Annotated in this window: 39 protein-coding genes (1 of these 39 running past the window's edge); 21 read left to right on the top strand and 18 right to left on the bottom strand. The window is 71.2% G+C overall.

Annotated elements, in window-relative coordinates; all coding sequences use genetic code 11:
* From ACFVW6_RS24240 to ACFVW6_RS24205, 8 genes are all read left to right on the top strand, one after another.
* A protein-coding gene (locus tag ACFVW6_RS24240) for a FecCD family ABC transporter permease (protein ID WP_378830026.1) crosses the window boundary here: on the top strand, positions 1-901 show its 3' portion. Its footprint begins 155 nt before the window's first position; only the last 901 of its 1,056 coding nucleotides appear in the window; its start codon lies off the left edge, out of view; its stop codon occupies positions 899-901.
* 10 nt (positions 902-911) lie between these two features.
* Entirely contained in the window at positions 912-1,724 is an 813-nt protein-coding gene (locus ACFVW6_RS24235) for an ABC transporter ATP-binding protein (RefSeq protein ID WP_378830025.1), read from the top strand.
* Between the two features lie 166 nt (positions 1,725-1,890).
* The gene (locus ACFVW6_RS24230) at positions 1,891-9,795 is read left to right on the top strand and encodes an amino acid adenylation domain-containing protein (protein ID WP_378830024.1); all 7,905 of its coding nucleotides are present in this window, start codon (positions 1,891-1,893) and stop codon (positions 9,793-9,795) included.
* Between the two features lie 53 nt (positions 9,796-9,848).
* A complete protein-coding gene (locus ACFVW6_RS24225; protein ID WP_378830023.1) occupies positions 9,849-10,844 on the top strand; it encodes an ABC transporter substrate-binding protein in 996 nt (331 codons plus the stop codon).
* A gap of 8 nt (positions 10,845-10,852) precedes the next feature.
* Positions 10,853-11,851 (top strand): ABC transporter substrate-binding protein, encoded by a 999-nt coding sequence (locus tag ACFVW6_RS24220; RefSeq protein WP_378830020.1) that lies wholly within the window; start codon positions 10,853-10,855, stop codon positions 11,849-11,851.
* Entirely contained in the window at positions 11,848-13,074 is a 1,227-nt protein-coding gene (gene entS / locus ACFVW6_RS24215) for an enterobactin transporter EntS (protein ID WP_378830018.1), read from the top strand. The genes ACFVW6_RS24220 and entS overlap by 4 nt, the downstream gene beginning before the upstream one ends.
* Positions 13,071-13,910, top strand: coding sequence for a siderophore-interacting protein (locus ACFVW6_RS24210; RefSeq protein WP_378830015.1), 840 nt, complete (start codon positions 13,071-13,073; stop codon positions 13,908-13,910). Before entS ends, ACFVW6_RS24210 begins: the two co-directional genes overlap by 4 nt.
* A gap of 2 nt (positions 13,911-13,912) precedes the next feature.
* The gene (locus ACFVW6_RS24205) at positions 13,913-14,128 is read left to right on the top strand and encodes a phosphopantetheine-binding protein (protein ID WP_355283398.1); all 216 of its coding nucleotides are present in this window, start codon (positions 13,913-13,915) and stop codon (positions 14,126-14,128) included.
* Positions 14,129-14,171: 43 nt separating this feature from the next.
* On the opposite strand, the gene ACFVW6_RS24200 is transcribed toward ACFVW6_RS24205, so the two are convergent.
* On the bottom strand, positions 14,172-15,830 hold the full coding sequence (locus ACFVW6_RS24200) for a (2,3-dihydroxybenzoyl)adenylate synthase (protein WP_378830012.1): 1,659 nt from the start codon (positions 15,828-15,830) through the stop codon (positions 14,172-14,174).
* An 87-nt stretch (positions 15,831-15,917) separates the two neighbouring features.
* On the opposite strand from ACFVW6_RS24200, the gene ACFVW6_RS24195 reads away from it, so the two are divergent.
* The 4 genes from ACFVW6_RS24195 to ACFVW6_RS24180 all read left to right on the top strand — a co-directional run bounded on the left by ACFVW6_RS24195 (position 15,918) and on the right by ACFVW6_RS24180 (position 19,408).
* Positions 15,918-16,751 carry an SDR family oxidoreductase gene (locus ACFVW6_RS24195; protein ID WP_378830010.1) on the top strand — a complete coding sequence of 278 codons (834 nt, stop codon included), beginning with the start codon at positions 15,918-15,920 and terminating at the stop codon, positions 16,749-16,751.
* A 10-nt stretch (positions 16,752-16,761) separates the two neighbouring features.
* A complete protein-coding gene (locus ACFVW6_RS24190) occupies positions 16,762-17,898 on the top strand; it encodes an isochorismate synthase MenF (protein WP_378830007.1) in 1,137 nt (378 codons plus the stop codon).
* A 24-nt stretch (positions 17,899-17,922) separates the two neighbouring features.
* On the top strand, positions 17,923-18,594 hold the full coding sequence (locus ACFVW6_RS24185) for an isochorismatase family protein (protein WP_378830005.1): 672 nt from the start codon (positions 17,923-17,925) through the stop codon (positions 18,592-18,594).
* 70 nt (positions 18,595-18,664) lie between these two features.
* Positions 18,665-19,408 (top strand): hypothetical protein, encoded by a 744-nt coding sequence (locus tag ACFVW6_RS24180; protein ID WP_378830002.1) that lies wholly within the window; start codon positions 18,665-18,667, stop codon positions 19,406-19,408.
* Between the two features lie 9 nt (positions 19,409-19,417).
* On the opposite strand, the gene ACFVW6_RS24175 is transcribed toward ACFVW6_RS24180, so the two are convergent.
* The 5 genes from ACFVW6_RS24175 to ACFVW6_RS24155 all read right to left on the bottom strand — a co-directional run bounded on the left by ACFVW6_RS24175 (position 19,418) and on the right by ACFVW6_RS24155 (position 24,893).
* Entirely contained in the window at positions 19,418-20,812 is a 1,395-nt protein-coding gene (locus ACFVW6_RS24175) for a serine hydrolase domain-containing protein (RefSeq protein WP_378830000.1), read from the bottom strand.
* Between the two features lie 35 nt (positions 20,813-20,847).
* Positions 20,848-21,861, bottom strand: a complete 1,014-nt coding sequence (locus tag ACFVW6_RS24170; protein ID WP_378829998.1) for an alpha/beta hydrolase — start codon at positions 21,859-21,861, stop codon at positions 20,848-20,850.
* Positions 21,862-22,036: 175 nt separating this feature from the next.
* Positions 22,037-23,455: an NAD(P)(+) transhydrogenase (Re/Si-specific) subunit beta gene (locus tag ACFVW6_RS24165; RefSeq protein WP_378830083.1), complete on the bottom strand. Its 1,419-nt coding sequence runs from the start codon at positions 23,453-23,455 to the stop codon at positions 22,037-22,039.
* 17 nt (positions 23,456-23,472) lie between these two features.
* Positions 23,473-23,775: an NAD(P) transhydrogenase subunit alpha gene (locus ACFVW6_RS24160; protein WP_019045334.1), complete on the bottom strand. Its 303-nt coding sequence runs from the start codon at positions 23,773-23,775 to the stop codon at positions 23,473-23,475.
* Positions 23,775-24,893: a Re/Si-specific NAD(P)(+) transhydrogenase subunit alpha gene (locus ACFVW6_RS24155; protein ID WP_378829996.1), complete on the bottom strand. Its 1,119-nt coding sequence runs from the start codon at positions 24,891-24,893 to the stop codon at positions 23,775-23,777. Before ACFVW6_RS24155 ends, ACFVW6_RS24160 begins: the two co-directional genes overlap by 1 nt.
* Positions 24,894-25,301: 408 nt before the next feature.
* Here ACFVW6_RS24155 and ACFVW6_RS24150 point away from each other — a divergent pair, with 408 nt between their 5' ends.
* From ACFVW6_RS24150 to ACFVW6_RS24140, 3 genes are read left to right on the top strand one after another with little or no spacing between them, the layout of a single operon-like run.
* Entirely contained in the window at positions 25,302-25,745 is a 444-nt protein-coding gene (locus ACFVW6_RS24150) for an HIT family protein (protein ID WP_355283371.1), read from the top strand.
* Complete coding sequence (locus ACFVW6_RS24145) at positions 25,742-26,584, top strand: maleylpyruvate isomerase family mycothiol-dependent enzyme (protein WP_378829992.1); 843 nt, start codon at positions 25,742-25,744, stop codon at positions 26,582-26,584. The genes ACFVW6_RS24150 and ACFVW6_RS24145 overlap by 4 nt, the downstream gene beginning before the upstream one ends.
* On the top strand, positions 26,584-27,258 hold the full coding sequence (locus ACFVW6_RS24140; protein WP_378829990.1) for a Type 1 glutamine amidotransferase-like domain-containing protein: 675 nt from the start codon (positions 26,584-26,586) through the stop codon (positions 27,256-27,258). Before ACFVW6_RS24145 ends, ACFVW6_RS24140 begins: the two co-directional genes overlap by 1 nt.
* Here ACFVW6_RS24140 and ACFVW6_RS24135 read toward each other — a convergent pair.
* Positions 27,229-27,732: a GtrA family protein gene (locus ACFVW6_RS24135; protein WP_378829987.1), complete on the bottom strand. Its 504-nt coding sequence runs from the start codon at positions 27,730-27,732 to the stop codon at positions 27,229-27,231. The two genes, ACFVW6_RS24140 and ACFVW6_RS24135, sit on opposite strands and share 30 nt — an antisense overlap.
* 55 nt (positions 27,733-27,787) lie before the next feature.
* The gene (locus ACFVW6_RS24130; protein ID WP_357349591.1) at positions 27,788-28,120 is read right to left on the bottom strand and encodes a hypothetical protein; all 333 of its coding nucleotides are present in this window, start codon (positions 28,118-28,120) and stop codon (positions 27,788-27,790) included.
* Between the two features lie 368 nt (positions 28,121-28,488).
* Between ACFVW6_RS24130 and ACFVW6_RS24125 the strand changes: the two genes are divergently transcribed.
* Together ACFVW6_RS24125 and ACFVW6_RS24120 are read left to right on the top strand one after the other, a co-directional pair.
* Positions 28,489-29,820, top strand: coding sequence for an FAD-binding oxidoreductase (locus ACFVW6_RS24125; protein ID WP_378829985.1), 1,332 nt, complete (start codon positions 28,489-28,491; stop codon positions 29,818-29,820).
* A 37-nt stretch (positions 29,821-29,857) separates the two neighbouring features.
* Positions 29,858-30,142: a GNAT family N-acetyltransferase gene (locus ACFVW6_RS24120; RefSeq protein WP_355283356.1), complete on the top strand. Its 285-nt coding sequence runs from the start codon at positions 29,858-29,860 to the stop codon at positions 30,140-30,142.
* On the opposite strand, the gene ACFVW6_RS24115 is transcribed toward ACFVW6_RS24120, so the two are convergent.
* From ACFVW6_RS24115 to ACFVW6_RS24100, 4 genes are all read right to left on the bottom strand, one after another.
* Positions 30,139-43,755 carry an amino acid adenylation domain-containing protein gene (locus ACFVW6_RS24115; RefSeq protein ID WP_378829981.1) on the bottom strand — a complete coding sequence of 4,539 codons (13,617 nt, stop codon included), beginning with the start codon at positions 43,753-43,755 and terminating at the stop codon, positions 30,139-30,141. The genes ACFVW6_RS24120 and ACFVW6_RS24115 overlap by 4 nt on opposite strands.
* Positions 43,752-44,465 carry a DUF6875 domain-containing protein gene (locus ACFVW6_RS24110; protein WP_355283350.1) on the bottom strand — a complete coding sequence of 238 codons (714 nt, stop codon included), beginning with the start codon at positions 44,463-44,465 and terminating at the stop codon, positions 43,752-43,754. The genes ACFVW6_RS24115 and ACFVW6_RS24110 overlap by 4 nt, the downstream gene beginning before the upstream one ends.
* 484 nt (positions 44,466-44,949) lie before the next feature.
* Complete coding sequence (locus tag ACFVW6_RS24105) at positions 44,950-46,107, bottom strand: acyl-CoA dehydrogenase (protein ID WP_355271701.1); 1,158 nt, start codon at positions 46,105-46,107, stop codon at positions 44,950-44,952.
* Positions 46,108-46,272: 165 nt separating this feature from the next.
* Complete coding sequence (locus ACFVW6_RS24100) at positions 46,273-46,932, bottom strand: TetR family transcriptional regulator (RefSeq protein WP_355271700.1); 660 nt, start codon at positions 46,930-46,932, stop codon at positions 46,273-46,275.
* A gap of 190 nt (positions 46,933-47,122) precedes the next feature.
* Between ACFVW6_RS24100 and ACFVW6_RS24095 the strand changes: the two genes are divergently transcribed.
* On the top strand, positions 47,123-48,754 hold the full coding sequence (locus ACFVW6_RS24095; RefSeq protein ID WP_378829976.1) for an acyl-CoA synthetase: 1,632 nt from the start codon (positions 47,123-47,125) through the stop codon (positions 48,752-48,754).
* Here the strand turns inward: ACFVW6_RS24095 and purE are convergent.
* Together purE and ACFVW6_RS24085 are read right to left on the bottom strand one after the other, a co-directional pair.
* A complete protein-coding gene (gene purE, locus ACFVW6_RS24090) occupies positions 48,751-49,257 on the bottom strand; it encodes a 5-(carboxyamino)imidazole ribonucleotide mutase (RefSeq protein WP_378829974.1) in 507 nt (168 codons plus the stop codon). The two genes, ACFVW6_RS24095 and purE, sit on opposite strands and share 4 nt — an antisense overlap.
* A 149-nt stretch (positions 49,258-49,406) precedes the next feature.
* Positions 49,407-50,582, bottom strand: coding sequence for a 5-(carboxyamino)imidazole ribonucleotide synthase (locus ACFVW6_RS24085; protein ID WP_378830082.1), 1,176 nt, complete (start codon positions 50,580-50,582; stop codon positions 49,407-49,409).
* A gap of 87 nt (positions 50,583-50,669) precedes the next feature.
* Between ACFVW6_RS24085 and ACFVW6_RS24080 the strand changes: the two genes are divergently transcribed.
* Positions 50,670-51,218 carry a GtrA family protein gene (locus ACFVW6_RS24080; protein ID WP_378829972.1) on the top strand — a complete coding sequence of 183 codons (549 nt, stop codon included), beginning with the start codon at positions 50,670-50,672 and terminating at the stop codon, positions 51,216-51,218.
* Position 51,219: 1 nt separating this feature from the next.
* Here the strand turns inward: ACFVW6_RS24080 and ACFVW6_RS24075 are convergent, their stop codons facing one another.
* The 3 genes from ACFVW6_RS24075 to ACFVW6_RS24065 are packed head-to-tail and all read right to left on the bottom strand — an operon-like array spanning position 51,220 to position 53,808.
* Positions 51,220-52,527: a sensor histidine kinase gene (locus ACFVW6_RS24075; protein WP_378829969.1), complete on the bottom strand. Its 1,308-nt coding sequence runs from the start codon at positions 52,525-52,527 to the stop codon at positions 51,220-51,222.
* 8 nt (positions 52,528-52,535) lie between these two features.
* Positions 52,536-53,237, bottom strand: coding sequence for a response regulator transcription factor (locus tag ACFVW6_RS24070; RefSeq protein ID WP_019045310.1), 702 nt, complete (start codon positions 53,235-53,237; stop codon positions 52,536-52,538).
* Between the two features lie 40 nt (positions 53,238-53,277).
* On the bottom strand, positions 53,278-53,808 hold the full coding sequence (locus ACFVW6_RS24065; protein WP_355271689.1) for a PH domain-containing protein: 531 nt from the start codon (positions 53,806-53,808) through the stop codon (positions 53,278-53,280).
* Between the two features lie 128 nt (positions 53,809-53,936).
* Here ACFVW6_RS24065 and ACFVW6_RS24060 point away from each other — a divergent pair, with 128 nt between their 5' ends.
* Positions 53,937-54,902: an acyl-ACP desaturase gene (locus ACFVW6_RS24060; RefSeq protein ID WP_378829966.1), complete on the top strand. Its 966-nt coding sequence runs from the start codon at positions 53,937-53,939 to the stop codon at positions 54,900-54,902.
* A gap of 39 nt (positions 54,903-54,941) precedes the next feature.
* Here the strand turns inward: ACFVW6_RS24060 and ACFVW6_RS24055 are convergent, their stop codons facing one another.
* Positions 54,942-55,739 carry a biotin--[acetyl-CoA-carboxylase] ligase gene (locus ACFVW6_RS24055; protein ID WP_355271685.1) on the bottom strand — a complete coding sequence of 266 codons (798 nt, stop codon included), beginning with the start codon at positions 55,737-55,739 and terminating at the stop codon, positions 54,942-54,944.
* A 124-nt stretch (positions 55,740-55,863) separates the two neighbouring features.
* Between ACFVW6_RS24055 and ACFVW6_RS24050 the strand changes: the two genes are divergently transcribed.
* On the top strand, positions 55,864-57,504 hold the full coding sequence (locus ACFVW6_RS24050) for an acyl-CoA carboxylase subunit beta (protein ID WP_355271683.1): 1,641 nt from the start codon (positions 55,864-55,866) through the stop codon (positions 57,502-57,504).
* Positions 57,505-57,671: the final 167 nt, after the last annotated feature.

The following is a 57,671-nucleotide window of genomic DNA, read 5'->3' as shown; positions in this document are numbered from 1 at the left end:
CTACCCGATCCCGCCGCTGCGGGTGCTGCGCGCGCTGTTCATCGGCGACGAGCGGTTCGACCGGCTGGTCGTGTGGGACTGGCGGCTGCCACGCATCCTGCTGGCCCTGGCGCTGGGCGCCGCGCTCGGCGTCAGCGGCGCGATCCTGCAATCGGTGACCAGGAACCCGCTGGGCAGTCCCGACATCATCGGCTTCAACACCGGCGCCTACACCGGCGCGCTGATCGTCATCCTGACCCTCGGCGGCGGGAACTTCCAGACCGCGGCGGGCGCGACCATCGGCGGACTCGGCGCCGCGCTGGTGATCCACCTGCTCGCCTTCCGGCACAACGTGACCGGCTTCCGGATGATCATCGTCGGCATCGGCGTGAGCGCCATGCTCGCCTCGGTCAACACCTGGTTGATCATGCGCGCCGACCTGGACGCGGCCATCGCCGCGGCGGCCTGGGGCGCGGGCTCGCTCAACGGACTCTCCTGGCCGCAGGTCGCGCCGACGATGCTGATCCTGGCCGTGCTGGCGTTCGCGCTGATTCCCGCCGCGCCCCGGTTGCAGATCCTCGAACTCGGCGACGACACCGCGCGCGCGTTCGGCCTGAACGTGAGCAAGGCGACCGGCTGGCTGATCGCGCTCAGTGTCGCGTTCACCTCGGTGGCGACGGCGGTGGCCGGGCCGATCGCCTTCGTCGCCCTCGCCGCGCCGCACCTGGCGCGCAAGCTCACCCGCACCCCGTCGATCGCGCTGGTACCCGCGGCGGTGATGGGCGCGACCCTGCTGATCACCTGCGACTGGATCGCCCAGCACGCGTTCGCGCCGACCACCGTGCCGGTCGGCATCGTCACCGCCTCGGTCGGCGGCCTCTACCTGGCGTATCTGCTGGTCGCCGAAGCGCGACGGAACTAGGGAAAGCGACATGAACGACTCTCACGCCTCGCGACTGCGCGCCGACCGGGTCCGCCTCGGTTACAAGGGCACCACGATCAGCGATCAGCTCTCGGTCGACATCCCCGACGGCGCGTTCACCGTGATCATCGGCCCGAACGCCTGCGGCAAGTCCACCCTGCTGCGCGCGCTGGCCCGGCTGCTCACCCCCGAGTCCGGCACCGTGCTGCTCGACGGCAAGCCGATCACCGGCTATCCGGCCAAGGAATTCGCCAGGCAGGTCGGCTTGTTGCCGCAGACCTCGACCGCGCCGGACGGCATCCGGGTCGCCGATCTCGTCGCCCGTGGCCGCTATCCGCACCAGACGCTGCTGCGGCAGTGGTCCACGGCCGACGAGGAGGCGGTGGCGGCGGCGATGGCGGCCACCGGCGTCGCCGAACTGTCGGCGCGACCGGTCGAGGAGCTGTCCGGCGGTCAGCGCCAGCGGGTGTGGATCGCCATGGTGCTCGCCCAGGACACCCCGATCGTGCTGCTCGACGAGCCGACGACCTACCTCGACATCGCCTATCAGATCCAGCTGCTCGACCTGTGCCGCACGCTGAACCGCGAGTCGGGGCGCACGGTCGTGGCCGTGCTGCACGACCTCAACCACGCCTTCCGCTACGCCGATCACCTGATCGCCATGCGCGACGGCCGGATCGTGGCGCATGGCGTGCCCACGGAGATCGTCACGGCCGAGCTCGTGCACGAGGTGTTCTCGCTGCGCTGCCGGATCGTCGACGACCCGGAAACCGGGACACCGCTGGTGGTTCCGCTGGCCGAGGACGCCGCCCAGGTGCGCTGAGCGCCGCGCGGCGAGATCGTTCGCAGACGTAGCTATTCCACAACAAGTTAGTTTAGGCTAACCTATCTCTTTGTGCCTGGATTCGCCGGATCATCCGGTGGTTCACGGGTGAATGTCAGTGCGGGCGAAGGGAGTTGCCGTGCCAACGGCGAAGCGGGGAGACACGATGACCGACGGTCTCGGGTTACCACTGACCGGACCACAGCTCGGCATCTGGAACGCCCAGCGCTTCGACCCCGACTCCGGCCGGTACCTGGTCGGCGAGGTACTCGAGATCACCGGCGACACCCCGATCGATGTCGAGCTGCTGGCCGAGGCGATCGGGCGCACCGTCGCCGAGGCGGAGAACATGCGGCTGCGGTTCCGGGAAACCCCCGAGGGCCCACGGCAATTCGTCACCGAGGCCGCGGCCGAGCTGCGGCCGACCGTCGATCTGCGGGCGGCCGCCGAGCCGATGGCGCTGGCCTACGAGGCCGTCGCGCTGGAACGGCACGAGGCCGCCGAGCGGTGCCGCGGCATGGTCGACCGGCAGCTCTACAACTACACGCTGATCCGGGTCACCGATTCGGTCGTCTGGTGCGTGCAGCTGTACCACCACCTCATCGTCGACGGCTACAGCGCCGCGCTGCTGTCGCGCCGGGTCGCCGCGCACTACACCGCGCTGCGGCGCGGAAAGCCCGCGCCGAAGCGCACTTTCGGCACGATCGCCGAGCTGGTCGCGGAGGAGCGGACCTATCGGGACGGCCCCGAATTCACCGCCGACCGCGACTATTGGCGCGATCAGCTCACCCCGTGGCCCGATCTCGACGGGCGCGGCCGCCACCTCGGCGGCGCGGTGGAGCGGACCATCCGCGCCGAGACGGCGCTCTCCGCCGAGACACTGACCCAGCTGCGGGAGGCCGCCGACCGGCACGGCATCACCTGGGCCGACGCGCTCGTCGCCTGCTACGCCGCCTTCCTGCATCGCCTGCTCGGCACCGGCGACGTGGTGATCTCCATGCTGCTGATGGGCCGGGTCGGCCGGGGCGCCCTGCGCACGCCGTCGATGGCGGTCAATGTGCTGCCGCTGCGGGTCCGGGTCACCGCCGGTGACCGGCTCGGCGAGCTCGGCCCGCGCATCGCCGACACCCTGCGCGAGATCCGCGCCCACCAGCGCTACAGCGGCGACGACCTGGCCCGGGATTTCCACGGTCACGGCGCGGGCGAGCTGCTGCACGGCATCGGCATCAACCTCAAGGTCTTCGACTTCACCCTCGACTTCGACGGCGCGCGCGGCGTGCTGCGCAATGTGGCCGGTGGCCCGCCGGAGGATCTGAGCCTGACCGTCACCCCGCTGCCCGACGGCACGGTGCTGCTCGGCTTCGAGTCCGACGCGCGGTCCAACGACGCGGCGATGGTGCGGCGACGGATCGCCGGCTTGACCCGGGCGATCACGGGCTTCATCGGGTCGGACAAGACCGCGGTGGGGGCGCTGGAGTTGCTCGATGCCGAGGAACGGGAGCGTTTGCTGCTGGATCGGGCGGTCACCTTGCGGCTCGATCCGGCGTCGTCGCAGGATGATTCGCCGCACGGCGGACCTGTCCTCGCGACACAGACGGTCGACCCGGCCATCGGCGGCGCAGCGGCCGCGACCCTTGCCGACTACGCGCAGTCACCGTATCCGGACGTTGCCGACGACACCCAGCCATCGTGCCCGGACGTTGCCGACGACACCCAGCCATCGCGCCCCGACGTTGCCGACGACACCCAGCCATCGCGCCCCGACGTTGCCGACGACACCCAGCCGTCGCGCCCCGACGTTGCCGACGACACCCAGCCGTCGCGCCCCGACGTTGCCGACGACACCCAGCCGTCGCGCCCCGACGTTGCCGACGGCGCGTGCGCCACAGTCCAGGCCGAACTCGTCGTCGACCTGCTCGATCGGGCACTCGCCGACCACTCCTCCGCCGTCGTGCTCAGCTCGGCGACCCGCCGCTACACCGGGGCCGAACTGGCGGACCGGATCGACCGGCTCGCCGGGTACCTGCACGACGCGGGCGTCGGCCCGGACACGATCGTCGGACTCGCGCTCCCCCGCGACGTGGAGTTCGTGGTCGCCCTGCTCGCGGTGTGGCGAGCGGGCGGCGCGTATCTGCCCTTGGATCCCGAGCATCCGGTGGCGCGCCTGCGCGCGACGATCGACGATGCCGCACCCGTCCTGGTCCTCGGTTCGGCGGGACTGGCGGCCGAGCTCGGCGACGATGTCGTCGCGCTCGACGATCTCGACGACGGGCTCGATCGGCACCCGGGCCTCGCGGTCGAAGTCGCGTTGCGCCCCGACCACGCGGCCTACGTGATCTACACCTCCGGGTCGACCGGACAGCCGAAAGGCGTTGTCGTGTCGCACGGCGCGCTCGCCGGGCTCGTCGCGGCACATCGCGCCGGCATATACGGCGCGGCCGCGCGGCGGGCGGGTGGTCGTCGGCTCACCGTCGCCCACACCACCTCGTTCGCGTTCGACGCGTCCCTCGACCCGCTGCTGTGGCTGGTCGACGGCCATCGAATCCACCTCTACGACAGCGAAACCCGGCGCGATCCCGACGCGCTGGTCGCAGCGTTCGCGCGCGACGGCATCGATGTCGTCGACGGCACCCCGACGCTGGTAGCGGCCCTGCTCGAACACGGGCTCGCCACGACTCCACCCGCCCCCGACGGCTCGCGAACGCCCGGCACTCCGCGGATCTCCGACGACCTCCCCGCCACCGAGCGACCGGCGGCGATCGGCGTCAGCAAGCCCGCCGGAGGATCGACGCCGGCTTTCCGCGCCGCAGCGCGGCGACCCGACGCGACAGTGACGCACGCCGTGGCGCCGGTGCTCGACCCGGCCGGTTCGGCGCGGCGACCCGGCGCGACAGTGACGCACACCGTGGCGCCGGTGCTCCCGGCCGGTTCGGCGCGGCGGCCCACGCTGATCGTCGTCGGCGGCGACGCCTGTTCGGCGGAGCTGTGGAGCGCGCTGGACCGGGCTGGGGTCGCGGCGGTCAACATGTACGGGCCGACGGAGGCCACCGTCGATGTACTCGGCGCGCCGATCGACGGCGACGGGCCCCGCATCGGGCTGCCGCTGGCGGGCTCGCGGGTACACCTGCTGGACAACGGTTTACAGATCGTCGCGGACGGCCAGGTCGGCGAGTTGTATCTGGCCGGACCTCAGCTGGCCCGTGGCTACCTGGGCAGATTCGCGACCACAGCAGGCGCTTTCGTCGCCGATCCCTACGGTCCGCCCGGCGCGCGGATGTACCGCACCGGTGATCGGGCACGCTGGGTGCCCGGCCGCGGCTACGAATACCTGGGTCGCGTCGACAATCAGGTGAAGATCCGCGGACACCGGGTCGAACTCGGTGACGTGGCGGCGGCCCTGGCCGGACTGCCCGAGATCCGTTCCGCTGCCGCCGATATCCGCGAGATCGGCGGTCGGCCCGCCCTGATCGGCTACGTGGTCGCCGCACCGGATCTCGACACCGCGGCGATCCGTACCCGCTTGGCCGACCTGGTGCCCGAGCACATGGTGCCCGCCCGCCTCGTCGTCCTGGACGAACTGCCGAGCACGGTCAACGGCAAGCTCGACCGCACCGCCCTGCCTGACCCGGCCGCCGACACGGTCGGCAGGCTTCCCGAGACCCGTGCCGAACATGCTGTCCACGAGGCGATCTCGACGACGCTGGGCCTCGACGCGCTCAGCATGGACGACGACTTCTTCGCCGTCGGTGGCGACAGCATCACCGCCATCACCGTCAGCAGCGCCCTGCGCGCCGACGGCCTGCCCCTGCTGCCGCAGCAACTCCTGACCCGCCGCAGCCTCGCCACCCTGGCGGCCGAGGCCGCCGCCCAGGCCACGCCGGACACCGCGGCGGCACCCGGCGGTGATCCGCGCGACGGCTCGGCACCCCTGCCGGGTGACCCGGCCCCGGCGGCGACGCTCGACTCCCGTTCCGCGCGGGCCGCCGAGACGGCGCGGCGGACTCCCGGTGCCCTGATCCCGTCGCTGACCACGGCCGATCTCGACGCGCTGGCGCAGACCTACGGCCCGATCGCCGACGTGCTGCCGCTGTCACCGCTGCAAGAGGGCCTGGTCTTCCACGCCCTGCGGGACGGCGCCGACGACATCTACACGATGACGGCGCGCTTCACCCTCGACGGCGTGCTCGAGCCTGCGCGGCTCGGCGCGGCGTTCGAGGCCGTGCTGCGGCGGCATCCGAATCTCGGCGCCGCCTTCAGCTACGAGCGCTTCGACCAGCCGGTCCAGGTGGTGCCGCGCACTCCGGCGCTCGACTGGGCGGTCGAGGACCTGCGCGACAGCGCCGATCCCCGAGCGCAAGCGGACCTCGCGGTTCGGCGCGCGGGCGCCGAACCGCTCGACATCGACCGCCCGCCGCTGATCCGCGCCCGCCTGATCCGGCTCACCGACACCACCCAGTGGCTGGTCCTGGTGGCCCATCACCTGCTCGCCGACGGCTGGTCGGTGCCGACGATGGTGCGCGAAACCCTCGCCGTCTACCGCGACGAAGCACTGCCGCCCGCACCGTCTTTCGGTGACTATCTCGACTGGCTGGCCGCCCGCGACACCACCTCGACCCTGCGCTGGTGGACCGACCGGCTCACCGGCCTCTCCTGCCCCAGCGTGCTCGCCACCCCGCTCCAGCACCGCGTCGTCGAGTCGACCGACGAGTCCGGGACACCGGCGGGCACGTCGTGCGAGCACGGTGCCGTCGCACGTCTGCGCCCGATCGGGCTGCGGGTCCCCCACGTCTCCGCCGTCGCGGAAACGCTGACCGCCACCGCGAGGGCCCATGGCCTGACCATGAGCACCGTGCTCCACGGCGCGTGGGCGATGGTGCTGGCCGAGCACTTCGGGCGCACCGATGTGGTGTTCGGGACCGTGGTGTCGGGGCGGCCCGCCGATCTGCCCGGTGTCGGCGCGATGGTCGGGCTGTTCAGCAATACCGTGCCGATGCGCGTCACGCTCACCGACGGGCGGCCGGTGGCCGAGCAGTTCGCGGCCGTGCAGGACGCCTCGTTCGAGGCGCAGGCACGGGGCTATCTGGGATTGGCGACCGTCGAGCGGGCGGTGGGTCTCGGGCGGCTGTTCGACTCCCTCGTGGTATTCCAGAACTTCCCGAAAGCCGGTCTGCTGCAACCGGACCCCCGGGGCGTGCAGGTGGTCGATGTCGAGGTGGACGGGCTGACGGACTTCCCGGTCACCGTCACCGCGCTGCCCGGTGACGAGTTCACCCTGATGCTGCACCACGATCCGGTCGCCGTGCCCGCGCCGGTCGCCGCGCGCCTGACCGATCGGCTCGGCGCGGTCCTGACCGCCCTGGCGACCGACCTCGGGCGCACGGTCGCCGAGGTGACCGCCGCGGCGATGCCGCCGGAGACGGTCGGCACCACCCTGGCCGACTGGACCTCGACCACCCCGATCGATCCCGGCGCGCCCGCGCTGACCGCGAACGGCGTGACCCTGACCTACCGCGAGTTCGACGCGCGGGTCGCCCGGCTGGGGCACTGGCTGATCGGCGAAGGCGTCGGGCCGGAAACCGTGGTGGCGGTGACGATGACGCGCGGGATCGACGCGATCGTCGCCGCGCACGCGATCTGCCGGGCGGGCGGGGTCTACCTGCCGATCGACCCGCAGAGCCCGGCCCAGCGCGCCGATCGCATCCTGCGCACGGCCGAGGCGGCCCTGGTCCTCACCACCACCGCCGACGGTTTCGGCACCGAGCGCGCGCCGGTCGTCACGGTCGACGACCTCGATCTCACCGCCTTCCCGGCCACCCCGGTCACCGACCGCGACCGGCGCGCGCCGCTGCGACCGGCCAGTGCGGCGTATCTGCTGTTCACCTCGGGTTCCACCGGTGAGCCCAAGGGCGTGAGCGTGTCGCACGCGGCGATCATCAGCACCTTCGCCTGGATGCAGCGGCGGCACCGGCTCGCGCCGGGCGACACCGTCCTGTACCGCACCGCGGCCACCTTCGACGCCTCGATGCTGGAGCTGTTCTGGCCGCTGCTGGTGGGCGCGCGGGTGCTGGCCGCGCCCGTCGAGGGACGGCTGGACCGCGATCCGCACCAGATCGCCGAGCTCATGGCCCGCGAGCGGGTGAGCATGCTGCAGATGACCTCCTCGATGCTGACGGTGCTCGCCGAGGAAGCCGACCTGAGCGGTTGCACCGCACTGCGTTTCGCGGTCACCGGCGGCGAGCCGCTCCCGCCGGGCACCGCGCGGCGGATCCGGACGGCCACCGGCGCGAGCGTGCACAACCTGTACGGCCCCACCGAGGCCGCGGTCTGCATCACCCACCACGAGACCTCCGACGCCGACGGCGGCACCGTGCCCATCGGGGTGCCCGCGGCGGGCTCGGATGTCCGCGTGCTCGGTACCGATCTGCGCCCGGTGCCGCCGGGCGAGATCGGCGAGTTGTACCTCACCGGAGCGCAATTGGCGCGCGGCTACCTCTCCCGACCCGGGCGAACGGCCGGGTCGTTCGTCGCCGATCCCGGCGGCACCGGCGACCGCATGTACCGCACCGGCGATCTGGTCAGCTGGGGTCCACACGGGGAACTCGACTACGTCGGCCGCGCGGACAGCCAGGTGAAGCTGCGCGGTCAGCGCATCGAGCTGGGCGAGATCGAAGCCGCCCTGCTCACCACCCCCGGCGTCGCGCACTCGGCGGTGCTCCTGCGCGAGGACACCCCCGGCGACCAGCGTCTGGCCGCCTACCTCGTCGCCAAGGCCGGCATCGCGATCGACATCGCGGCCGTGCGCGCCGCACTGCGCACCGCGCTGCCCGCCTACATGGTCCCGGCGGCCTTCGTCGTGCTCGACCGCATTCCCAGGACGGCCAGCGAGAAGATCGATCGCAAGGCACTGCCGGTCCCGGTCTACGACTCGACCGCGGGGCCGGACGGTCTCGTGCGCACACCCGCGACAGCGCAGGGCGAGACCGCCGATCGCGCCGCGAGGTCCGGCGCGGGCGGAGCCGTCGTCCGCGACGATGCCCACGCATCCCGGCAGCACGACGCCGCCGCACGGGCGAACGGTGCGGAGGCGGCCGACCTGGTGGCCGACATCCGGGCGGCGATGGCGGTGGTGTTGTCCGCCCCCGACCTCGGCGACGGCGACGACTTCTTCGCCGCGGGCGGTCATTCGCTGACCGCGGTCAGGGTCGTCGGCCGATTGCGCCGCGCGGGTTTCGACGTCGTCCTCGACGACATCTTCGAAGCGCCGACCGCTGTCGCGCTGGCGGCGCGAATCACGCGCGAGGACAACGGCACCGCTGCGGGGTCGCGCCGATCCGGCGAGTCGACCGCGTGGGGAACCCGCCTCGACCATGTCCTGGAACTTCGTGCCACCGGCACGCGCGAGCCGCTGTTCTGTATCCATCCGGTCGGCGGCACCGCCTGGCAGTTCGGTCCGCTCGCCGGGCTCCTGCGCGCCGACCGCCCGATCATCGGCCTGCAACTACCGAGCCTGAGCGACAACGCTTTCCAGGCCGGGACCATCGACGAGCTGGCCGCCCACTACCTGGCCACGATCCGCCGGATCCAGCCGCACGGCCCGTACCACCTGCTCGGCTATTCCCTCGGCGGCACCATCGCGCACGCCATCGCGGCCGCGCTGACCGCCGCGGGCGAGCGGGTCGCCTTCACCGGGCTGATCGATGCCTTCGCGCTCACCGATCTCGCCGGGCAGGCCGCCAGGGCCGCCGCCGACCCCGCGGAGCTGGACCGGCTGCTCCCCGAAATCCCCGAGGACGCACCGGAACTGGCGGCGATCCTGCGCGGCGCGGCGACCACCCTGCTCGGCCTGGTCACCGCGTCCACCCCGGCCGCCTACGACGCGCCGATGGCCCTGTACGCCGGCGACACCGGAACCACGCCGGGCCGCACCGACGCCCAGATCGCCGGGTGGCAGGCGGCGGGCGCCCGGCTGGTGGTGCGCAGGCTGCCCTACTCCCACTTCGAGATCGTGTCGCCCGCCGGTTGGGCCGAGGTCGCGGCACTGCTCGACACAGACCCGGCGCTCAGCGCATGAGCCTCCCGCCCAGCGCTGTTCGCCGTTCGGAAGAAATGAGGAAATCCCCGTCCATGTTCACCAACCGCTCATCGGGCCGCCTCCGCGCCGCCCTCGCCTTCCTGGTTCTCGCGCTCGTCGCGGTGCTCACCGCGTGCGGTAGCTCGGATTCCGGGTCCGCCGACACCGGCCCGCGTGAGGTGCCCTCCGCGAAGGGCCCGGTCAAGGTGCCCGCCGACCCGCAGCGCATCGTGGTGCTCAACGGCAACCTGGCCGGCTACCTCTACGACCTCGAGGCCACCGTCGTCGCGGCCGACCCGCGCCTGCTCGGCGTGCCCAACAAGCCGGGCGAGTTCCCCGCGGGCTGGGCCGAGGACGCGAAGAAGCAGGGCACGCAGGCCGTGCCGTCCGGGGACAACATCAACCTCGAGTTCATCGCCGCCCAGCGCCCCGACCTGATCATCGGCGGCGGCCAGGGCTACCCGGGCCAGCAGTCGGTGAACGCCTACGACCAGCTCACCGCCATCGCCCCGACCGTGCTGCTGCCGACCGAGACCACCTACTGGCAGGACCAGCTGCGCTTCATCGCCGCGACGGTGAACAAGCCGGCCAAGGTCGACACCCTGATCGCGAACTACCAGGCCAAGCTGGCCGAGGCCAAGAGCAAGATCAAGGCGCCCGCCGGCGCGACCGTCGTCATGCAGTCGATCAAGAGCCAGAAGCCGACGGTCTTCGTGCCGACCGCCGCGCTGCCGACCCTGCTCTCGGAGGTCGGTTTCACCCTGGACACCCAGGTGGAGGCCAAGGCAGGGAACCCGGCCAAGGAGCAGAGCGCCGACTTCATCAGCTTCAGCCCCGAACTGCTGAACACCGTGATCGACGCGCCCGTGCTGTTCACCATCCCGCTCAGCGGTGGCCGGTCGCTCGAGGAACTGCGCGCCGACCCGATGTACGCGACGCTGCCCTCGTTCAAGGCGAACAAGGTCTTCGAACTGCCCGCGACCAGCTCGCGCCCCGACTACCGCACCGTCATGAGCACCCTCGACCTGCTCGTCGAGCGTTTCAAGTGAGGCCGGCCGTGTTCACCCGATCCGCCGGCCGCGTCCGCGCGGCCCTGGCCGTCCTGGCCGTCGCCTCGATCGCCGCCCTCACCGGTTGCGGCACGTCCGCCGACGAGGCGAAGGACACCGCCTCGGGCACCCGTGAGGTGGCCACCGCGCGCGGCACCGTCTCGGTGCCGTCCGACCCCAAGCGCATCGTCGTACTCAACGGCGCGCTGGCCGGCTACCTCTACGACCTCGACGCCCCGGTCGTCGCGGCCGATCCGCGACTGCTCGGCGTCGCCACGCCCAAGGGCGAGTTCCCGCAGGTGTGGGCCGCCGACGCGAAAGAGCAGGGCACCCAGGTCGTCCCGACCGGCGAGGACATCAATCTCGAGTTCGTCGCCGCCCAGCGGCCCGATCTGATCATCGGCGGCGGTCAGGGCTACCCGGCTCAGCAGACGCTCAACGCCTACGACCAGCTCAGCGCCATCGCCCCGACCGCGCTGATGCCGGCCACCACCACCGACTGGCAGGACCAGCTGCGCTACCTGGCCGACCTCGTCGGCCGCGGCGACCAGGTCGACGGCCTGCTCGGCAACTACCGCACCAAGCTGGCCGAGGTGAAGTCCGCCATCAAGATCCCGGCGGGCAACACCACGCTGGTGCAGTCGGCCAAGGGCGACAAGCCGGTCGTCTTCGTGCCGACGGCCGCGCTGCCGAAACTGCTGGCCGAGGTCGGTTTCGCCCTCGACACGCAGGTGAAGGCCAAGGCGGGCAACCCGGAGATGCCCGAGGCCGCCGACTACTTCTCGATGAGCCCGGAGCTGCTCAACACCGTGGTCGACGCACCGGTGACCTTCGTGGTCACCATCAACGGCGGACGATCACTCGAGCAGCTGCGGACCGACCCGCTCTACGCGAAGCTGCCGTCGTTCACCGCGAACACGGTGTACGAGCTGCCCGCGATCAGCTCACGACCGGACTATCGCACGGTCATGAGCACCCTCGAGCTGCTGAAGGATCGTTTCAAGTGACGGCGACCGGCGGCCTGCTCCTCGACCTCAGCCCGCTGCGGGCGTCGCGCCCGTTCCGGTGCGCGTTCGCGGCGCGGCTGGTGTCGGTGCTCGGCATCGGGCTGCTCATGGTGGCCGTGCCGTTGCAGGTCTATCAGCTGACCGGGTCGAGCCTGCAGGTCGCCGGGGTCGCCACCACGACCGCGGCGGCCCTGTTCGCGGGCAGTCTCGCCGGCGGCGTGGTCGCGGACCGGTACGACCGGCGCACGGTGATCCAGTGGTCGCGCAGTGCGGCGGGCATCGGCTTCCTGCTGCTCGGCGTGAACGCCGTGCTGCCGGACCCGCTGCTGCCGGTGATCTACCTCGCCGCCGTCATCGACGGCCTCGCGGGCGGGGTCAGCGGATCGGCGCTGATGGCGATGGTTCCGGCGCTCGTCGGCCGCGAGAAGGTCGCGGCCGCGGGCGCGCTGGTGTCGCTGACCACCGACCTCGGCACCATGATCACCCCGGCGATCGCCGGGCTGCTCGTCGCGAAAACCGGCGTGGCCTCGGCCTATTTCCTCTGCGCGCTCGCGACCACCGCGACCGTCGGACTGATCACCGCGATCGGCCCGTCACCCCCGCCGGAGCGGGATCTACAGAACCCCCTGCGCGAACTGGCCGCGGGTATCACCTTCGCGGTGCGCCACGAATCCATCCGGCTGATCCTGCTGACCGGCCTGATCGCGATGCTGGTCAGCGGACCACTGGTGCTGCTGCCCGCCTTCGCCGACGTCGAACTCCACGCGGGCCCCGGCACTCTGGGCCTGCTCTACGCGGCGCCCGGCGCGGGCGCGGTACTCGGCTCGCTCACCAGTGGCTGGATGAGTCGCGCCAATACCGGACTGGCGCTGCTGGTTTCGCTCGCGCTCATGCCGCTCGGCGTGATCGCGGCCGGGCTGTGGTCGCACGCGGCGCTGGTGTTCCTCGGGCTCGCCGGGTTCGGCCTGGCCAGGGCCGTGAACATGGTGTTGCGCTACGCGATGTTGCAACGCGCCGCACCGGACCACATGCGCGGCCGGATGTCGGGACTGCTGATGGTGCAGTCGGTCACCGGTACCGCGGTCGGCTCCATGGTGGCCGGTGCCGTCGGCCAATTCTTCGCTCCGGGAACCGCGCTCGTGCTCTACGGCGCCGTCGTCCTGGTACTCACCGGCCTGATGGCGCTCGCCGCCGGGCCGCTGCACAGAAAGGAACAGAGGTGAAGGATCGCAGTGCCTACGCCGCGAACATCGCCGAGGTGCTCGGCGGTACGCACGGCGCGAAGGTCCCCTACCCGATCGGCCTGCAGGAAGTGGAGGTGATCCGCACGGCGCGGATCGGCTCCGCGCTGTTGCGGATCACCTTCGGCGGGCCCGAGCTGGCGACATTCCACAGCTATGTCCCGGATGAGCATGTGCGCCTGATCTTCCCGTGCGAGGACGGCGTGCTGCGGCTACCCGAACGCGACGGCACCTCGCTGGAATGGGGCACGCCGCGCCCGGTCTCGCGCGAGTACACGGTGCGCCGCCACAGCATTCCCGACGGCGAACTCGACATCGATTTCGCCCTCCACCCCGGCGGCCTCGCCTCCGACTGGGCGAGCACGGTGACCCCGGGGACCAAGGTGCACATCGCCGGTCCGCCCGGCGGCGTCGTCGTCCCGGATTCCTACGACCGGTACCTGCTCGCCGGTGACATCACCGCGCTGCCCGCCATCGCCCGCTGGCTGGAACGGATGCCGCGCACCGCGGCGGGCTGGGCCTTCATCGAGGTGGCCGACGCGGCCGAGCAGATCGCGATCGACGCCCCCGACGGCGTCGAGGTGCGCTGGCTGCATCGCGGCGCGGCCGAAGCGGGCACCAGCGACATCCTCGAGCAGGCCGTGCGCACCGTGGAAGTGGCTGCCGGACAGCGGGTCTACGCCTGGGTGGCGGGCGAGGCGGGCTGCCTGCGCGGCATCCGCAAGGTGGTCCGCACCGACCTGGGCATCGGCCCCAAGGACTCGCTCATCGCCGGCTACTGGAAGCGCGGCGTCGCCGACTTCGATCGAGAGGAATGACCATGACCGACGATCAGGTGATCGGCGATGTCGCCACGGCGCTGGGTGTGGACCCGGCCGAACTCACCGCGGAGACCGATCTGCTCGACGCCGGACTGGATTCGGTGCGCATCATGTCGCTGGTGGAGAAATGGCGGTCGGACGGTTACGCCCACATCGACTTCCCCACGCTGGCGGGCGATCCCGTGCTCGGCTCATGGATCGAGCAACTGGCCTGACCGGCCCGGGGGCGGCGCGATGAGCGCGCCGCCCCCGGCGCGGTCACTGCCCGAGCGCGCCGTCGGCGAGCAGCTGCCGCAGCTCCTTGCGGCTGGTCTTGCCGACGCCGGTCGCCGGGAACTCGTCGACGACGACGACGGTGTCGGGCATCTTCCACGCCGCGACACCGCGCGCGCGGACGAACGAACGCACCGTGATCAGGGACGGCCGCACGGCCGGATCGGCGGGCTGGACGAACGCGCAGATGCGCTGTCCCAGCACCGGATCCGGGGTGCCGACGATCACCGCGTCGCGCACGTCCGGGTGCTCGAGCAGATGCGCCTCGAGCTCCTCGGCCGACACCTTCTCCCCGCCCCGGTTGACCCAGTCACCGGCCCGGCCCGCGACCACCAGGTTGCCGTCCGGGCGCACGGAGACGATGTCGCCGGTGCGGTACCAGCCCTCGGCGGTGAAGCTGCGGGCGTCGGCCTCGGGGTTGTCGTAGTAGCCGCGAATCGTGTACGGCCCCTGCGTGATCAGGTTGCCGGTCGCGCCCGGTGCCACCTCGGCGCCGCGGTCGTCGACCACCGCGATCCGGTCGTGCTCGGACATCGGACGGCCCTGGGTGCCGACCACCACGTCGATCGGATCGTCGAGCCGGGTGTAGCAGACCAGCCCCTCGGCCATGCCGAACACCTGCTGCAGGGTCACGCCGAGGGCGGGGCCGACCCGGCGGGCCAGCTCCTCCTGGCAGCGCGCCCCGCCCACCTGGACCACCCGCAGACTGGACAGATCGGGGGTGTCACCCGCTTCGGCCCGCTCGGTCCACAACCGGGCCAGCGGCGGCACCAGGCCGGTGATGGTGACGCCGAACCGCTCGATCAGCGGGAACGCCGTCGCCGGCGTCGGGTCGGGGGTCAGCGCGACGGCGCCGCCCGCCCACAGCGCGCCGAGGATGCCCGGCGAACTCATCGGGAAGTTGTGCGCCACCGGCAGTGTCGCGAGATACACGGTGTCGCTGTCGAGTTCGCAGATCTCGGCACTGCGCCGCACGCTGTAGAGGTAGTCGTCGTGGGTGCGGGCGATGAGCTTCGGGATGCCCGTACTACCGCCGGAGAGCTGCAGGAACGCGACGGCGCTCGCCGACGGCCCCGCCAGTTCGCCCGGGGTGTCCCGGAATTCGGCGAGGTCGTGCACATCGTCGGACAGCTCCCGTCCCGGTTCGTCGAGCACCAGCAGCAGGTGCCGCAGGCTCGGCACCTCGGCGCGGACCGATTCGGCCAGCGCCGCGTAGTCGAAGCGCTGGTGGGTGCCGCAGGTGATCATCGCGGTCGCGGCGGCGGCGGTGGCGATCGGGACCAGCTCGGCACCGCGGTGCGCGGGCAGGCAGAACACCGGCAGCGCGCCCAGCTTGAACAGCGCGAAGATCACCTCGACGAATTCGGCGCGGTTGGGCAGCTGGACCAGCACCCGGTCGCCCGCGCCGAGGCCGAGCCGGGCCAGGCCGGTGGCGAGCGCACTCGACCGGTGGTCGAGCTCGGCGTAGGTCCAGCTGTTCGCCGGGTCGAGCACGGCGATCCGGTCGGGTGCGGCGGCCGCGCGCGCGGCGAGCACATCGGCGAAAGTCTCACCGGTCCAACAGTTCTGCTCTCGATAGCGTTGCGCCAGCTCAGTGGGCCACGGGGTGAAGCCGGGGAGCACGGGATCGGTCAAGTCGAGCACCTCTTTCCAACGGACCTGCGGGCGTTCCCGTCGGATGTTGTGAGGGAAGGTAACCATCCGACGATGAATTCAGGTTAGGCTAACCTCATGTCAAATGGTGATCTCACCGGACGAAACGTTGTCGTGACCGGCGCGGCCGGGGGTATCGGCGCCGCGATCGCCGCCCGGTTCGCCGCCGAGGACCGGGTCGTCTCCCTGTGGGACCTCGATCCCCGGGTACACGCGACCGCCGCCGCGCTCGCCGCTCCGCCGGAAGGAGTCGATCGCGATGACATCGACTGTCCCCCAACGGCTTCTGTGCACAGCCTGGAGGTGGACGTCAGCGACGCCGACTCCGTGCGGCGCGCCTTCGACCAGCTGACCGCCGCGCACGGACCGGCCGATGTGGTGGTACACGCCGCGGGCGTCATGGTCGGCGGGAGCGCCCTCGAACTCGACGCCGCCGACTGGGCGAGATGCCTGAGCGTGAACGCCACCGGGACCATGCTGGTCACCCAGCGCGCGGCCGCCGACATGGCCGCCGCGGGCCGGGGGTCGATTGTCGTCGTCTCCTCCAACGCCGCGGCCGCACCGCGCGTGGGCATGGCCGCCTACGGCGCCGCCAAGGCGGCCGCGACCGCCTTCACCAGGTCGCTGGCCCTGCAGGTCGCGCCGCTCGGGGTGCGGGTCAATCTCGTGTCCCCCGGGTCCACCGATACCGCCATGCTGCGCGACATGTTCGGCGGCACGCCGCTCGACGACGACGCCGAGACCGCGCTCCTCGACGGCGACCCCGCGGTCTACCGGCTCGGTATCCCGTTGCGCCGCATCGCCGCTCCCGCCGACATCGCGGCGGCCGTCCACTTCCTGGCGTCCGACGGCGCCCGCCACATCACCATGCACGACCTGCGGGTCGACGGTGGCGCGACGCTCGACATGTGAAACCGAAAGGGTGAGCACCATCAGTACCGACAGTTCAGACCCCGCTTTCGTCCTGTCCCGTCCGCAGCGGACCGTGTCCGCGTCCGCGGGCGGGACGATCTTCCGATCGGCGCACGACGCGGTGACCGCGCTGCGCAGCGGCCGGATCAGCCACATCGTCGGCGCGCTGCCCTTCACCCCCGGTGCGCCGACGGCGCTGTGGGCGCCGGACTCGGTGCGCGTCACCGACGCGCCCCACCGTCCCGCACCGGGCACCCGACTCCCCCACTTCGCCATCGACGCGGCGGTGCCCGCTCCCGACGAGCACCAGCGACGGGTGGCCGGTGCCGTCGAACTGCTCGCCGATCCCGGCCATCCCCTGCGTAAGGTCGTGCTGGCCAGGGCTATTCGCGCGGTGTCACCGCACCCGGTGCGGGCTAAGGACATCCTGGATCTGATGGTGGCCTCGGACCCGTTGTCGAACGGTTTCCTGGTCGACCTCTCCGCCGCCGGTGGCCGCTATCCCGGCCGCCACCTCGTCGGCTCCAGTCCCGAGATCCTGGTGCGCCGCACCGGAACCGAGATCCTGAGCCACCCGCTGGCGGGCTCGGCCCGGCGCGTCACCGAAGACCCGGCCGCCGATCGCGCCGCCGCCGACGCGCTGCTCACCTCCACGAAGGACCACGCCGAGCACCGCTATGTCGTCGATCAGGTGGCCGCCGTGCTCAGTGACCGCTGCGCCGAGGTCGACACGTCCGCACCGGAACTCACCGCGACGCCGGCCATGTGGCATCTCGGCACGCCGATCTCGGCGACCGTCCCGCTCGCCGGTCCCTCCGCGCTCGAACTCGCGGTGGCCCTGCACCCCACCCCGGCGGTCTGCGGCACGCCGACCAGCGCCGCCGCCCGGCTCATCGCCGAACTCGAAGGTGAACGCGGGTTCTACGCGGGCGCGGTCGGCTGGTGCGACGCCGACGGCAACGGCGAGTGGATGGTGAGCATCCGCTGCGCCGAGCTGTCCGCCGACGGCACCACCCTGCTCGCGCACGCGGGCGGCGGCATCGTCGCCGCGTCCGGTCCCGCGGCTGAACTGGCCGAGACCACCGGCAAATTCCAGCGCATCCTCGCCCCGCTCGGGATCGCCGACCTGCCCGTTTCCGTCGGCTGACGCCGACCCCACCGAAAGGCCGTCATGCCGATTCCCAAGATCGCGCCGTATCCGATGCCCGGCGCCGACGAGTTCACCGCCGACCAGGTGGCCTGGACCGTCGAACCCGGCCGCAGCGCCCTGCTGATCCACGACATGCAGCAGTACTTCCTCGACGCCTACGACATCTACCGCGACCCCGCCCGGACCCTCATCGCGAACATCGCGCGGCTGCGCGACCGCTGCCACGAACTCGACATCCCGGTGATCTACACGATGCAGCCGGGCAACCAGCACCCCTCGCGGCGCGGCATCCTCGCCGACTTCTGGGGTTCGGGCATGGCCGAGGGCGCCGACACCGAGGTGATCAACGCCATCGCCCCCGAGCCGCAGGACATCCAGGTCACCAAGTGGCGGTACTCCGCCTTCCAGCGCACCGACCTGCGCGAACTCCTCGGCTATTACGGCCGCGACCAGCTGCTGATCACCGGCGTGTACACCCACATGGGCTGCATGCTCAGTGCCGCCGAGGCGTTCATGAGCGATGTGCGGCCGTTCCTGGTCTTCAACGCGACCGCCGATTTCAGCCGCGACGAGCACCTGATGGCGCTGAACTACGTCGCGCGGCGCTGCGGCGCGGTCACCGGGACCGAGGAGCTGATCCAGCAGCTCGGCACCGCGCCCACCGCCGAGGAGGCACAGCGGCGCACCGCCTGACGATTGGCACGCGGGTCCGGCTGTGGCACAGTCGGACCCGCGACTGTCGTGTGGGAGTGGGGGGACATCGGTGCGCAAGATCGTCGGCGTTGAGCCGTTCATCGCCGAGCGGGCGGCGCTGCTCGAAGAGGGCAACCGCCTCACCGCGGTCTACAAGGAGCTGGGCGCGTGCGAGGAGGGGTGGGCCGCCTTCTACGGTGCCAGTGCGCTGCACGAGCGCTACCGCGAGCTGCTGCCCGACATCGTGGTGTCGCGGTGCCCGTTCCGGGATGAACTGGTGTACTGGCCGCTCGACATCGTCGACGTCGACGGCTGGTTCTGGAGTTCGTTCCATACGCAGCGCCGTTTGGACCCGGTGCCGCGCAGCTGGTTGCTGATGGTCGGCGCGATGCGGCTCGACGGTCCGATGGCGCCCGCGCCGTTCCTTCGTGTGCTCGGCCCCGATGTGCCCTACGTCTTCCCCGAGGTCCTCGGTCATCCCGACATGCGGGCCGTGATCACCCAGGTGCGGATCGGCCCGCACACCGGCTGGCCGATCACCTATCACTGCGCCACCTACCGGCCACGCGGCATCGCGCTCGAACCGGTCTGGGGCAGTGATCATTACCTGGTCGACAAGGCCCCGGGCAGATACGCGGCCTGGGACGACAACTGGGGCTCGAACCACCGCGACTTCGATCTGCGGCCCTGGCTCGACAACGGCACACTCCTGTGGATCGCCCCCGACGACCCCACCGCCACCCTGCGCACCGGCTCCGCCGACTGCCCGTACCTGGACCTCCCCGGCACGCGCAAGCACAACCGGCCGTACTGAGCCGGCGCCTCAGCGCGGCGCGTTGCCGAGTGCGAGCACCGCGGCCGCCACCTGCCCGCCGACATCGAGGACGAGGCGGAACACGTCGACGGCGACGAACGAGCCGTCGCACCACAGGATGTTGCAGCCGGTCGAGGCGTACGGCCCGACCCCGAGCAGGATGGCCGCTGCGGTGCCAGGGTCCGCCAGCCGGGCGAGGTCGTCCGGGGTGCGGATCGACAGCGGCGGATGGTCGAGGCCGAGCGGGTCGACGTAGGGCTCGGCGGGGATTCCGGTCACCGCCCGGGTGACGCGCTGGAACAGCTCCTTGTTGTCGGGGTTGCCGCTGCCGGTGAGCATGGCGACCGGGTTGTCCAGGTCGACCCGCAGCGGGACGCCGAGGCGCACCACGACCAGGTCGCGGCTCGGGATGACGGTCAGGAACTGGCCGAGTGCGCCCTCGTAGGAGTACATGTCGCGCGGGGAGCCGGGGAATTGCGGGCGATCGTAGGAGACCGCGGTCGGCACCTCGGTGCCCCGATAGGTATCGCCGGAGTTGAGCCAGGTCAGGAATCCGTAGCCCGGATTGGCGGCGGTACCGGTGGTCGCCTCACGCAGGTAGTCGGCGGCGATGAGCTGCTCGCCACCCCAGCGGCCCTCCTGGAGCAGGAGCCTGCCGAGGCGGGCGAGGTCGTCGGGGCGCATGGCCAGCCCACCGTTGACGGCGGTGTTGCCGCTGCGGTCGCGCAGCCACACCCAGTTGGCGCGGTCGATGCCCAAGGGCGCGAACAGTTCTCGCTGGGCGAAGCCCTGGAAGTCGACGCCGGTGGCGATCTCGACGATCTCCGCCAGCAGCATCGGGGTGTTCTGGGCGTATTGGAATGTGCTGTCGGGGGCGTGGTCGGCGGGCGCGGCGAGCGTTTGCCCGACCGCGTCGGTCTGGAGTCCGGCGAGGTCGGCGGGCCAGCTGAAATGCAGGCCGGTCGTCTGGGTCAAGACTTGGCGCACCGTGAGATTCGCGTGCGCCGGGTCGGCCCGGGGGAAGAATTTCCCGAGCGGGTCGTCGACGTCGAGGCGCCCCAGGGTCACGGCCCTGCCGACCACCGCCGAGGTGACGCCTTTGGTGGCGCTGGCCAGCGGCAGTGGCACGTTCGCGGTCGGGGTGCGGTCGCCGACGAGGCAGCCGTGCCGATAGACCTGGACCGCGATTCCGCCCGCGCGCGTGCCGAAGTCGAGCGCGTCCGTCAGCACGGCGGCGTCCATGCCCACGTCCTCGGGGGTCGCGCGCGGCGCCGCGTGCCCGGGTACCGGCTCGGCGCAGCGGTGTTCGCCGCCCGGGTCGGCGGACACGACCGGCCCCGCCGCCACGAGGGCGGTGAGCGCGGCGGCCGCGAGGACAGCTGGCCGGAACAGGCGGCGGGACATGGCGGATCTCTTTCCGATCGTCGGGGGACGGTAGCTCATCGCAGGCTGTCGGCCCGTGCGTTGCGCTCGACGCTGTAGTAGGTGCGATCCGCCCGCAGCAGCCAGTCCGGTCCGACGAAGAACCGGCGAGCGGTGTCGTCGTCGAAGGCGACGTACCGTAGCCAGGCCACCGCCGTCCCGGCGGACAGGTAGGCGCCGGGGCCGTCGACAGGCGAGAAATGGCTCACGCCAAGGGCATTCGCGATCCAGGCCGGGGCGTGGAAGGTGAGGTTGTACTGCCACCAGCGCACCCAGGCGAAATCGGGAACGACGAAATCGTTGTAGCCGGTGAGGAACAGCGTCGGCACCCCGATGAGGGCGCCCACGCCCACCGGACCCGGTTCGATCGCCAGCACTCCGATCACCGCGAAGTCCGGATCGAACGCCCCGGCGATCGATGGGAACAGCGCCGCCGCCTGCAGGGAAGCGCCCCCGCCCGCGGAATGCCCGGCGAGCACGGTGCGCCCGAGATCGATCCGCCCGAACAGCGGCGAACCGGGATCGCGGTGCTGGTCGATCGCCGCGGCCAGGCCGATCGCGGGCAGGTAGGCCAGCGAGTTGACGAAGTCGTAGGTGATCACCACGACGAAGCCGTGGCCTGCCCACTGCCGGGCCAGGGTGTCGTACATGCCGGGATTGGAGGTGATGCCGCCCTCGAACAGGATCAGCGGGGCCGTGTCCGCATCCGCGAGATCGGCCGGGTAGTAGGTGTTCACGCCGACCGGTGACTGCAAGCCGTAGGGGAACGCCTGGGTGCATCGCGCGTCGTCCCGGTTGCCGAACAGGTGCACGGTGAGGTGCGCGATCATCCCGGCGACGGATTCCTGACAGGGGTTGGTGACCGTCGGCGTGGCCACCGGGTGCGGTCCCGGCCGATCGAAGACGCTCTGCGCGGTGACGCCGGGCGTGATGTCCTGCGCGTGTGCGAGGCCGGGAAGGCCGACGGCGAGTACCGCCGCCAGCACCGCGACGAACAGCGGGCGTGGTCGGCGGGTGAGTGACCTCGTCATCGAGGACTCCGTTCTGCGCACCGGTTCCCCGGCCTCTTTTGAGACGCCATCGTCTCAAGCAAGAGAGTAGCGGGAATGTGGTGTGCGACACAACCATCGATTGTCGCGGTCGCCAACAGCAGCGGGCCCCGCTGTTCTCGGAGAACAGCGGGGCCCGTGTGCGTAGCCGCGTGGGTTACAGCGCCTTCAGTTCCTCGGTGACCGCACCGACGGACTTCTTGGCGTCGCCGAACAGCATGGAGGTGTGGTCGGCGTAGAACAGCGGGTTGTCGATGCCGGCGAAGCCGGAGTTCATCGAGCGCTTCAGCACGATGACGCTCTTGGCCTGGTCGACGTTGAGGACCGGCATGCCGTAGATCGGGCTGGACTTGTCCTCGCGGGCGGCCGGGTTGGTGACGTCGTTGGCGCCGATCACCAGGACCACGTCGGTCCGGTTGAACTCGCCGTTGATGTCGTCCATTTCCTTCATCGCGTCGTAGGAGACCTCGGCCTCGGCCAGCAGCACGTTCATGTGCCCGGGCATCCGACCGGCGACCGGGTGGATCGCGTACTTGACCTCGACACCCTTGCCCTCTAGCAGCGAGGCCATCTCCTTGACCGCGTGCTGGGCCTGGGCGACGGCCATACCGTAGCCGGGCACCACGATGACCTGGTTGGCGTAGGCCATCTGGATCGCGGCGTCGGCGGCCGAGGTGGCCTTGGCCGACTTGGCCTCGCCACCACCGCTCGCGGCCGCACCGCCGCCGCCACCGAAACCACCGGCGACGATGGCCGGGATGGACCGGTTCATGGCCTTGGCCATCAGGTTGGTGAGGATGGTGCCGGACGCGCCGACGATCATGCCCGCGACGATCATCGCGGTGTTGTTCAGCGCCAGACCAGCGGCCGCGGCCGAAAGACCGGTCAGGGCGTTGAGCAGCGAGATGACGACGGGCATGTCCGCGCCGCCGATCGGCAGCACGACCATCAGGCCGAGGATGCCGGCGAGCACCAGCAGCGCGATCATCCACAGCTGCGAGACGCCGCCGTTGTCGGCGCCGAGGCCGATCACCACGGCGCAGACCACCGCGCCGACGAGCAGCAGCAGGTTCAGCGGCTGCTGCAGCTTGCCGATGCCGATCGGCTTGCCGGACAGGATCTCCTGCAGCTTGGCGAAGGCGATGATCGAGCCCCAGAACGACACCGAACCGATCACCGCGGCGAACAGCGAGCCGATGATGATGTGGATGTTCGGCTCGTCGTGCAGCTGGGAGAAGCCGGAGCTGTCGATGAACTCGGCCCACGCGATGAGCGCGACCGTGCCACCACCGACACCGTTGAACGCGGCGACCAGCTGTGGCATCTCGGTCATCTTGGTGCGCACGGCGGGCGGAACACCCAGTGCCACACCGACGATCAGGCCGCCGGCGATCAGGATCCAGTTCAGCAACTCGGTGTGCCGGATGGAGATCAGCGTCGCGATGACCGCGATCGCCATACCGACGGCGGCGATCTGGTTGCCGCGCACCGCGGTCTTCGGGCCGGTCAGGCCCATCAGACCGTAGATGAACATGGAGAAGGCCACGATGTAGAGGCCGTTGACCAGGTAGGTCATGTTGTCGACTGCGTGCATCACTCGGCCGCCTTCTTCTTACCCTTGAACATGCCGAGCATGCGGTCGGTGACCACGAAGCCACCGATGACGTTCAGCGTTCCGAACACCACGGCGACGAACAGGATGATCTGGACCAGCAGGGACGGGTCCTTGACGTTGCCCAGCGTCACCAGCGCGCCGAGCACGACGATGCCGTGGATGGCGTTGGTGCCCGACATCAGCGGGGTGTGCAGGGTGTTGGGGACCTTGGAGATGACGGCGAAGCCGACGAATCCGGACAGAACCAGGATCGCGATATTGGCGAGAAGTTCGGTGTACATCAGGCTTCCACCTCACGAGTGACGCAGGAATCCGCGAGCACCTGATCGTCGAAATCGGGTGCGAGCTTGCCGTCGACCAGCATCAGCTCCAGCAGCGCGGCGATGTTCTTGGAGTACAGCTCGCTGGCGTGCTCGGGCATGGTGGCGGGCAGGTTCAGCGGCGAGGCGATGGTCACCTCGTGCTTGACGACGATCTCGCCCGGCTCGGTGAGCTCGCAGTTGCCGCCGGTCTCACCGGCCAGGTCGACGATCACGCTGCCGGGCTTCATGCCCTCGACCGCGGCGGCGGTGACCAGGCGCGGCGCGGGACGACCCGGCACCAGCGCGGTGGTGATGACCACGTCGAAGCCCTTGATGGCGTCCTCGAGTGCCTTCTGCTGCTGGGCCTTCTCGTCGTCGGTGAGTTCGCGGGCGTAGCCGCCCTCACCGGCGGCGTCGATGCCGAGGTCGAGCCACTGGGCACCGACCGAGCGCACCTGGTCGGCGACCTCGGGACGCACGTCGTAGCCGGTGGTGCGGCCGCCGAGGCGCTTGGCCGTGGCCAGCGCCTGCAGGCCGGCGACACCGACACCGAGCACCAGCACGGTGGCCGGCTTCACGGTGCCGGCGGCGGTGGTCAGCATCGGGAAGAAGCGGGTGGACTCGGAGGCGGCGAGCAGCACGGCCTTGTAGCCGGCGACGTTGGCCTGCGAGGACAGCGCGTCCATCACCTGGGCGCGCGAGATACGCGGGATCGCCTCGACGGCGAACGCCTGCACCCCGGCGGACTTCAGCGCGCCGATCTGATTCTCGGCGTTGCGGGGCGCGAGGAACCCGATCAGGGTCTGCCCGGACGACAGCTTGGCCACCTCGGCATCGCTGGGCGGGGCGACCTTGACGACGACCTCGGCCGACCACGGGTCGCCGATGGTGGCGCCCGCCTCGACAAAGGCTTCGTCGGGGATGAGGGCACCGAGGCCGGCACCGGCTTCCACGACCACCTCGACACCCTGCTTGGACAGGACGGGGATGATCTTGGGCACCAATGCGACCCGCCGCTCACCCGCACCGGATTCGCGAACGACTCCGACACGCGCGCCGCGCGGCGAACCCTCGCCCACGTTTTGCGTTGTCTCCACTAGTCAGACTTCCTTCTTGTGCTGGCTTCGAGCCGGGGAACAACGGGTCAGCCGACGTTACTTGCGAGTAGGTTCGGCTGAAATCCTCGCTACTGTACTCGGCTCGCGGTGAGCCTAGCCGAGATGCCGGTCACATCGGCGGGCTGGACCATCCACTGGGAAATCGGACAGAGCCGACCCGTTTCGCCAAGTTGACGACGTTTCCGCGCCTCGGGCGCGACCCCGCGCCCGTCCTCAGATTCGTCGCCGCAGGTAGGGCCGGACAAGACCGCACCTGCCGGTGAGCTACCTACCTCCGGGTACGAATACTGGTCAGACGACCGGCTTGCTGGGCGCACGTGACGCGCGTCATGCCCGCAGGTGGTTCGGACTGTTGCGCGACCCACACCACACCGTAGGGTCGTCGCTGTGAACGACTGCGTCTTCTGTCGGATCGTGGCGGGTGCCGCACCGGCGACCAAGGTCTACGAGGACGACGCGGTGTGCGCGTTCCTCGACATCAGGCCGATCACCCGGGGGCACACCCTGGTCGTTCCCAAACAGCACGCCACCGAGCTCGACGACCTCGATCCCGATCTCGGCGCGACGCTCTTCCGCACCGGGCACCGGCTCGCGCGCGCCCTGCGCCGCAGCGGCCTGAGCAGCGACGGCGCCAATCTCATCCTCAACGACGGCACCGCGGCCTTCCAGACCGTCGGTCACGTGCACCTGCACGTGGTGCCGCGCCGACACGGTGACAAGCTCAGCTTCGCCAAGGGCTTCCTGCTGCGCCGTCCCCACGAACCGAACTCGACCGCGGCCGCGATCCGCGCCGGCCTGACGGCGCTGGACTCTGAAGGAGCACAGGGATGACCGAGGGCACGCCCGACCGCGAGCAGCTCACCGACCTGCTCGCCCAGCAGTGGGAGGCCATCGGGAACCTGGTGGCCGACCTCGACGAGAAGGCGTGGCGCAAGCCGTCGCCGCTGCCGGGCTGGACGCTGTTCGACGTGGTCGCGCACGTGATCGGCACCGAGTCGTGGCTGCTCGGCGAGACCCCGCCGCCGCACGACCCGCTGCGGCCCAAGACCGACGTGCGGACCCTGCCGCACGTGCGCAACGAGGTCGCGGTGCTCAACGAGATCTGGGTCGACCGGCTGCGCCCGCTCTCCGGCAAGCGCCTGCTCGCGCTGTTCGACGAGGTGACCGATCGCCGGCGGGCCGCGCTGGTCGCGATGGACGAGCAGGCCTGGCAGACGCCGACGGTGTCGCCGGTCGGCCAGGTGCCCTACGGCCGGTTCATGCGGGTCCGCCTGTTCGACTGCTGGATGCACGAGCTCGACCTCGCCGACGGCATCGGCCGCACCGTGTCCGAGGGCGGCGCGCGCGCCGAGACCGCCTTCGCCGAACTCACCATCGGGCTGGGCCGGGCGGTGGTCAAGGGCGCCAAGGCCCCCGACGGCACCCGCCTGACCTTCGACCTCACCGGGCCGGTCACCCGGCAGATCCACCTCGCGGTGGTCGACGGCCGCGGCACGGTCCTCGACGCCGCCGACGCCGAGCCGAACGCCGTGATCAGCATGGACTCCGGTCTCTTCGCCCGCCTGCGCGGCGGCCGGACCACCGCCGACGCGCATCGCGACGAGGTCACCGTCACCGGGGACGAGGCCCTCGGCGAGCGCCTCGTGCAGAATCTGGCCTTCACCATCTGATGCGGCTGTTCCTGGCGTCCTACCGGTTCGGCGCCTTCGCCGACCGGCTCGGCGGGCTGGTCGGCGCGCCGGGCGGCCGGGTCGCGGTGATCCCCAACGCCTGCGACGCGTGGCCCGCCGCGTGGGCGTCGGCGGTGGCCAGTGACCTGACCCCGCTTCGGCAGCACGGATATGCGCCGGAGGTGGTCGATCTGCGCGACTACGTCGGCAAGCCGGGCGAGCTGGAACGGCACCTGCGCGCGTTCGCCATGCTGTGGGTGCGCGGCGGGAACACCTTCGTCCTGCGGGCCCAATTCGCCCGCAGCGGAGCCGATTCCGTGCTTCCCGCGTTGCTCGCCGAGGACGCCCTGGTCTACGCGGGCTACAGCGCGGGCGCCTGCCTGCTCGCCCCCGACCTGCACGGCCTGGAGACGATGGACGACCCCGCCGAAGTGCGGCAGGCCACCGGCGTCGAAGCACGGTGGGACGGACTGGGTCTGGTGGATCGCCCGCTCGTCGTCCACCTGGACTCCCCCACCGACCCGGACGGCGAGTCCGCGCGGCTGCTGGCCCGCTATCGCGCCGACGGCACCGCGCACTGGGCGCTCACCGACGACGACGTCGTCCTGGTCGACGGCGAGCACACCGAGGTGCTGCGCGGCCGCTCACCGATCGGCGACGACCGGCTCGGCTGATCGCTTGCGCCGGAACACGATCCAGCGCATCGCGGAATACATGTAGACGGCCTCGCAGGCCCCGGCGGCCAGCCGCGCGACGTGGTACTCCACGCCGAGCGCCACCAGCCCGGAACCGACCCCGAGGATGAAGGCCAGGTAGTTCACCAGCACCACGACCGCGTACACCACCGCCTGCTTGCCCATCGGCGCGTGCGAGTGGAAGTTGAAGGTGCGGTTGAGCAGGAAGGCCAGGCCGAACGCGGCGATGTAGGCCAGCGTGATCGACACCGGCACCGGCAGCCCGAGCCCGGAGTGCAGCAGCGTGAGCAGCAGCAGGTCGACCCCGAAGGTGAAGCTGTTGATCAGGCCGAAGCCGAGCAGTGTCGCGGGCACGATCCGGTCCAGCCCGAACGGCAGGCGGGCGACGACGGCCTCACACCAGCGGGTGAACCGGTCGGCCATCGAGTCGGTGACACCCGTGTGCTGCTCCACGACCGTCAGCGTGCCAGCGCGAGATGACGTCGAGATGAGCAGCCGGCAAACGGCCTCAGTGCGGCACGGCGACGGCCACCGCGCGCGCCGGCGGCTCGGCGGCCGGACGACCGAGGGCGGTCCAGGTGGCCAGGCAGCGGCGGCGGGTGAACTCGTCGGCCTCGGCGAGCAGCGCGTCGCGCAGCAGGCGCGGGTCGGCGGTCCATTCGCCGGCGATCTCGGCCAGCGCGCGGATGCCGAACATGCCGGTCGCCTCCAGCGCGGACAGCCACTCCTCGTGCTCGCCGTCGCGCACCCGGCGCATGGCGTCGGAGTCGATCCCGGCATCGGCGTACTCGGCGGCGAGCAGGGCGCCGACCAGCTCGTTGCGGTCCTGCGGTTCCTTCATCTTCCGGCCCCTCCCGGCGAGTTACGGTGCGACGCTGCGCGTCGATGTGTGCGATGCGCGAGCGGGCGCACCGTAGAGCGGAATGCGAAACACGCCGGGTGCGCGGCGGCGAATCGCCGTCGAACACACCCGCTATGGGCATTGTGACGGGTTGGACGCCGTATACACCAACCGGGCGCGCCGGATCACAATCATGCGCGAATTCACTTGGTCGGCCGCACATCACATTGGTCAACCGACCATCACGCTCCGGTGCGTCTTCGTGCTGATCACGAGTCCGGCCCGAGTACCGGCGCGGGGTGGTCGCCGCGGGTTAGTTTGAGTGGGTGGACGAGAGCAGGGTTGACCTCGATGCGTTGATTTCCGCGGTGTCCGAGGGGGCCGTGGTCATCGATCCCGATCTGCTGGCGGGCTATCGGCAGGACTGGGCACGCGATCCCGACGCGGGCACCCCGATCGCGGTGGTGCGGGCCCGCGACACCGCCGACGTGGCGGCCACGCTGCGGTGGGCGCACGCGGGGCGGGTGCCGGTCGTGCCGCGCGGGGCCGGGTCGGGCTTGTCCGGCGGGGCGACCGCGGTGGACGGCGGGATCGTGCTGAGCACCGAACTGATGCGCGAGATCAGTGTCGACGCGGTCACCCGGACCGCCGTCGTCGGGCCGGGACTGATCAACGCGGAGGTGAAGCGGGCCGTCGCGGCGCAGGGCCTGTGGTACCCGCCCGACCCGTCCTCGTTCGAGATGTGCTCGATCGGCGGCAACGCGGCGACCAACGCGGGCGGGCTGTGCTGTGTGAAGTACGGCGTCACCAGCGACTACATCCTGGGGATGGAGGTGGTGCTGGCCGACGGGACGGTGGTGCGCCTCGGCGGGCCGCGGTTGAAGGATTCGGCCGGGCTGTCGCTGACGAAGCTGTTCGTCGGCAGCGAGGGCACGCTCGGCGTGATCACCGAGCTCACCCTGCGTCTGCTGCCGGCCCAGCCGCCGCAGGCGACTGTGGTCGCGAGTTTCGGCACGCTCACCGCCGCCACCGACGCGATCCTGGCCATCACCTCGACCCTGCGCCCGGCGATGCTCGAGTTCATGGACACCGTAGCGATCAACGCCGTCGAGGACGAGATGCGGATGGGGCTGGACCGCACCGCCGCCGCCCTGCTGGTCGCCCGGTCCGACGCGCCCGGCGAGTTCGCCGCGCACGAAGCGCAGCTCATGGTGTCGCTGTGCGAGAAGGCCGGAGCGACAGAGGTTTTCGACACCGGAGACCCCGAGGAGGGCGAAGCCTTCACCGCCGCACGGCGATTCGCGATTCCCGCGGTGGAGCGGATCGGACCGCTGCTGCTCGAGGATGTCGGGGTGCCGCTGCCCCGGCTGGGCGAGCTGATCACCGGGGTCGCCGCCATCGGGGAGCGCAACGACGTGCTGGTGTCGGTGATCGCGCACGCGGGCGACGGCAACACCCATCCGCTGATCGTGCACGACCCCACCGACCCCGACAACACCGCTCGCGCGCATCGCGCGTTCGGCGAGATCATGGACCTCGCCATCGCGCTGGGCGGCACCATCACCGGTGAGCACGGGGTCGGCAGGCTGAAGAAGGCGTGGCTGCCGGACCAGGTCGGACCCGAGGTGATGGCGCTGACCCGGCGGATCAAGGACGCGCTCGATCCCACGGGCATCCTCAACCCCGGCGCGGTGCTCTAGCGGAACAACCCGTCCCGGCCCCGGGTTAGCATCCGGTATGACCACCAGGCTCGAGCACAACGTCGCCGACACCCGATACGAGATCTACCACGACGACGTTCTCGCGGGATACGCCGACTACGCCGAACGGGACGACCCGAAGGTCCGCGACTTCCACCACACCATGACCTTCCCCGAGTACCGGGGCCGCGGGGTGGCCGCCGACGTGGTGAAGTTCGGCCTCGACGATTCCCGCGCCGCCGGCTACCAGGTCGTGCCCACCTGCTGGTACGTGGAGAAGTACATCGCCGAGCACCGCGAGTACGCGGACCTGGTCGCCTAGCGGCGCAGGTACCCGGCCAGGATCGGGCCGATCACGGCGAGCGCCTCGGGGCTCGTGAGGTGGTTGTGCTCGTGGCCCGTCTGATGGTCGATGATCTCGCCGCTGACGTAGGGCCGCCAGGTGTGGGCATTGGGCTCGTAGCCGGGGCGGGCGCTGGTGCTGCTGAAGAACAGCAGGTCACCGTCGAACACGCCCGGCGCGTAGTCGGCGGCCTCCCGGACGATCTGCTGGTAATCGGCGTAGAGCCGGCGCAGGTCGGCATCGGTGATCGTGTCGAGCAGGCTGCCGGGGCCGGCGCCGACCTCGTTGTCGGCGCCGGGCAGCGGTGCGGCAGTACCCCGATACCCCGCGGAATCGGCCGACGACACTGGCGGCGCGATTCGCTCGACGGCGTCGGCGGGAGCGCCGGCGCGAAGCAGTTGGGCGGCCCGGTCGGCCTGGTCGGCCCCACCGAACTCGGCGAGCAGCGCCTCCATCGGCGGCATCTCCTCGGCGCTGGCCGGGTCGACATCGGCGCGGCCGTCCAGGATGGTGAGCGCGTCGACCAGGGCGCCGCGGCGCTGGAGCTCGACCGCGACCGCGTGCGCGATCGGCCCGCCCGCGGAGTAGCCGAGCAGCCGGTACGGTCCCTCGGGCTGGGTCGCCTGGATCTCGTCGGCGTAGTGGGCCACGCGGTCGCGCAGCGGACGGTCGGGCTGTTCGGCCGCGATCCCCGGTGATTGCAGGCCGTACACCGGGAAGCCGGAATCGAGGTGCGCGGACAGGCCCGCGTAGCACCAGGCCACGCCGATCGCCGGATGCACGCAGAACAGCGCCGGACCGGTGCCACCGGTGCGCAGCGGCAGCAGCGTCCGCAGTGCCAGGTCGACGGGGTCGTCCCCCGCCGCGGCGATGCGCGCGGCGAGCGCGCCCGGCGTCGGATCGCCGAACATCCACTGCACCGGCATCGGGAAGCCGAGCAGCTCGCGCACCTGGGCGACCAGCCGGACGGCGACCATCGAGGTGCCGCCGAGTTCGAAGAAGTTGTCGTCCAGGCCGACCCGGTCGACGTCGAGCACGGTCTCGAACGCGGCGACGACGGCCTGCTCGGTCGGCGTAACCGGCGGCCGATAGGGCAGGTCGGTGCGATGCACCGGCGCGGGGGCGAGCGCGTGCACGACGGTGCCGGGTGGCGCGGTGACATCGAGCGCGCCGACCAGCAGGCCGGGGTCGGTGGTGACCGCGTCGAGCACATCGGCGAACCGGTGCGCCAGGGTCGTCGCGGTCGACTCCTCGAACAGGTCGCGGGCGAAGGTCAGGGTGCCCGACATGCCCGCGGGCGCGCCGTCGGGGCCGAACTCCTCGGCCAGCATCCACTCGAGGTCGAACTTCGCGCCGACCGGCGGCATCTCGATCGGCCGCACGTGCAGGTCGGGCAGGTCGAACGACTCCCGGTCGAAGTTCTGGAAGACCAGCAGCACCTGGAACAGCGGGTGGTGCGCGGTGGACCTGGTGGGGGCCAGCACCTCGACGAGCTGTTCGAAGGGGACGTCGGCGTTGCCGAAGGCGTCCAGGTCGCCGTCCTTGGTCGCGGCGAGCAGGGTCTCGAAGGTGTCCTCGGACCGCACCCGGCTGCGCAGGACCAGGGTGTTGACGAACATGCCGATGAGATCGTCGAGTTCGCCGGCGCCGCGGCCCGCGATGACCGAACCGATCGCCACCTCCTCGGTCCCGGACAGCCGCGCCAGCAGTACCGCCAGCGCCGCGTGCGCCACCATGAACACGCTGACGCCGTGCCAGCGCGCCAGTTCGCGCAGCCGGACCTGGATCGCGGCATCGATATCGAACTCGACAAGTCCGGCCCGGTGGGTGAGCACCGGGGGTCGCGGATGGTCGCTGGGCAGCGCCGAGACCTCGGGCAGGCCGGCGAGCCGGTCGCGCCAGTACGCCAGCTGCTGGTACGCCACGCTGCCGGGATCGTCGGCGTCGCCGAGCACTTCGTGCTGCCACAGCGCGTAGTCGGGGTATTGCAGCGGTAGCGGCGACCACGTGGGCGCGGCGCCCGCACGCCGGGCCGCGTAGGCGATCGCCACGTCGCGGGTCAGCGGGGCCAGTGACCAGCCGTCGGAGGCGATGTGGTGCATGGTCACCGCCAGGACCGAGCGATGGTCGGCGATCCGGAACAGGCTGACCCGCACGGGCACGTCGCTCGTGAGGTCGAAGCCCCGCGCGATCTCGGCCGCCACCGCCGTCCTGATCCGATCGGGGGTGATCGTCGAGACAGTCAGTGTCACTTCGGCTTCCGGGCCACGCACATCCTGGTACGGGTCGCCGTCGGCGTCGATCGGGTACACGGTGCGCAGCGATTCGTGGCGGGCCAGCACGTCGGCGATCGCCGCGCGCAGCACCACCGGGTCGATCTCGCCGTTCACCTCGACCGCGATCGGCACGTTCTGGGCGGGCGAGTCCGGGTCGTACCGGTTGAGGAACCACATCCGCCGCTGGGCGGCCGAGAGCGGAATCCGGTCGGGGCGCGGCCGTGGTCCAGGGCGCGGGCCGGGTGGGATGGCGTCGGCGCGGATTGCGGCGGCCAGTTCGGCGACGGTCGGCGCGTCGAAGACCGTGCGCACCGGCACGCGGGCGTCCAGGGCGGCGCCGAGGCGGGCCGCGATCCTGGTGGCGATCAGGGAGTTGCCGCCGAGGGCGAAGAAGTCGTCGTCCAGGCCGACCTTCGGCACGCCGAGCAGGTCGGCGAAGGTGTCGGCCACCGCTCGCTCGGCCGCCGTGACCGGTGCCCGGAACCGGCCGGACCTGATGTCGGGGGCCGGCAGCGCGCGCCGGTCGAGTTTGCCGTTGCCGGTGCGCGGCAGCGCGTCCAGGACGACGAACGACGACGGCACCATGTACGACGGAAGGTGCAGCGCCAGTGCGGCTTTCACCGAATCCACCGTCAGCTGACCGGCCTGTTCCGGTACCAGGTAGGCCACCAGCAGCTCACCGACGGCGGAGTCGGTGTAGACCGTCACGGCGGCCTGGTGCACGGCGGGTTCGGCGGCCAGCGCCGATTCGATCTCGCCGAGCTCGATCCGCAGCCCGCGCAGCTTCACCTGGAGGTCGCCGCGACCGCGATAGTCCAGCGCGCCCGCGCGTCGGCGCACGAGATCGCCGGTGCGATACATCCGTTCGCCCGGCCTGCCGAACGGGTCGGCGACGAAACGGGCGGCGGTGAGATCGGGGCGCCCCTGGTAGCCGCGGGCCAGCGCGGGCCCGGCCAGGTAGAGCTCGCCGGTGACGCCGTCGGGCACCGGGTGCAGCCGGTCGTCGAGGACCAGCGCGGCCAGGCCGGGAATCGGGGTGCCGATGGTGATCTCGCAGCCGGGCAGCAGCGGGCCGGCACCGGTCGCCCAGATGGTGGCCTCGGTCGGCCCGTAGTCGTTGAAGTGCACCCGTCCCGGCGCCGCCCACCGCTGCACCAGCTCCGGCGGGCACGGCTCGCCGCCGGTGACGATCGCCCGCAGGTGCTCGTGGTCGCCGGTGTCCACCGAGCTCAGCGCCGACGGTGTGAGCGCGATATGGGTGACCCGCTCCCCGGCGAGCAGCTCACCGAGTTCCGCGCCGCCGTACGCGGTCGGCCCGGCGACCACCAGCGCGGCACCCGCGCCCGCGGCCAGCAGCAGTTCCAGCACGGCGGCGTCGAAACCGGGCGAGGCCACGTGCAGCACCCGGGAGTCACGGGTGATACTCATCCGCTCCCGCTGCGCGGCAACCAGATTCGCCAGCCCGGCATGGGTGACCACGACGCCCTTCGGCCTGCCGGTCGAGCCGGAAGTGAAGATGATGTAGGCGGCGTGGGCGAGTCGCGGGGGTGCCAGGCGTTCGGCGGGGTCGATCGGCTCGGGCGAGACGGCGTGTGCGGCCTGGCCGTCGAGGACCAGCCATTGCACACCGGGGATCGTGGAGCCGACGGGGTGCCCGTCTCCATCGCCGACCACACCGTCGGTCGCCGCGTTTCCGACACGCACGCTGTTCGCCGTTCCGCTGCTCACGATCCGTCCTCCGGAGTCACCGTCGCCGGTAACCGCGTGATCAATAGTCCCGAGGCCGAGCGCGCCCCGCGCGTCGAGCCAGGGGCGGATCGAGGTGGCGTCGCGGGTGGTGATGCCCAGGTGGGCGCCGGAGTCGGTGATGATCTGGGCGATGCGGTCGGTGGGGTAGGCGGGGTCGACGGGGACGAAGGGGGCGCCAGTCTTGGCGACGGCCCAGACGGCGGTGACCGAGGCGGCGCTGCGGGGCACCGCGATCACCACGGGGGTCTCCGGGCCTGCCCCCGCGCGGATCAGGGTGCGGGCCAGGCGGTTCGAGTGTTCGTCGAGCTCGCGGTAGGTGAGGTGGGCCGGGCCGTCGATGATCGCGATGCCGTCCGGGTTGGTGGTGACGGCGGTGGCGAGCAGGTCGGGCAGGACGGCCGGGGCGACGACGGCGGGCAGTGGCGTACCGGGCAGGATCGTGCGCTCGCGGGCGTTGAGCAGATCGATATCCCCTACCGGGACAGCGGGATTCGCGACCACGGCCCGCAGGATACGGAGCCAGCGGTCGGCGAAGCGGGCGGCGGTGGCCGCGTCGAACAGGTCGGTGGCGTAGCCCAGGCGCACCGCCAGCCCGTCGGCGCTGTCGTCGCCGACGGTGAGGCTGAGATCGAAGCGCAGGCTCTGCTGGTCCAGCTCGACCGCCTCGACGCCGAGGCCGGGCAGCGCGAACTCGGCGCGGCCCAGGTTCTGGAAGATCAGCATGGCCTGGATCAGCGGGTGACGGGCCGCCGACCGGGTGGGTTCGAGCAGGTCGACGAGGTTCTCGAAGGGCACGTCGGCGTGCGCGAAGGCGTCCAGGTCGGTGCGGCGGACCCGGTCGAGCAGGTCGGTGAACGGCAGCGCGGCGCGCACCTCGGTGCGCAGCACCACGGTATTGACGAACATGCCGACGACATAGTCGAGTTCGGCCACCCCGCGACCGGCGACGGGCGTGCCGACCGCGATGTCGGTGGTGTCCCCGAGGCGGGCGAACAGCACGGCCAGCGCGCTGTGCAGGACCATGAACAGCGAGCACCGGCGGGTCGCGGCGAGATGTTCCAGACCCGCCCGCAGTTCCGGGTCGACGGTGCGGGCGACGGTGCCGGCGCGCAGGGAGGCGACCGGTGGGCGGGGACGATCGGCGGGCAGTTCCAGCCGGTCCGGGAGCCCGGCCAGGGTGTCGGTCCAGTACGCGAGCTGGCGCGCCGACAGCGACTCGGGATCGTCGGCGCCACCGAGCCGATCCCGTTGCCACAGGGTGTAATCCGCGAACTGCACCGCGGACTCCGGCCACACGGGCGACGACCCGGCGGCGCGCGCGGTGTAGGCGGTCATCACGTCGCGGGCGAGCGTCCCCATCGAGGAACCGTCGGCGCTGATGTGATGCACCACCACGGCCAGCACGTGTTCCTCGGGGCCGACGCGGAACAGCCGCAGCCGCACGGGAACCGCGGCGGCGACATCGAAACCCTCGGTGACGCAGGCGAGGATCGCGGCGGGCAGCCGGGACGGGTCGATGTCGGTGACCTCGAACCGGTCGGCGAGCCGGTCCGGCGCCACGATCACCTGGTAGCCGACGCCGTCGTGGCCGGGGTAGACGGTGCGCAGCGCCTCGTGCCGTTCGACCACGTCGGACAGCGCCGCCCGCAGCGCGGCGAGGTCGAGTCGTCCGGTCAGCCGCAGCACCACCGGGATGTTGTAGGCGCCGGAGGCCGGGTCGTACTGATTGACGAACCACATCCGCCGCTGCGCGGGCGCGAGCGGGATCCGGTCGGGACGAGGCCCCGCGCTCGGCCCGCCGAGCACCCCGGCGGGCAGCACGGCCTCGCCACCGAGCCGGGCCGCGAGCCCGTGCACGGTCGGGGCCTCGAAGAGCAGCCGCACCGGCACCTGGACACCCAGTTCCGCGCCGAGGCGCGCCGCCACCCGCGCGGCCGACAGCGAATCGCCGCCGAGGGCGAAGAAGTCGTCGTCGGCGCCGACCTCCGGGTGCTCGAGGACCGCGGCGTAAGCCTGCGCGACCAGTCGCTCGGCGCCGATCGGGGCGAGGTACGGCGCGCGCGTGAGCTGGGGCTCGGGGAGCGCGCGCAGGTCGACCTTGCCGTTGCCGGTGACGGGCAGCGCGTCGAGCACCGTGACCGTCGCGGGGACCAGGTGCCGGGGCAGCCGTCGCACCAGGAACTCGCGCAGCGCCGTCGGGGTCAACTCGGCGCCGGCGATCGGGGCGACGTACGACGCCAGGATCTGGTCACCGGCCGGACCGGGCCGGGGAACGGTGACGGCGAGCGCGACGCCGGGCGCGGCGAGCAGCGCGGCGTCCACTTCGCCCGGCTCCACCCGGATTCCGCGCAGCTTCACCTGGGAGTCGTTGCGGCCCACATAGTTCAGCCGGGTGGCCGAGGTGCGGCGCACCAGGTCGCCGGTGCGGTACATCCGCTCGCCGGGGGCACCGAACGGGTTGGCCACGAAGCGTTCCGCGGTGCGCGCGGCGGCACCGGCATAGCCGCGCGCGAGGCCGGGGCCGATCAGGTACAGCTCGCCGACCGCGCCCTGGGGCACCGGGCGCAGCCAGCTGTCCAGGACCGCCAGCGCGCAGCCGGGCAGCGGGGCGCCGAGGTCGGCCGCGTCGTCCGGGGTCAGCGGGGCGCTCAGCGTGACCGCCACCGTCGATTCGGCGGGGCCGTAGGAATTCAGCATCGTCCGGCCCGTGCCGAGGCGGGCGACCAGTTCCGGTGGGCAGGCTTCGCCACCGGTCACGATGGTGCGGACATCGGCGACGGCGGTAGTCGGCAGCGTGGTGAGAACGGCGGGCGGTGCGACCAGACGGGTCACCCGATGGTCGGTGATCACCCGGGCGAGATCGTCGCCCGAGGTGGCTGCCGGCGGGGCGAGGATGAGTGTCGACCCGGCGTGACAGCAGGTCAGCCACACCAGGATCGAGGCGTCGAAGGCTGGGTTCATGCACAGCAGGAAGCGGTCGCGCCGGCTCGGCCGCAGCCGGGCGGCGACGCCTTCGACGAGTCCGCTGAGCCCGGCGTGGGTGACCGTGACGCCCTTGGGCGTGCCGGTCGAGCCGGAGGTGTAGATCAGATAGGCGGGATGCCCGGCGTGCAGCGGGCGCACCCGGTCGGCGTCGGTCACCGGGTCGGCCGAGCGGGCGGCCACCCGGTCCGGCGTCGCCGCGTCGTCGAGCACCAGCCAGGAGATGGTGTCCGGCAAAGGATTCCGATGCGCGTCCAGGGTGAGCCCGAGCCGGGCGGCGCTGCCCTCGGCGACCGCGGCGATCCGCTCGGCCGGATGCTCGACATCGACGGGCACGAACGCGGCACCCGCCTTGGCGACCGCCCACACCGCCACCAACCACTCCGGCGATCGCGGCAGGGCGATCAACACCGCCGACTCCGGCCCGGCCCCGGCGTCGATCAGTGTGCGCGCCAACCGATTCGACCGATCATCGAGCTCGACGTAGCCGAGCTCGGCCACCCCACTCCCGACGCCGGCCCCCGGACGGGCCACCCCAGCAGCGTTCTCGACGGCCTCCCGCCCGACGACCGCCCCGCCCTGGCCAGACCTATCGCGTGTGCCGGTCTCGAATTGCCCACTGTCCTGCCCGGATTCCCGACGGCTCACCGGTATCGCCTGCGCGACAGCAGATCCTGTGACGGCGACTCCCCCTGCGCCCGTGCCCGCGGCCAGCAACTCCGGCAGCAGCTGGATCGGTCGCGGCCGGGTGCGGACGACCTCGGCGCCCTCGATCCCGCGCACCGCGGCCACCGGGGTCGCGGGGTCGGCGAGCCGGGCGACGATGCGGGACAGCCGGTGCGCGAGGGCGGTGGCCTCGGTGTCGTCGAAGTAGCGGTCCGAGCAGGTGAGGGTGAGGCGCAGATCGCCGCGGTCGTGGGCGGCCAGGCACAGGGGGTAGTGGGTGCCGTCGCGGCCGTGGAAGTCGGTGACACGCAGGCGCGCCTGGTCCGAGGCGGCGCGCAGGGACTCGGCGTCCATCGGGTAGGACTCGAAGACCATGCCGGTGTCGAACAGCGGGCCGAGCCCGGCGGCGGACTGGATCTCGTTGAGCCCCACCATGTGCCGGTCGACGAGCGCGCCCTGTTCGCGCTGGATGCGCGCCAGCAGCGCGCCGACCGGCTCGTCCGGGATCAGGGCGACGCGCACGGGCAGGGTGTTCACCAGCATGCCGACGATGCGATCGGCGCCGGGCAGCTCCGGTGGGCGCCCGGATACCGTGGCGCCGAAGACCACGTCGGTATGCCCGGTCAGCTCCGCCAGCAGCAGCGCCCAGGCCGCCTGGACGATGGTGTTCGTGGTGATACCGGCCGCGCGGTGCCGGTCGAGGGCGGCCGTGGTGTCCGGCGCGAGCGGCACCGCCACCCCCAGGTCGACGGGTTCAGCCCCGTGCGTTCGCTGGACGCGGGCGGCCGTGACGAGGGTCGGGCCGGACAGTCCGGCGAGCGCGTCCGTCCACGCGGTCCTGGCGGCGGCCAGGTCCTGGCGGACCAGCCACTCCAGGTAGTGCCGATAGGGCTCCGGTTCGCCGAGGGGCGCGGTGCCGTCGTAGAGCGCGAGCAGGTCGCCCAGCAGCAGGGGCATCGACCAGCCGTCGAGGACGAGATGGTGATTGGTGACGATCAGGCGCACGTCGTCGGGACCGCAACGCAGACAGAGGAATCGCAGCAGCGGGGGCTGTTCGGGATCGAAGGGGCAGGCGAGTTCGGCGGCCGCGAGCGCCGCGCAGTCGGCCGGGTCGGCGTCGAGCACCCGCCACGGCACCTCGACCTCGTCGAGTACCACCTGCACCGCGGCGTTCGCCGTCGTGACGAACGCGGTGCGCAGGGCGGCGTGCCTGCGCACGAGTGCCGTCGCGGCGGTCCGCAGCCGATCCAGATCCACCGGGCCCGCCAGCGCGAATTCCGACTGCACGATGTACTTGTCGGTGTGCCCGGCGGCCAGCCGGGTGTGGAACAGCAGTCCCTGCTGCAACGGCGACAGCGGCCAGACGTCCGCGACGCCGTCGTAGCGGCGCTGCCAGCGGTCCAGTTCCTCGCCGGTGACCCGCACCAGCGGCAGGTCCGACGGGGTCAGCCCGCCCGCGCCCGGCTCGGCGACCGCGCGCGCGATCGACGCCAGCGTCGACACCCAGTTCCGGGCGATTCGCTGCACCGCGTCGCGGGCGATCACATCGGCCGGGAACCGCCAGACCGCGCGTACCGTCGGCCCGTCCGGCCCGTCCAGGGTCGCGGCGTCGACGGCGAGCACGGTCGACACCGGCAGTTCGCCCCCACCGGCACCACCGAGTTGCTCCGCCATATCGACCGGCAGCCACGGAACTTCGGCGTCCGCGGCGGCGATCTGGCCGAGGTAGTTGAACCCGATCTGCGGGCTCCCCGCCGCACCGAGCCGGGCCGCGGACGCGGGGCGGAGGTGCCGCAGCAGCCCGAACCCGAACCCGCCGCGCGGCACCGCGCGCAGCTGCTCCTTCACCGCGGCCACCGCCGCCAGCGGCTCCGGATCGGCACCCGGATCGAGCGCGATCGGGAACTGGCTGGTGAACCAGCCGACCGTGCGCGACAGGTCGGCCCCCGGCACGACGGTCTCGTCGCGGCCGTGCCGTTCCAGCATCAGCAGCGCGGGCCCCGGTTCACCACGATGCGCACGCACCGCGGACACCAGCGCCGCGAGCAGCGCCTCTTCCACACCACAGCGCAGGGCGGTCGGTAGGTGCTGGACCAGCGGTGCCGCGATCGCGGGTGGGAGGACGACCTCGACGCGGTCGAGTCCGGCGCCGACGTCACGCGCCGGGTCGAGGGCACGCGCGCCGAGGCGCGGCTCTGGAGTGCCGAGCACGTCGCACCAGTAGTCCAGCTGCTCGGTCCATGTCGCGGCGTCGGCCGCGGTGTCGAGCGCCTCCGCCCAGGTCCGCACGGAGGTGCCGACCGGCGGCAGCCGCACCGGGGCGCCCGCCTCGACGGCGGTCCAGGCCGCCACCAGATCGGCGATGAGGATGCGCCAGGAGACCGCGTCGACGGCCAGATGGTGCACCGCGAGCACCAGCCGCCCGCCGGAGCCCGGATCGAGCCAGACGGCGGCGAGCACGCTGCCCGCGGCCGGGTCGAGCCGATCCACGGCCGCCGCGGTCGCCGCGGCGATGTCGCCGGGCTCGATCCGCGCGCAGGGCCGGTGCTCCACCGAGGTGGCCACGTCGGTCGTCCGCGGCGAGGCGACCTCGAGCCGGTCACCGTCGACGATCCGGACCCGCAGCATGTCGTGCTGGTCGACCACGGCTTGCAGCGTGCGGGTCAGCCGCGCGCGATCGATGTCGGGCGGCAGCGCCAGCACCATCGTCTGCGCGAACCGCCGCCACCCCGGCTGGGTCAGCAACCAGTCCGCGATCGGCGTCCGCCGCACCGAACCCACACCGCCACCGGGCAATTCGCGCAGCACCGCCCGCTCCCCCGGCACGGCGACGACAGCGGCCAGCTCGGCCGGGGTCGGATGCTCGAACACATCGCGCGCCGAGAAGACCAGGTCGGCGGACCGGCCGCGCGACACCAGCTGGATCGACAGGATCGAATCACCACCGAGCGCGAAGAACGACGCCCCCGGCCCCACCTCGGGCACCCCGAGCACCTCGGCGAACAGCGCGCACAGCGCCCGCTCCGGGCCAGCCGCGGCGGGTGCCGACGGCGCCACCGCCGGCTCGGGCAGCGCCCGCCGGTCGACCTTGCCGTTGCCGGTCAGCGGCAGCGAGGCGAGCACGGTGACCGAACTCGGCACCATATGCGCGGGCAGCCGGTGCAGGCAGAATTCGCGCAGCGCCGCGCCGTCGAGGTCGCCGGTCCCGTGCACCGGCACCACGTACGACGCGAGCACGTCGCGCCCCGACGCCCCGGTCCGCACCACCGTCACCGCGAAGTCGACGCCGGGGCAGGTCGCCAGGACGGCATCGATCTCGCCCGGTTCCACCCGCATCCCGCGCAATTTCACCTGGAAGTCGGTGCGACCCAGATAGTCCAGGACGAACGTGCCGTCGACGGCACGCCACCGGACCCGATCGCCGGAGCGGTACATGCGCGCGCCCGGCGCGCCGAACGGATCGGCGACCATCCGCTGCGCGGTCGCGGCGGCCCGCCCGGCGTAGCCCCGCGCCAATCCCGGACCGGCGATGAACAACTCACCCGGCGTTCCGGCGGGCACCGGGCGCAGCAGATGATCGAGGACCCGCAGGCTGACACCGGGCACCGGCGACCCGATGCCGGTGTGGTGACCGGTGGCCAGCGGGTCGGTGAAGGTCGCCGCCACCGTCGTTTCGGACGGCCCGTAGGAATTGATCAGGGCGCGGCCGGTGCCGAACCGCGCCACCACCTCGGGCGGGCACGCCTCCCCACCCGTGGAGACCGCGCGCACGCCGTCGAGCGCGTCCGGCGGCAGGGACGACAGCACGGCGGGCGTCGAGCACAGGTGGGTGATCGCCGCATCGCGCATCGTGGCGGCCAGGTCGGCGCCCGCGGCCGCGTCGGTGATCACCAGGGTGGCGCCCGCGGTGAAGGCGACCAGGAGTTCGAGCAGGGAAGCGTCGAAACTCGGGTTGAGGCAGTGCGCTACGCGAGAATCGCGGTCGGCGCCGTAGGCCGCGCGCACGGCCGAGGCCAGGCCGGCGATGCCCGCGTGGGTGACCACGACACCTTTGGGGGTGCCGGTGGAGCCCGAGGTGAACACGAGATAGGCGGGGTTGTCGATCCGGGCGCGCGGCAACGGCGCGGTGCCGAGGTCGTCCGCGCCGGGTTCGTCGAGCGCGATCCAGGTCACCGCCTCGGGCAGCTCCGCGCGCCGGTCCGCGGTCGTGATCCCCAGCCGCGCACCGCATTCCGCCGCCATGGTGGCCAGGCGCGGTGCGGGGTTCTGCACGCCGACCGGCACGTAGGCCGCCCCGGAGCGCACGACACCCCAGAACGCCACCACCGACTCGACCGAGCGCGGCAACGCCACCAGGACGGCGGTCTCCGGACCCGCGCCGGCCGCGACCAGCCGTCGCGCCAACCGATCCGACAGCTGGTCCAGCGCACCGTAATCCAGGACGCGGTCGCCGTGGACGACCGCCGTGGCCGCCGGACCCGCCGTCGCCATCCCCGCCTCGAGCACGTCCACGAGCAGCCGGGGCGCTGGTGCGGGCGCACCGCGCAGTCCGGCGCGCAGCGGTCGCTCGTCGGGCAGGAAGTAGTCGAGCGCGCGCACCTCGGTCTCCGGCTCGGCGTCGATGATCGCGTCGAACAGCGCCAGGAAGCGCTCGTGGTGGCGGGCCAGGGTTTCCGCGTCGTAGCGGTCGGGGTTGGCGGTGAAGTCCACGTGGACGGGACTGTGCGCGCCGTGCTGGTAGAAGTTGACGAACAGGTCCTCGATCGGGCCCGAGGTCAGCACGTGCAGGCTGGTCTCGACATCGGTGAAATCGACCTCGGTGGGGAACAGCATGATGTTGACCACCGGGCCGACGAACCCGCGCCCGCCCGCCTCGGCGGCACCGTCGCCGTGCCGGATCTCCTCGTGCCGGAACTGCTGATGCCGCAGCGCGCCCGAGACCTCGACCCGGATGACATCGACCAGCTCGGCGACGGTGCTGTCGGCCCGGACCGGCACCCGCAGCGGCACCACATTGGCGAGCATGCCCCCGGATCGGCGCAGCATGGCGGTGGTGCGGCCGGACACCGGCAGGCTCAGCACGACGTCCTCGGTGCCGGTGGCCTGCGCGTAGTAGACGGCCAGCGCGGTCATCACCAGCCCGGCCGTGCCGACGCCGTAGCGGGCCGCCGCCGCGTCCAGGCGCGCCTTCGCGGCGGGCGCGAGCTCGGCGCGGTGCTGGCGGCCGAGCGCGTGGGCGGGCGCCGGGGCGTCGACGAGGCTGCACCGGCGCGGCATGTCGGCGATCCGCTGCGTCCAGTACTCGGCGTCGGCGGTGTAGCGGGTGCTGTCGCGATAGCGCGTCTCAGCCTCGTGCACCGTGCGCAACCCGGCCGCCACGCTCGGCTTCGGCGACTGCCCGGCCAGGGCCGCGTTGTAGAGCTCGGCGACCCGGTACAGCGCCGTCGCCGACGCGAAACCGTCGATGACGATGTGGTGGGCGCGCGAGTACCAGAGCACCCGATCGGGCGCGATCCGCAGCAGCGCCGTCATGACCAGTCGGTCGCCGAGCAGATCGATCGGCGCCGCGACATCGGCGCGCATCCACCGGATGGCCTCGTCCTCGGGATCGGTGGCGTCGCTGAAGTCCAGGACGGCCATCGTCAGTTCGATCCGCCGGTCGACGACCTGGTGCGGCCCGTCGCCGGTGTCGACCAGCCGCAGCAGCCCGGACTCGAACTCCCGGCTGACCTGCTTCGACACCGCGACGAGCAGGTCGACGTCGAGAGGACCGCGCATATCGATGTACTGCGCCTCGTAGAGCGGCACCGCCGGGTCGAGCTGCTGGGCGTACCACATGCCCAGCTGGGCGGGTGAGAGCGGAAACTCCTCGACCGCTGCCGGGTCGGTCGTCGGCGCGGTGGACAGTTCGCGGGTCATCGCCCGCTGCTCCCGGCGATCGCCCCGTGCAGTTCCTCGTCGTAGTACGCGGGGACCTCGGCGTTCGCGTTCGCGATGAGCCTGCCGACCACGACCCGCCGCACGTGCGCGGGCAGGCCGGGCGCGAACTTCTTGACGTAGGCCGACATCCACTCCGGCCGGGAGATCAGGAACGGGAAGTCGGTGGCCATCATCGTGCGCACCACCAGCATCGGGATCGGGGAGTCGAGCGGGTGGTATTCCCGGTTCCACAGGCCGGGCTGCGTGCAGCCGGGGTAGAACTGGCCGAGCATGAGGCCGCGTTCGACGAATTCCGATTTGAGCTGATCGTGCAGGTCGTCGATGACGGTGTAGTCGTGCAGTTCGGGCATCGCGGTCACCAGGCAGCGCAGCACCGCGGCGCCGCCCCCATCCGGCGGCAGCTTCGGGAACAATTCCAGCGCGTCGGAGAGCACCAGCCGCACGTACGCGGGCCAGGGCTGCGCGCCCGCGACCCGGCCGACCCAGATGAGATCGCGCCGCATCGCCGGGCCGACGTACGGGCAGACCGGACCGTCGCGCCCGATCTCACCCAGCGGCTGGGTCAGATGCTCGCGGGCCCAGGTGCGAATACCGTCCAGTGTGGCCTGTGTGAAACGCGAGGTCTCGGTGGCGGTCGACAGCGGGTACCAGCTCATTCCCGAGCGGGATCCGAAAATTACCTCGGTCATATTTCACCTCGCCACATCACGAGGTCGAGTATTCCCCCGAAGCACGGCCGCGCACGTGAGTAGCGGACCACTCGAATATCTGCGGCGGCCCGGACCACTTAAGGTTTCAGCGTTATGCACCATGTTGCCGACTCCTGCTATAGACGGACAAAGAGCCAGCTCACAGCCCTTATCTACTCAGGAGGATTCGACATCGGCCACATTCAACGACCCCGACGGCTCAGTTGGATCCCACCTGTCCTGGTATATTGCACGGAGGCAGCGAAACGATTCGCTCCCAGGGCACGAATAAATAACCCTCTGATATCGGTTGAATTTCTCGGCCCGTTCTCCTCTTAATCAAAAGGCACAATTCGATCGTCAATCGGCCGCTACGCAGCGACTATCGAGATAACGCCCGCGACATCACCCGCACCCGGGAACAGCCGTGGCCCCCGGCGGGATTCGCCGGGGGCCACGGGGGCGTCGCGCTGGTGCGCCGCGATCAGCGCAGGATCTGGCGCGCCATCACCAGACGCTGGATCTGGTTGGTGCCCTCGTAGATCTGGGTGATCTTCGCGTCGCGCATCATGCGCTCGACCGGGAAGTCGGTGGTGTAGCCGGCGCCACCGAAGAGCTGGACGGCGTTGGTGGTGACCTCCATGGCCACGTCGGAGGCGAAGCACTTGGCGGCGGCGGAGATGAAGCCGAGGTTCTTCTCGCCACGCTCGGCACGGGCGGCCGAGGTGTAGACCATCAGGCGGGCGGCCTCGATCTTCATCGCCATGTCGGCCAGCATGAACTCGGTGTTCTGGAAGCTGGCGATGGTCTTGCCGAACTGCTTGCGATCCTTGGTGTAGGCGATCGCGGCGTCGAGCGCGCCCTGGGCCAGGCCGACGGCCTGCGCGCCGATGGTCGGGCGGGTGTGGTCGAGGGTCTGCAGCGCGGTCTTGAAGCCGGTGCCGGGCTCGCCGATGATGCGGTCGCCGGGGACGCGGCAGTTCTCGAAGTACAGCTCGGCGGTGGGCGAACCCTTGATGCCCAGCTTGTGCTCGAGCGGGCCGACGACGAAGCCCTCGTCGTCCTTGTGGACCATGAACGAGGAGATGCCGTTGGCACCCTTCTCGGCGTCGGTCACCGCCATCACGGTGTACCACTCGGACTTGCCACCGTTGGTGATCCAGCACTTGGAGCCGTTGATGATCCAGTCGTCACCGTCGGCCTTGGCGCGGGTGCGCATCGAGGCGGCGTCGGAGCCTGCCTCCCGCTCGGACAGCGCGTAGGAGGCCATCTTGCCGTCCACCAGGTCGGCGAGGACCTTCTGCTTCAGCTCCTCGGAGCCGTTGAGGATCAGGCCCATGGTGCCGAGCTTGTTGACGGCGGGGATCAGCGAGGACGAACCACAGACGCGGGCGACTTCCTCGATCACGATGCAGGTGGCGACCGAGTCGGCGCCCTGGCCGCCGTAGGCCTCGGGCACGTGCACGGCGTTGAAGCCGGCGGCGTTGAGGGCGGTCAGCGCCTCCTCGGGGAAGCGGGCGTTGCCGTCGACGTCCTTGGCGTAGGGCGCGATCTCCTTCTCGGCGAGGCCACGGATGGCGCCACGGAGCTCATCGTGGAAGTCCTCGAGCTGGAACAGGTTGAAATCCGGGTTTCCCGCCATCGGGCACTCTCCTGGTCGTGGTGGTGATCGCTGCGGTCGACAGCGCGTCCTACATCGGCACCGAGTGCCAATCCGACTTGATTATACGCCCGGCACTCTACCCCCACATGGGGATATGCCGGTGGCACTCAGTGTCACCTCAAGCTGTGGCCGCCGAAGCGGCGCTCACAGGTTACCGAGCTGGGCGGTGATCAGGTCCGCCACCTTGCGCGGCGGCATGTCCCGCGGGAAGACCGCGACGACCAGCTCCTCGCGCGGCGACTGCTCCCGCCTGCCGCGCGGGATCATGGCCAGTTCGGTGCGCAGGTCGGCGACCGCGGCCGCGGACTCGCCGCGCACCATCCGGCGCAGCAGATAGTTGTGCGTCGCGGTCACCGCGGCGGTGAACTGCACCCGGACCAGGTCCGGCACATCGGGCAGCTGCTCGCGCAGGTAATCGGTGAACAGGCGCTCGTACCGGAACACCGTCACGATCTCGCGCTCGCGCAGCGCGGGCACCCGCCGCACCACCTGATACCGGCGCGCGGCGATATCGCGCCACTGGGTGAACCGCTCGAATACCCCGATCACGGCCTCGCACACCGCCTCCCACGGGTCGCCCTCGGCCCGCCGCAACGACTCCTCGGCCAGGGCCAGCTGGAACTCGTGATCGGCGAAGATCACGTCCTCCTTGGACCGGAACTGCCGGAAGAAGGTCCGGCGGGAGATGCCCGCCGCCACCGCGATCTCGTCCACCGTCGTCGCCTCGTACCCCCGCTCGGCGAACAACCGCAACGCCTGATCCACCACCGTGAGCCGGAACTGCGCCGCGTCGTCGTGTGCCACCCGACCACCGTAGTCACCGGCTACGACGGCCGATGACGCCGGTTGTTCCGGCGGAGCGAACCCGCTCCGACCGGCTGCACCGATCCCTTCGCAACGAAGTAGAACGCGTTCCGGCGCAACAAATGTCGCCGAATCCAGCTCCCAGTGCTGTCTATTGCCGACAACTGATACTCGTTCTACCTTGTGCTGCATGGCTTTCAATCTCGCCGACCTCTTCGAACACGCCGTCGACGCCGTGCCCGACCGCACCGCGATCATCTGCGGCGAACGCCGGGTCACCTATCGGGAGCTCGACGATCGAGCCAACCGCTTGGCGCATCACCTGGCGGCCCGTGGCGTCGGCAGGGACGACCACGTCGGCGTGTACGCACGGAACTCGATCGAGGCGGTGGAGGCCATGTACGCGGCCTTCAAACTGCGCGCGGTGCCGGTGAACGTGAACTATCGCTACGTGGCCGACGAGGTCCGGTACCTCGCCGACAACGCCGACCTGGTCGCGCTGATCCACGAGCGCGAATACGCCGACATCGTCGCCGAGGTCGCGCCCCGGCTCGCGAAGCTCGCGCACGCGATCGTCGTCGAGGACGGATCGGACGCGGACTACGCCCGCTACGGCGGTGTCGAATACGAGGCCGCGCTGGCGGCCCACTCGCCCGCCCGCGATTTCGGCGAACGCGGCGCCGAGGACCGCTACGTCCTCTACACGGGCGGCACCACCGGATATCCGAAGGGCGTGATGTGGCGCCACGAGGACGTCTGGCGGGCACAGGGCGGCGGCATCCAGCACCTCACCGGCGAGTACATCACCGACGAATACCAATTCGCGAACCAGGCCGCGGCCACCGACTACGTGATGACCTGGCTGCCGGTCGCGCCGCTGATCCACGGTGCGGCGCAGTGGACGGCGTTCATCGCCTTGAACTCCGGCGGCACCCTGGTGCTCGCGCCGCGGTTCGACCCCGACGACATCTGGCGCGCCATCGAGCGGCACCGGGTGCACATGCTCCAGATCGCGGGCGACGCGATGGCCCGTCCGCTGCTGGAGGCCTACCTGGCGGGCGACTACGACGTGTCGTCGCTGCTCACCATGAACAGCAGCGCGGCGCTGTTCTCCCAGTCGCTCAAGGCCCGCTACGTCGAGGCGTTCCCCACCCTGATCATCACCGACACCGTTGGCGCCTCGGAGAGCGGGCTGACCGGGATCGGCCAGCTGAGCGCGGACACCGATCATTCGGCGGGGCCGCGCGTGCGCTTCAGCAAGCAGGCCGTGCTGATCGACGACGACGGCGCCCCGGTCGCCCCGGTGCCCGGAGCCGTCGGCCGGATGGCCCGCAGCGGTCCGGTGCCGCTGGGCTACTACAAGGATCCGGGAAAGAGCGCGACGATCTTCGTCGAGATCGACGGGGTGCGCCATGTCGTGCCCGGCGACTACGCGCGCTACGAGGCCGACGGCATGGTCACCCTGCTGGGCCGCGGTTCGGAATGCGTCAACACCGGCGGGGAGAAGGTGTTCCCCGAGGAGGTCGAGGGCGCGCTGAAGTCGGCCCCCGAGATCGTCGACGCGCTGGTCATCGGCGTGCCGGATGAGCGGTTCGGCGCGGCGGTGGCCGCCCTCGTGCAGCCGCGCGCCGGCGCGACGGTCGATGTGGCGGCCCTGGGCGCCCACGTTCGCACCAAGATCGCGGGATACAAAGTGCCACGCACCTTCTGGATCGTGGACGAGATCCGGCGCCAGCCCAGCGGCAAGGCGGATTACCCCTGGGCGAAGCGCTACGCGGCGGCCAACCCGGAGACCGCGCTGACCGCGGCGCGCCAGGGCTAGCCCAGCAGCTTGGTGCGCAGCGCCTCGTCCTTGTCGAGGACCATCTGCTCGAGTCCCGCCTGGAACCGCTCCATCCGGGCGCGCAGGGCGGGATCATGGGCGGCCAGGATGCGCACGGCCAGCAGACCGGCGTTGCGGGCACCGCCGATGGAGACGGTGGCGACCGGGACGCCCGCGGGCATCTGCACGATCGACAGCAGCGAGTCCATGCCGTCGAGGTACTTCAGCGGCACCGGAACGCCGATCACCGGCAGCGCGGTGGCCGAGGCGACCATGCCGGGCAGATGGGCGGCGCCGCCCGCGCCCGCGATGATCACCTGCAGGCCACGGCCCGCGGCGTCGCGCGCGTAGTCGAGCATGCGCTGCGGGGTGCGGTGCGCGGACACCACGCCGACCTCGAAACGGATGCCGAACTCGGCCAGCGCCTCGGCGGCGGCCTCCATCGTCGGCCAGTCGGAATCGCTGCCCATGATCAAGCCGACCTGGGGACCGATGTTGCTCACGTGCGCTCCTGTGTTTTCGGCGGCTGGCGCCGCGGGTTTTCGGCCTCGTGACCTCGCCGCCGAGGGGCGATACTGCGCCTTCGGCGTTACGTCTCGCCCCTCGGCGGCGAGGCGGCCGAAAACGTGGTGGTCACGTTTGGGGTGGGTGTTCAGGCGCCGTGGGGGTCCCAGCCGTCGGTCCAGACGGCGTGTGACATCCAGTGGGCGGCGCGTTCGGCCTTCTCGCGGACCTCGGTGACATCCTCGCCGAGGATGTTGATGTGGCCGATCTTGCGGTCGGGACGTTCGCCCTTGCCGTAGAGGTGGACCTTCGCCTCCGGCAGGCGGGCGAACAGGTGGTGCAGGCGCTCGTCCATCGGCATCTCGGGCGCCTCGGGGGCGCCGAGGATGTTGGCCATCACCGTCACCGGGGCGAGCGGGGTGGTGTCGCCGAGCGGGTAGTCCAGGACCGCGCGCAGGTGCTGCTCGAACTGGCCGGTGCGGGCGCCGTCCATACCCCAGTGGCCGGAGTTGTGCGGACGCATCGCGAGCTCGTTGACGAGCAGCGCGCCGTCGTGGGTCTCGAACAGCTCGACGGCCATCACGCCGACGACGCCGAGGCCGGCGGCCAGCTCCAGCGCCATCGTCTCGGCCTGGGCGCCCAGGTCCTCGGGCAGGTCGGGGGCGGGCGCGATCACGACGGCGCACTGACCGTTGCGCTGCACGGTCTCCACCACCGGCCAGGTCGCCGCCTGACCGAACGGTGACCGCGCGACCATGGCCGACAGCTCCCGCTTCAGGTCGACCTTCGCCTCGGCGAGCAACTGCACGCCGTGCGCGAGCTGGTCGGTGACCAGCCGCTCGGCCTCGGCCGCGTCGGCGGGCATCCACACGCCACGGCCGTCGTAGCCGCCCCGCACGGCCTTGAGGACGAACGGCCAGCCGTGCTCGTCACCGAAGGCGATCGCGTCGGCGGGCGCGGTGACCTCGGTGAACGCGGGCACCGGTAGTCCGAGCTCGGACAGCTTGGTCCGCATGGCCAGCTTGTCCTGGGCGAAGATCAGCGCCTGCGGCGGCGGGGCCACGTTGACGCCCTCGGCGACCAGGATCTCGAGGTGTGCCGTCGGCACGTGCTCGTGATCGAAGGTCAGCGCGTGCGACCCGACCGCGGCCTTGCGCAGGGCGGACAGATCGTCGTGGCTGCCGAGGACGACGTCGGGGGTCACCTGCGCGGCGGGGTCCTCGGGGCGCTCGGCGAGCACCCGGAGACGCTGGCCGAGGGCGACGGCGGCCTGATGCGTCATGCGCGCGAGCTGGCCACCACCGACCATCGTGACGGTGGGCATGGCAGACGGATCGAACGAACGTGCACTCACGTCGTGCAATGTTGTCATGTCGAAAGCGAATCTTTGCTACCGGTACACTCGGAACTCGTGTCAATCGTCGACGACGTGGTCAGCGTCCTTCCCCCGCGCCTGCGCGAGCTAGCGTTCCGGCATCAAGAGCTGATCAAGTTCGCCATCGTCGGTGCCACCACGTTCGTGATCGACAGCGGCCTGTTCTACCTCCTGAAATGGACGGTTCTGGCCGAGAAACCGGTCACCGCCAAGATCATCTCCGGGGTCGTGGCAGTGATCGCGTCCTACATTTTCAACCGGGAATGGTCGTTCAAGAATCGCGGCGGCCGAGAGAAGCATCACGAGGCGTTGCTGTTCTTCGGTGTCAGCGGCATCGGCGTCATCCTGAGCAACATTCCCCTGTGGATCTCGAGCTACGTCCTCGATCTGCGCCAGCCCGATGTGAGTTTCCTGGTCGAGAACATCGCCGACTTCGTCAGCGCGTTCATCATCGGCAACCTGCTGCAGATGGCGTTCCGGTTCTGGGCGATGCGCCGCTGGGTCTTCCCGGACGAGATGAACGAGATCGTCGCCGAGCTCGAGGACCTCATCGAAGAGGAACAGGAACCGCTCGGCCGCAGCTGAGTCAGCGCGGCTCGGTGAGGGTCGCGTTCGGCGACCGGTTGACCTTCGAGCCGAGGAACACCGCGAACAGGGCCGGGCGGCGGCGCTGGAGTTCCAGCCGGCCACCGTCGGCCTCCACCAGTGCCCGCGCCAGCGCCAGGCCGACACCGGTCGAGCCACCGGCCGAGAAGCCGCGGTCGAAGATGTGCGGCGCGAGCTCGTCGCGCACGCCCTCGCCCTCGTCGGCCACCTCCACGCAGACCAGCGGATCGCGCGAACTCATGGTCGGCACCGTGCGCACCGACACCGTGCAGGTGCCGCCGCCGTGCATCAGGGCGTTGTCGACCAGCACCGCGACGGCCTCGCGCAGCCGGGAGCCGGTGATCGGGGCACGCAGGGACTCGTCGCCGATCAGGCGCAGTTCGCGGCCCTCCTCGGTGAACGGGTGCGCCCATTCGGCCATGACCCCGCGCAGCTCGGCCATCACCGGGACCGGATCGCGGTCGGCGGCGTCCTCGTCGCGGGAGGCCCGGACCAGGTCGTCGATGGCCTCGGTGAGCCGGTCGACCTGCGCCATCGCCTCCTCGGCCTCGTGCACCACCTCGGGGTCGGCGTGGGTGGACAGCTCGTCCAAGCGCAGGCGCACCGCGGTCAGGCGGCTACGCAGCTGATGGGAGACGTCGGCGACCAGCGCGTGCTCGCGTTGCAGCCTGCCCGCGATCTCCACGGTCGCCGAATCGAGCACGTCGGAGACGCGGTCCAGCTCGGCGATGCCGTGCCTGCGCGGGTCGGGGCGGAAGTCGCCCATGGCCAGCCGGGCGGCACGGGCGGCCACGTCGCGCAGCGGGTCGGCGACCCGGCGCGCGGTCACCACCGCGACCGAGAACGCGGCGCCGAGCGAGGCGAGCACGGCCAGCGCGACCGCGGCCACCGCCTGCTCCTGCCGGGAGTGCATGGGCCCGGCGGGGACCTCGAGCCGCAGCGACCCGGAGGTGCCCATCGACAGCGATTCGACGAGCGGATCGTCGACGTGGTCGACACCGATATCGGTGCGCGCGGCATTGTCGAGCGGCGTCGGGTAGACGATCGTCAGTTTGCCGCCCTCGGGCACCAGCGCCCGCATGGCGCGCACGTCCAGGCCGTCGTGCACGGTGCCGTCGCCGCGCTCCTGGGCGATCACCTCGGCGGCCACCCGGTCCAGGCGGCTCTGCAGGTCGTTGCGGGTGATGTCCTCGACCCAGAGCCAGGCCGTGTAGATCAGCGGAACGCCGAGCACCACCGTGGTGATGGTCAGCACGGTCAGGATCGAGCGCAGGATGCGGCGGCGCACGGCCCTGATCAGCCTCGGCCCGCGCTCGACGGCCCGTCGGTGTTGAGCCGGAACCCGACACCGCGCACCGTGACGATGCGACGCTCGGCCATCGGGCCCTCGTCGCCGATCTTGCGGCGCAACCAGGACATGTGCATGTCCAGGGTCTTGGAACCGCGCAGGTCGGCGTCACCCCAGACCTCGCGCAGGATGGTCTCGCGCGGCACTACCTGCCCGGCCCGGTCGATGAGCACCTTGAGCAGCTCGTACTCCTTGTTGGCCAGGTTCACCTCGGCGCCGTTGACCAGGACCCGGCGCGCGGCCGGTTCGAGCCGGATCCCGCCGACTTCCACCGCGTCGTCCCCGATGCCGCTGCGGCGCAGCAGGGCGCGCACCCGGGCCAGCAGCTCGGCCAGCCGGAACGGCTTGCCGACGTAGTCGTCGGCGCCCGCGTCCAGCCCGACGACGAAGTCGACCTCGTCGGTCCGCGCGGTGAGCATGAGCACCGCCAGATCGGCGCCGCTGGCCCTGACCTGCCTGCACACCTCCAGCCCGTCCATGCCGGGCAGACCGAGGTCGAGGATCAGCAGATCGTGATCGCCCTCGAGGGCGCGGCGCAGCACCGCGGGACCGAACCGTTCGACGGTGACGGTGTAGCCCTCGCGGCCGAGGGCCCGGGACAGCGGCGCGGCGATCGCCTCATCGTCTTCGGCGAGCAGTACGGCGGTCATGTGCTCAGATTACGGACACCGGTCCCGGTGGGCCGGGAGCTCACCGATAACCGCCCCAGGTCTGGTCACGGCGGCTGCTGCCCGCCTCGAAGACCTCGTGGTAGAGCAGCGCGTGCACCTGCTGCACCTGGGGGATGTCGTCGTATTCGAGCGGTTCCTCCGACGACGAGCCGATGATCAGCGTGCCGGTACCGAGCATCCGGTCGAACACCCCGTGCTGGAACTGCACGCTGGAGATGCGGCTGAGCGGGATATCGATGCCGGTGTGGGTGAGCACGCCCTGGCGGACGAGCACCCGGCGGTCGGTGATGATGAAATGGGTGGACTTCCAGGCGATCACCTTGCCGACGCAGCGCCACAGGATCAGCCCGAGCCAGATCAGCCCGATGAGCAGCAGCAACACGGTGCGCACGTGCCCCTCGGTATTGCGCCAGGCGAGGCCGCCGAGAAAGCCGGCGACAGCGGTTCCGGCGATGAGTGTGACGACCGGCCACACCAGCATCTTCCAGTGCGGATGGCGGTGCAGGATCAGCTGTTCGTCGGGCGCGAGAACGTCCTCCGGGTACCCCATGGCCGAACGATACCCCGTTGGGACGCCGCATTTCCCGATGCCACGGCCGAGGCGATACTGTGGCTTCCACGCTAGATGCCAGGTTTTGCCCATATCTGCTTGCTCGACACCCGACAGTGGAGGCACGCGTGACCAAAGCTCTGACTCAGCTCGAAATCCTGACGGCCCTGGAACCGGTGGCCGAACAGAATCTCAACCGGCACCTCTCGATCGCCAAGGACTGGAATCCGCACGATTACGTCCCGTGGGAGGAAGGCCGCAATTTCGCCGCGATGGGCGGAATCGCTTGGGAGCCGGAACAATCCAGGCTCTCCGACGTCGCCAAGGCGGCGATGATCACCAATCTGCTCACCGAGGACAATCTGCCGTCCTACCACCGGGAGATCGCCGAGAACTTCTCCCAGGACGGCGCCTGGGGCACCTGGGTCGGTCGCTGGACCGCCGAGGAGAACCGGCACGGCATCGTGATCCGCGACTATCTGGTCGTCACCCGCGGCGTCGACCCGGTCGCCCTGGAAGAGGCCAGGATGATCCACATGACCCAGGGCGCGCACGCGCCGGACAACTGGGGCGGGTTCCTGGTCAACGTCGCGTACGTGACCTTCCAGGAGCTGGCCACCCGGGTCAGCCACCGCAACACCGGCCGCGTCTGCGACGACCCGGTCGCCGACCGGATGCTGGCCCGCGTCGCCACCGACGAGAACCTGCACATGATCTTCTACCGCAACCTCTGCGGCGCGGCCCTGGACCTGGTCCCCGATCAGGCGATGCCCGCGATCACCAAGGTGCTCACCAACTTCCAGATGCCCGGCGCCGGCATGCCGAACTGGCGGCGCAACGGCGTGCTGATGGCCAAGCACGGCATCTACGACCTGCGCCAGCACCTCGACGAGGTCGTCCAGCCGGTGCTCAAGCAGTGGAACATCTTCGACCGCACCGATTTCGGCGCGGCGGGCGAGGCGGCGCGCGACGATCTGGCGCAGTTCATCGACAAGCTGGAGAAGGACGTGCTGCGGTTCGAGGAGCAGCGCGACCGGCTGCTGGCGCGTGAGCGCGAGGTGGCCGAGCGCAACGCGAGCGTCGCCGCGCGCTGATCGGGGCCGAGCGGTCCCGGCCCGCCGGGACCGCTCACCTCAGTACTGGCCGCGCAGGTGGCTCACGTCGCCGGCGGAGACCGCCTCGGCGCCGATAAGCAGCCGGCCGGTGTCGTCGATGCCGGTCGCGACCCCGGTGACGGTCTTGCCGCCGGGCAGCTCGGCCCGTACTTCGACGCCGAGGGTGGCGCAGCGCTCCCGATAGGCCGCCGCGAGCTCGTCGCTCGCCCACCCGGCCCGCTCCCAGGCGGTGAAGCGGCGGGCGAACTCGGTGAGGATCGCCGCGACCAGCGCGGTCCGGTCGAGGTTCGCGGCGCCGGCCAGCCGCAGCGATGTCGCGTGCGGGACAGGCAGTTCCGCCTCGTCGAGGTCGACATTGAGACCGATCCCGACCACCACGGCGGGCGCGACGCCGGTCGCGGCCACCTCGGCCAGGATGCCGGAGAGCTTGCGGCCGTCGAGCAGAACGTCGTTGGGCCACTTCAGTTCCGGCGCGACCCCGGCCGTGCCGCGCACCGCGTCGACGACCGCGATCCCGGTCAGCAGGGGCAGCCAGCCCAGCGCGCCGGGGTCGATGCCGGGCAGGCGGACCAGGATCGACAGCGAGATCTGCGCGCGCGGCGGGCTCACCCAGGTGCGGGCGTGCCTGCCGCGGCCGCGCACCTGTTCCTCGGCCAGCAGCGCCTGCCGGTCGACGGCCGGATCCGCGGCACGGGCCACCAGGTCGGCATTGGTCGATCCGGTCGATTCGACCACGTCGATCCGGTCGTAGAACGCCGGTGCCGGGGTGGCGAGAGAGCTGCGCAGACGTGGCGCGTCGATCGGTGCCCTGTTCATTCCGGGAACGCTACTCGGCCGCGTAGGGGCAACATTGTGACCGTACCTAGCTGGGGTTTCTGTACTGGCCGGTAGGCGAGACTGCCGTAGTGCGACGTGGTGTCACTCGTTACACTCGCAACCCATGACGAGTGTCCAGCAGCAGCCCGCATCGGATTCGGCGGGCACCCCCGATATCCACACGACCGCCGGGAAGCTGGCTGACCTGCGGAATCGGCTGGAAGAAGCGCAACACCCGATGGGTGAGGCCGCGGTCGACAAGGTGCACGCCAAGGGCAAGATGACCGCCCGCGAGCGCATCCTGGCCCTGGTCGACGAGGGCTCCTTCGTCGAGCTCGACGCCCTCGCCAAGCACCGCAGCGTGAACTTCGGCCTGGAGAACAACCGCCCGCTCGGCGACGGCGTGGTGACCGGGTACGGCACCATCGACGGCCGCGACGTGTGTCTGTTCTCGCAGGACGTCACCGTGTTCGGTGGCTCGCTGGGCGAGGTGTACGGCGAGAAGATCGTCAAGGTCATGGACCTGGCCATCAAGACCGGCCGCCCGCTGGTCGGGATCAACGAGGGCGCGGGCGCGCGCATCCAGGAGGGCGTCGTCTCCCTCGGCCTCTACGGCGAGATCTTCCACCGCAACGTGCAGGCCTCCGGCGTGATCCCGCAGATCTCGCTGATCATGGGCCCCGCCGCCGGTGGTCACGTGTACTCCCCCGCGCTCACCGACTTCGTGGTGATGGTCGACCAGACCTCGCAGATGTTCGTCACCGGTCCCGACGTGATCAAGACCGTCACCGGTGAAGAGGTCACCATGGAGGACCTGGGTGGCGCGCACACCCACATGACCAAGTCCGGCGTCGCCCACTACGTGGCCTCCGGCGAGCAGGACGCCCTCGACTACGTCAAGGACCTGCTCAGCTACCTGCCGAGCAACAACCGCGCCGAGGCGCCCCGGCACGCGCCGAGCGACCCGATCAACGGCGCGATCGAGGACTCGCTCACCGACGAGGACCTCGAGCTCGACACGATCATCCCGGACTCGCCGAACCAGCCGTACGACATGCACGAGGTCATCACCCGGCTGCTCGACGACGACGAGTTCCTCGAGGTCCAGGCCGAGCGCGCGATGAACATCATCTGCGGCTTCGGTCGCGTCGACGGCCGCAGCGTCGGCATCGTCGCCAACCAGCCGACCCAGTTCGCCGGCTGCCTCGACATCGACGCCTCGGAGAAGGCCGCGCGCTTCGTGCGCACCTGCGACGCCTTCAACATCCCGATCATCACCCTGGTCGACGTTCCCGGCTTCCTGCCCGGCACCGGCCAGGAGTACAACGGCATCATCCGGCGCGGCGCGAAGCTGCTCTATGCCTACGGCGAGGCCACTGTGGGCAAGATCACGATCATCACCCGCAAGGCCTACGGCGGCGCCTACGACGTCATGGGTTCCAAGCACATGGGCGCCGATGTGAACCTGGCGTGGCCGACCGCGCAGATCGCCGTCATGGGTGCCTCCGGCGCCGTCGGCTTCGTCTACCGCAAGCAGCTGTCCGAGGCCGCCAAGAACGGCGCCGACGTGGACGCTCTGCGCCTCGAGCTGCAGAACGAGTACGAGGACACCCTCGTGAACCCGTACGTGGCGGCCGAGCGCGGCTACGTCGACGCGGTCATCCCGCCCTCGCACACCCGTGGCCAGATCGTGTCGGCGCTGCGACTGCTCGAGCGCAAGATGGTGACCCTGCCGCCGAAGAAACACGGCAACATTCCGCTCTGAAAGCGCGATATCCCCGGTAGGCCGCGCACACTTGTTGCTATGACGCAACTATTGATCGTCGCGTCCCTACCGGGAATGATCGCGTCTACCGCGCTGTAGGACATCGGAGTACCACAGCTTCGCCACCGGGGAAGATCTCCCGGACGAGGCAGGAAGGATCTGGCACT

The organism is Nocardia sp. NPDC058244 (assembly GCF_042882065.1).
Taxonomy (GTDB): domain Bacteria; phylum Actinomycetota; class Actinomycetes; order Mycobacteriales; family Mycobacteriaceae; genus Nocardia.
This window is presented reverse-complemented; position numbering and strand designations above follow the sequence as displayed.

Excerpts from the sequence above, each read along its gene's own strand:
- ACFVW6_RS24235 (WP_378830025.1), top strand. The coding sequence starts at position 912 with ATGAACGACTCTCACGCCTCGCGACTGCGCGCCGACCGGGTCCGCCTC.
- ACFVW6_RS24230 (WP_378830024.1), top strand. The coding sequence starts at position 1,891 with ATGACCGACGGTCTCGGGTTACCACTGACCGGACCACAGCTCGGCATC.
- ACFVW6_RS24225 (WP_378830023.1), top strand. The coding sequence starts at position 9,849 with ATGTTCACCAACCGCTCATCGGGCCGCCTCCGCGCCGCCCTCGCCTTC.
- ACFVW6_RS24205 (WP_355283398.1), top strand. The coding sequence starts at position 13,913 with ATGACCGACGATCAGGTGATCGGCGATGTCGCCACGGCGCTGGGTGTG.
- ACFVW6_RS24195 (WP_378830010.1), top strand. The coding sequence starts at position 15,918 with ATGTCAAATGGTGATCTCACCGGACGAAACGTTGTCGTGACCGGCGCG.
- ACFVW6_RS24185 (WP_378830005.1), top strand. The coding sequence starts at position 17,923 with ATGCCGATTCCCAAGATCGCGCCGTATCCGATGCCCGGCGCCGACGAG.
- ACFVW6_RS24175 (WP_378830000.1), bottom strand. The coding sequence starts at position 20,812 with ATGTCCCGCCGCCTGTTCCGGCCAGCTGTCCTCGCGGCCGCCGCGCTC.
- ACFVW6_RS24170 (WP_378829998.1), bottom strand. The coding sequence starts at position 21,861 with ATGACGAGGTCACTCACCCGCCGACCACGCCCGCTGTTCGTCGCGGTG.
- ACFVW6_RS24165 (WP_378830083.1), bottom strand. The coding sequence starts at position 23,455 with ATGACCTACCTGGTCAACGGCCTCTACATCGTGGCCTTCTCCATGTTC.
- ACFVW6_RS24160 (WP_019045334.1), bottom strand. The coding sequence starts at position 23,775 with ATGTACACCGAACTTCTCGCCAATATCGCGATCCTGGTTCTGTCCGGA.
- ACFVW6_RS24145 (WP_378829992.1), top strand. The coding sequence starts at position 25,742 with ATGACCGAGGGCACGCCCGACCGCGAGCAGCTCACCGACCTGCTCGCC.
- ACFVW6_RS24140 (WP_378829990.1), top strand. The coding sequence starts at position 26,584 with ATGCGGCTGTTCCTGGCGTCCTACCGGTTCGGCGCCTTCGCCGACCGG.
- ACFVW6_RS24130 (WP_357349591.1), bottom strand. The coding sequence starts at position 28,120 with ATGAAGGAACCGCAGGACCGCAACGAGCTGGTCGGCGCCCTGCTCGCC.
- ACFVW6_RS24120 (WP_355283356.1), top strand. The coding sequence starts at position 29,858 with ATGACCACCAGGCTCGAGCACAACGTCGCCGACACCCGATACGAGATC.
- ACFVW6_RS24115 (WP_378829981.1), bottom strand. The coding sequence starts at position 43,755 with ATGACCCGCGAACTGTCCACCGCGCCGACGACCGACCCGGCAGCGGTC.
- ACFVW6_RS24110 (WP_355283350.1), bottom strand. The coding sequence starts at position 44,465 with ATGACCGAGGTAATTTTCGGATCCCGCTCGGGAATGAGCTGGTACCCG.
- ACFVW6_RS24105 (WP_355271701.1), bottom strand. The coding sequence starts at position 46,107 with ATGGCGGGAAACCCGGATTTCAACCTGTTCCAGCTCGAGGACTTCCAC.
- ACFVW6_RS24095 (WP_378829976.1), top strand. The coding sequence starts at position 47,123 with ATGGCTTTCAATCTCGCCGACCTCTTCGAACACGCCGTCGACGCCGTG.
- ACFVW6_RS24085 (WP_378830082.1), bottom strand. The coding sequence starts at position 50,582 with ATGCCCACCGTCACGATGGTCGGTGGTGGCCAGCTCGCGCGCATGACG.
- ACFVW6_RS24070 (WP_019045310.1), bottom strand. The coding sequence starts at position 53,237 with ATGACCGCCGTACTGCTCGCCGAAGACGATGAGGCGATCGCCGCGCCG.
- ACFVW6_RS24065 (WP_355271689.1), bottom strand. The coding sequence starts at position 53,808 with ATGGGGTACCCGGAGGACGTTCTCGCGCCCGACGAACAGCTGATCCTG.
- ACFVW6_RS24055 (WP_355271685.1), bottom strand. The coding sequence starts at position 55,739 with ATGAACAGGGCACCGATCGACGCGCCACGTCTGCGCAGCTCTCTCGCC.
- ACFVW6_RS24050 (WP_355271683.1), top strand. The coding sequence starts at position 55,864 with ATGACGAGTGTCCAGCAGCAGCCCGCATCGGATTCGGCGGGCACCCCC.